This is a genomic window from Flavobacterium sp. DW-iso2 (assembly GCF_058725285.1).
The window spans coordinates 115,343-173,013 of sequence record NZ_JBZXDY010000006.1; the positions used below are offsets into that span (position 1 = coordinate 115,343).

At 34.9% G+C, this 57,671-nt stretch carries 50 protein-coding genes (2 of these 50 running past the window's edge); 33 read left to right on the top strand and 17 right to left on the bottom strand.

Features of this window, described 5'->3' with window-relative positions; translation table 11 throughout:
* Positions 1-1,707 carry the 5' portion of an Nramp family divalent metal transporter gene (locus AC4PRO_RS06140; RefSeq protein ID WP_492116703.1) on the bottom strand. The gene continues 165 nt to the left of window position 1, outside the view, so the window shows 1,707 of its 1,872 coding nt (coding positions 1-1,707); its start codon is at positions 1,705-1,707; its stop codon lies beyond the left edge, outside the window.
* 103 nt (positions 1,708-1,810) lie between these two features.
* Here AC4PRO_RS06140 and AC4PRO_RS06145 point away from each other — a divergent pair, with 103 nt between their 5' ends.
* The 10 genes from AC4PRO_RS06145 (at position 1,811) to AC4PRO_RS06190 (ending at position 12,070) form a co-directional block, all read left to right on the top strand.
* The gene (locus AC4PRO_RS06145) at positions 1,811-4,063 is read left to right on the top strand and encodes a TonB-dependent receptor (protein ID WP_492116704.1); all 2,253 of its coding nucleotides are present in this window, start codon (positions 1,811-1,813) and stop codon (positions 4,061-4,063) included.
* A gap of 207 nt (positions 4,064-4,270) precedes the next feature.
* Positions 4,271-4,768: a thioredoxin family protein gene (locus tag AC4PRO_RS06150; RefSeq protein WP_492116705.1), complete on the top strand. Its 498-nt coding sequence runs from the start codon at positions 4,271-4,273 to the stop codon at positions 4,766-4,768.
* Position 4,769: 1 nt separating this feature from the next.
* On the top strand, positions 4,770-5,933 hold the full coding sequence (locus tag AC4PRO_RS06155) for a lycopene cyclase family protein (protein ID WP_492116706.1): 1,164 nt from the start codon (positions 4,770-4,772) through the stop codon (positions 5,931-5,933).
* 105 nt (positions 5,934-6,038) lie between these two features.
* Positions 6,039-6,449: a BrxA/BrxB family bacilliredoxin gene (locus AC4PRO_RS06160; RefSeq protein ID WP_492116707.1), complete on the top strand. Its 411-nt coding sequence runs from the start codon at positions 6,039-6,041 to the stop codon at positions 6,447-6,449.
* A gap of 298 nt (positions 6,450-6,747) precedes the next feature.
* Positions 6,748-7,296 (top strand): LURP-one-related/scramblase family protein, encoded by a 549-nt coding sequence (locus AC4PRO_RS06165; RefSeq protein WP_492116708.1) that lies wholly within the window; start codon positions 6,748-6,750, stop codon positions 7,294-7,296.
* A 149-nt stretch (positions 7,297-7,445) separates the two neighbouring features.
* Entirely contained in the window at positions 7,446-8,006 is a 561-nt protein-coding gene (locus AC4PRO_RS06170) for a Crp/Fnr family transcriptional regulator (RefSeq protein WP_492116709.1), read from the top strand.
* Between the two features lie 99 nt (positions 8,007-8,105).
* A complete protein-coding gene (locus tag AC4PRO_RS06175; RefSeq protein WP_492116710.1) occupies positions 8,106-9,479 on the top strand; it encodes a TolC family protein in 1,374 nt (457 codons plus the stop codon).
* A 21-nt stretch (positions 9,480-9,500) separates the two neighbouring features.
* A complete protein-coding gene (locus AC4PRO_RS06180) occupies positions 9,501-10,460 on the top strand; it encodes an HlyD family secretion protein (RefSeq protein ID WP_492116711.1) in 960 nt (319 codons plus the stop codon).
* A gap of 4 nt (positions 10,461-10,464) precedes the next feature.
* Positions 10,465-11,655 (top strand): ABC transporter permease, encoded by a 1,191-nt coding sequence (locus tag AC4PRO_RS06185; RefSeq protein ID WP_492116712.1) that lies wholly within the window; start codon positions 10,465-10,467, stop codon positions 11,653-11,655.
* 82 nt (positions 11,656-11,737) lie between these two features.
* Complete coding sequence (locus AC4PRO_RS06190) at positions 11,738-12,070, top strand: 2Fe-2S iron-sulfur cluster-binding family protein (RefSeq protein ID WP_492116713.1); 333 nt, start codon at positions 11,738-11,740, stop codon at positions 12,068-12,070.
* A gap of 216 nt (positions 12,071-12,286) precedes the next feature.
* On the opposite strand, the gene AC4PRO_RS06195 is transcribed toward AC4PRO_RS06190, so the two are convergent.
* Complete coding sequence (locus AC4PRO_RS06195; protein WP_492116714.1) at positions 12,287-14,176, bottom strand: peptidase U32 family protein; 1,890 nt, start codon at positions 14,174-14,176, stop codon at positions 12,287-12,289.
* 411 nt (positions 14,177-14,587) lie between these two features.
* Here AC4PRO_RS06195 and AC4PRO_RS06200 point away from each other — a divergent pair, with 411 nt between their 5' ends.
* Entirely contained in the window at positions 14,588-15,649 is a 1,062-nt protein-coding gene (locus tag AC4PRO_RS06200) for a hypothetical protein (RefSeq protein WP_492116715.1), read from the top strand.
* 213 nt (positions 15,650-15,862) lie between these two features.
* Here AC4PRO_RS06200 and AC4PRO_RS06205 read toward each other — a convergent pair whose 3' ends face one another.
* Positions 15,863-16,219: a helix-turn-helix domain-containing protein gene (locus AC4PRO_RS06205; RefSeq protein WP_492116716.1), complete on the bottom strand. Its 357-nt coding sequence runs from the start codon at positions 16,217-16,219 to the stop codon at positions 15,863-15,865.
* Between the two features lie 2 nt (positions 16,220-16,221).
* Positions 16,222-16,551 (bottom strand): type II toxin-antitoxin system HigB family toxin, encoded by a 330-nt coding sequence (locus AC4PRO_RS06210; protein WP_492116717.1) that lies wholly within the window; start codon positions 16,549-16,551, stop codon positions 16,222-16,224.
* 412 nt (positions 16,552-16,963) lie between these two features.
* On the opposite strand from AC4PRO_RS06210, the gene AC4PRO_RS06215 reads away from it, so the two are divergent.
* The 14 genes from AC4PRO_RS06215 (at position 16,964) to AC4PRO_RS06280 (ending at position 36,995) form a co-directional block, all read left to right on the top strand.
* Positions 16,964-17,944 (top strand): phosphatidylserine decarboxylase, encoded by a 981-nt coding sequence (locus AC4PRO_RS06215; protein WP_492116718.1) that lies wholly within the window; start codon positions 16,964-16,966, stop codon positions 17,942-17,944.
* 174 nt (positions 17,945-18,118) lie between these two features.
* The gene (locus AC4PRO_RS06220; RefSeq protein WP_371539763.1) at positions 18,119-18,631 is read left to right on the top strand and encodes a hypothetical protein; all 513 of its coding nucleotides are present in this window, start codon (positions 18,119-18,121) and stop codon (positions 18,629-18,631) included.
* A gap of 141 nt (positions 18,632-18,772) precedes the next feature.
* Entirely contained in the window at positions 18,773-19,342 is a 570-nt protein-coding gene (locus AC4PRO_RS06225; protein ID WP_492116719.1) for a Crp/Fnr family transcriptional regulator, read from the top strand.
* Between the two features lie 65 nt (positions 19,343-19,407).
* Complete coding sequence (locus AC4PRO_RS06230) at positions 19,408-19,935, top strand: GlcG/HbpS family heme-binding protein (protein WP_492116720.1); 528 nt, start codon at positions 19,408-19,410, stop codon at positions 19,933-19,935.
* A 17-nt stretch (positions 19,936-19,952) separates the two neighbouring features.
* Entirely contained in the window at positions 19,953-20,360 is a 408-nt protein-coding gene (uraH, locus tag AC4PRO_RS06235) for a hydroxyisourate hydrolase (RefSeq protein ID WP_492116721.1), read from the top strand.
* A gap of 315 nt (positions 20,361-20,675) precedes the next feature.
* Complete coding sequence (locus tag AC4PRO_RS06240; RefSeq protein ID WP_492116722.1) at positions 20,676-21,467, top strand: DUF6503 family protein; 792 nt, start codon at positions 20,676-20,678, stop codon at positions 21,465-21,467.
* A gap of 272 nt (positions 21,468-21,739) precedes the next feature.
* Positions 21,740-23,116 carry an oxygen-dependent tRNA uridine(34) hydroxylase TrhO gene (trhO, locus tag AC4PRO_RS06245; protein WP_492116723.1) on the top strand — a complete coding sequence of 459 codons (1,377 nt, stop codon included), beginning with the start codon at positions 21,740-21,742 and terminating at the stop codon, positions 23,114-23,116.
* Positions 23,117-23,299: 183 nt separating this feature from the next.
* Positions 23,300-24,574: a PSP1 domain-containing protein gene (locus tag AC4PRO_RS06250; RefSeq protein ID WP_492116724.1), complete on the top strand. Its 1,275-nt coding sequence runs from the start codon at positions 23,300-23,302 to the stop codon at positions 24,572-24,574.
* On the top strand, positions 24,558-25,037 hold the full coding sequence (locus tag AC4PRO_RS06255; protein WP_492116725.1) for a gliding motility lipoprotein GldH: 480 nt from the start codon (positions 24,558-24,560) through the stop codon (positions 25,035-25,037). The genes AC4PRO_RS06250 and AC4PRO_RS06255 overlap by 17 nt, the downstream gene beginning before the upstream one ends.
* Positions 25,038-25,045: 8 nt before the next feature.
* Positions 25,046-27,355, top strand: a complete 2,310-nt coding sequence (locus AC4PRO_RS06260; protein WP_492116726.1) for a penicillin-binding protein 1A — start codon at positions 25,046-25,048, stop codon at positions 27,353-27,355.
* 107 nt (positions 27,356-27,462) lie between these two features.
* Entirely contained in the window at positions 27,463-28,161 is a 699-nt protein-coding gene (locus AC4PRO_RS06265) for a CoA transferase subunit A (RefSeq protein WP_492116727.1), read from the top strand.
* A 74-nt stretch (positions 28,162-28,235) separates the two neighbouring features.
* Positions 28,236-28,895, top strand: a complete 660-nt coding sequence (locus AC4PRO_RS06270) for a CoA transferase subunit B (RefSeq protein WP_492116728.1) — start codon at positions 28,236-28,238, stop codon at positions 28,893-28,895.
* A 570-nt stretch (positions 28,896-29,465) separates the two neighbouring features.
* Positions 29,466-32,234, top strand: coding sequence for a M4 family metallopeptidase (locus AC4PRO_RS06275; protein WP_492116729.1), 2,769 nt, complete (start codon positions 29,466-29,468; stop codon positions 32,232-32,234).
* Between the two features lie 1,275 nt (positions 32,235-33,509).
* Positions 33,510-36,995, top strand: a complete 3,486-nt coding sequence (locus tag AC4PRO_RS06280) for a M4 family metallopeptidase (RefSeq protein ID WP_492116730.1) — start codon at positions 33,510-33,512, stop codon at positions 36,993-36,995.
* 159 nt (positions 36,996-37,154) lie between these two features.
* Here AC4PRO_RS06280 and AC4PRO_RS06285 read toward each other — a convergent pair whose 3' ends face one another.
* The 13 genes from AC4PRO_RS06285 to hemA form a co-directional block, all read right to left on the bottom strand.
* A complete protein-coding gene (locus AC4PRO_RS06285; protein WP_492116731.1) occupies positions 37,155-37,538 on the bottom strand; it encodes a response regulator in 384 nt (127 codons plus the stop codon).
* Positions 37,535-38,554 carry a PAS domain S-box protein gene (locus AC4PRO_RS06290; protein WP_492116732.1) on the bottom strand — a complete coding sequence of 340 codons (1,020 nt, stop codon included), beginning with the start codon at positions 38,552-38,554 and terminating at the stop codon, positions 37,535-37,537. Before AC4PRO_RS06290 ends, AC4PRO_RS06285 begins: the two co-directional genes overlap by 4 nt.
* A gap of 201 nt (positions 38,555-38,755) precedes the next feature.
* Positions 38,756-40,450, bottom strand: a complete 1,695-nt coding sequence (locus AC4PRO_RS06295) for an ABC transporter ATP-binding protein (protein WP_492116733.1) — start codon at positions 40,448-40,450, stop codon at positions 38,756-38,758.
* A gap of 130 nt (positions 40,451-40,580) precedes the next feature.
* Positions 40,581-41,294, bottom strand: coding sequence for a 3'-5' exonuclease (locus AC4PRO_RS06300; RefSeq protein WP_492116759.1), 714 nt, complete (start codon positions 41,292-41,294; stop codon positions 40,581-40,583).
* A 117-nt stretch (positions 41,295-41,411) separates the two neighbouring features.
* Complete coding sequence (locus tag AC4PRO_RS06305) at positions 41,412-41,882, bottom strand: methylated-DNA--[protein]-cysteine S-methyltransferase (RefSeq protein ID WP_074720175.1); 471 nt, start codon at positions 41,880-41,882, stop codon at positions 41,412-41,414.
* 185 nt (positions 41,883-42,067) lie between these two features.
* Positions 42,068-42,481 carry a c-type cytochrome gene (locus AC4PRO_RS06310; protein WP_074720177.1) on the bottom strand — a complete coding sequence of 138 codons (414 nt, stop codon included), beginning with the start codon at positions 42,479-42,481 and terminating at the stop codon, positions 42,068-42,070.
* A 65-nt stretch (positions 42,482-42,546) separates the two neighbouring features.
* Positions 42,547-43,539, bottom strand: a complete 993-nt coding sequence (gene hemB, locus AC4PRO_RS06315; protein ID WP_492116734.1) for a porphobilinogen synthase — start codon at positions 43,537-43,539, stop codon at positions 42,547-42,549.
* A gap of 121 nt (positions 43,540-43,660) precedes the next feature.
* Complete coding sequence (hemF, locus tag AC4PRO_RS06320; protein WP_492116735.1) at positions 43,661-44,569, bottom strand: oxygen-dependent coproporphyrinogen oxidase; 909 nt, start codon at positions 44,567-44,569, stop codon at positions 43,661-43,663.
* A complete protein-coding gene (locus AC4PRO_RS06325; protein WP_492116736.1) occupies positions 44,569-44,949 on the bottom strand; it encodes a hypothetical protein in 381 nt (126 codons plus the stop codon). Before AC4PRO_RS06325 ends, hemF begins: the two co-directional genes overlap by 1 nt.
* Positions 44,950-44,955: 6 nt before the next feature.
* A complete protein-coding gene (hemE, locus tag AC4PRO_RS06330) occupies positions 44,956-45,981 on the bottom strand; it encodes a uroporphyrinogen decarboxylase (protein ID WP_492116737.1) in 1,026 nt (341 codons plus the stop codon).
* Positions 45,982-46,027: 46 nt separating this feature from the next.
* Positions 46,028-46,732 (bottom strand): uroporphyrinogen-III synthase, encoded by a 705-nt coding sequence (locus AC4PRO_RS06335; protein WP_074720187.1) that lies wholly within the window; start codon positions 46,730-46,732, stop codon positions 46,028-46,030.
* Positions 46,732-47,658 carry a hydroxymethylbilane synthase gene (gene hemC / locus AC4PRO_RS06340; protein WP_492116738.1) on the bottom strand — a complete coding sequence of 309 codons (927 nt, stop codon included), beginning with the start codon at positions 47,656-47,658 and terminating at the stop codon, positions 46,732-46,734. Before hemC ends, AC4PRO_RS06335 begins: the two co-directional genes overlap by 1 nt.
* 80 nt (positions 47,659-47,738) lie before the next feature.
* A complete protein-coding gene (gene hemA, locus AC4PRO_RS06345) occupies positions 47,739-48,995 on the bottom strand; it encodes a glutamyl-tRNA reductase (protein ID WP_074720191.1) in 1,257 nt (418 codons plus the stop codon).
* 228 nt (positions 48,996-49,223) lie between these two features.
* Here hemA and AC4PRO_RS06350 point away from each other — a divergent pair, with 228 nt between their 5' ends.
* From AC4PRO_RS06350 to AC4PRO_RS06385, 8 genes are all read left to right on the top strand, one after another.
* Positions 49,224-50,096 (top strand): helix-turn-helix domain-containing protein, encoded by an 873-nt coding sequence (locus AC4PRO_RS06350; RefSeq protein WP_074720193.1) that lies wholly within the window; start codon positions 49,224-49,226, stop codon positions 50,094-50,096.
* Positions 50,097-50,258: 162 nt separating this feature from the next.
* Entirely contained in the window at positions 50,259-51,290 is a 1,032-nt protein-coding gene (gene hemH / locus AC4PRO_RS06355) for a ferrochelatase (protein WP_492116739.1), read from the top strand.
* Positions 51,291-52,646, top strand: a complete 1,356-nt coding sequence (locus AC4PRO_RS06360) for an MATE family efflux transporter (RefSeq protein ID WP_492116740.1) — start codon at positions 51,291-51,293, stop codon at positions 52,644-52,646.
* Complete coding sequence (locus AC4PRO_RS06365; protein WP_492116741.1) at positions 52,633-53,190, top strand: CopD family protein; 558 nt, start codon at positions 52,633-52,635, stop codon at positions 53,188-53,190. Before AC4PRO_RS06360 ends, AC4PRO_RS06365 begins: the two co-directional genes overlap by 14 nt.
* Positions 53,191-53,315: 125 nt before the next feature.
* Positions 53,316-54,731, top strand: a complete 1,416-nt coding sequence (locus AC4PRO_RS06370) for an ATP-binding protein (protein WP_083380321.1) — start codon at positions 53,316-53,318, stop codon at positions 54,729-54,731.
* Between the two features lie 9 nt (positions 54,732-54,740).
* Positions 54,741-55,523, top strand: a complete 783-nt coding sequence (locus AC4PRO_RS06375; RefSeq protein WP_074720202.1) for an enoyl-CoA hydratase/isomerase family protein — start codon at positions 54,741-54,743, stop codon at positions 55,521-55,523.
* A 1,053-nt stretch (positions 55,524-56,576) separates the two neighbouring features.
* On the top strand, positions 56,577-56,894 hold the full coding sequence (locus AC4PRO_RS06380) for an Hpt domain-containing protein (RefSeq protein ID WP_492116742.1): 318 nt from the start codon (positions 56,577-56,579) through the stop codon (positions 56,892-56,894).
* Between the two features lie 692 nt (positions 56,895-57,586).
* Positions 57,587-57,671, top strand: partial view of a UDP-glucose dehydrogenase family protein gene (locus AC4PRO_RS06385; RefSeq protein ID WP_492116743.1) — the 5' portion only. It continues 1,256 nt past the right edge of the window; the window shows 85 of its 1,341 coding nt (coding positions 1-85); its start codon is at positions 57,587-57,589; the stop codon falls past the right edge of the window.

A 57,671-nucleotide genomic window follows, 5' to 3' on the forward strand; every position in this document is an offset into this window, starting at 1 on the left:
AAATCCGAGTTGAATCGCAACTTTAAACCCTTTTTCGGTGAGAATTTCTCTGTATTCTTCCAGTAATTTCTCATCAACTAAGGTTTCATGATCTTCAATATTTTCGCCGTAAACCAAGGCTCCAACAGTTTCTACCACGTGAATTAACGTATAATTAGCTTCTGTCCCTCCTAATTGAAAAGCGCTATTTAATGCAATTTCATCGGCAGACGAAAAATCCACAGAAACCACAATATCTTTTTTAGCATAACTTTCTAATTTAGAAAATTTCAATTTTAGATTGTGTGGCGAATGGTTTTGAATTGCGATTTTTGATTTGGTTACAAACGGTTTAAATACAATATATAGCAACAATATCAAGAAGCTAAATGCCAATGGAACAACGGTAAGCCATAAAATAATAGGGTTTTCTGAAGCTTCTAACCAGCCATTTATTTCATCCAAAACTAATTTCCCATTTAGTGCAACAATAACCGAAGCGACAATCCATGAGGCTATTTGTGTTGTTCTACCAATATGAAACCCTCTCATTTTAGATTTATCACTTACAAAGTGAATCAATGGAATAATAGCAAAACCCAATTGCAAACTCAAAATTACCTGACTCAAAATCAATAATTTTCCAGTCACCCCTTCTCCAAAAATACTAATTACTACAACTGCTGGAATAATCGCAATCAATCGAGTGATAATTCTACGTACCCAAGGCTGGATCCTTAAATTTAGGTATCCTTCCATGATAATTTGTCCGGCTAAAGTTCCAGTTATCGTCGAACTTTGTCCTGCAGCAATCAAGGCTACCGCAAATAAAATAGGTGCCCATTTAGTTCCTAAAAGTGGTGCTAAAAACTTGTGTGCATCTTGGATTTCGGCCACGTTATACATTCCGACTTTATAGAATGTGGCTGCCGCCAAAATTAAAATAGCAGCATTTACGAAAAAAGCCAAATTCAAAGCAATCGTCGAATCGATAAAATTATATTTTAAAGCCTGCTTAATTCCGGCAGTAGTTCTGTCAAATTTTCTGGTTTGCACCAAAGAGGAATGCAGGTATAAATTGTGTGGCATAACGGTTGCACCAATGATACCAATTGCAATGTATAGTGCAGTTTCATTAGGCATCGAGGGAATTAAACCATAGATTACCTCTCCCATTTTTGGTTGTGCAAAAATCATTTCAAAAATAAAAGAAACCCCGATTATCATAACCAATGCTATGATAAAAGCTTCCATTTTTCGGATACCTTTATTGATAAGAAATAATAATAAAAACGTATCCAATACTGTAATCATCACCCCTTCGATAAGCGGAATACCAAACAATAGATTTATACCAATCGCCATTCCTAACACTTCGGCTAGATCACAGGCGGCAATGGCTATTTCGGCCAAAAAATAAAGAATATAATTGATAAATTTCGAATAAGTTTCCCGCGAAGCCTGCGCTAAATCACGCTGGGTAACAATTCCTAATCGGGCACTTAAACTTTGTAGCAACAAGGCCATGATATTACTCATCAATAAAACCCAAAGTAAGGAATACCCAAACTGGCTTCCTCCTGCAATATCAGTCGCCCAGTTTCCTGGGTCCATATAGCCTACACTAATCAAGTATGCAGGACCAAAAAAAGCTAATATTTTCCTAAAACCCGACTTCTTATTTAGGGTAGAAACCGATTCGTTTACTTCCTCTAATGACTTACCCATAACACAACTGTTTGAGACAAATATAATTATGTTTTTTTGTTATATCAAATATAATTTTTAGATTTGTCTAAATATTTAATTAAACCACGTCTAAAATATAATTGTGAAAAATCTAATTTTATTACTTTGTGTTCTAATCAGTGCTAATTCCTTTGCTCAAACCACGATAAAAGGAACCGTAACATCTGAAGGTATGCCTTTGCAGCTGGCGAATATTGCGTTGAAAAACACTACGAATTCAACCAGCAGTAAAAATGACGGTTCGTATCAATTTAGTACTATCCCATCAGGGAACTATGAAGTCGTCGCTTCTTATACTGGTTTTAAATCCCAAAGTCAATTCATCACAATTGCAGATTCTACCGAAGTTATTTTAAATTTTAATCTAAAAGAAAACAACACACTTGACGAGGTTGTCATCACTGGAACATTAAAACCGGTCAGCCGTTTAGAAAGTCCTGTTCCCGTTGAAGTGTATAAACCCGTATTTTTTCGGAAAAACCCAACGGCAAATATCTTTGAAGCATTACAAAATGTAAATGGGGTGCGGCCGCAATTGAATTGTAATGTTTGCAACACAGGAGACATCCATATCAATGGCCTTGAAGGGCCTTATACTTTAGTTTTAATTGACGGAATGCCCATTGTTAGCGGACTTTCGACAGTTTATGGTTTGTCTGGAATCCCCAACTCTTTGTTAGAGCGTATCGAAATTGTCAAAGGCCCCGCTTCCTCTTTATACGGAAGCGAAGCTGTAGGAGGATTAATTAATATCATTACTAAAAACCCAAAAAACGCCCCTGTTTTTTCAGCAGATGCCTTTGCTACTGATTGGGGCGAAGTGAATGTAGATATCGGTTTTAAAGCGAATGTTGGTAAAGCGGCATCAGTTTTAACCGGAATTAATTATTTCAATTACAGCAACCCAATTGACAATAACAAAGACAACTTCACCGACTTAACCTTACAAGATCGGATTTCGGTTTTCCAAAAATGGAACTTCAACAGAAAAAGCAACAAATTATTTTCTCTCGCGGGACGTTATTTTTATGAAGACCGTTGGGGAGGCGAATTGCAATGGGAGAAAAAATACCGTGGCGGTAGCGAAGTATACGGAGAAAGCATTTATACCAAGCGCTGGGAATTACTCGGTGCTTACGAACTTCCTATTGCGGAAAAAATGTTGTTTTCGTTTTCTTATACGGATCACGACCAAAACTCCGTTTATGGTACTATTCCGTACCTAGCTAAACAACGCATTGGTTTTGGACAATTAACTTGGGATAAAAAATTAAGCGGTCACGATTTGCTTTTTGGAACTGCCTTACGTTACCAATACTATGATGACAACACCACTGCCACAGTCGAAGAAGACATTAATTGGATTCCAAGTCTATTTGTACAAGACGAAATCAGTTTAGCCGAAAAACACAAAGTTCTTTTGGGAGCACGTTATGACTACAACAGCAATCACGGCGCTATCTTTACTCCGAGACTAGCCTACAAATGGAAGATTAACGACAATAACGTTTTTCGATTTAATACGGGAACTGGTTTTAGAATTGTGAATCTTTTCACCGAGGAACATGCGGCGCTAACCGGTTCTCGCGATGTAATTGTCTTGGAAGAATTAAAACCGGAACGTTCCTACAATGCTAATTTAAACTATTTGAAGAAGATCTACACGAGTAACGGCAACTTCATCGGACTGGAAACTACGGCTTGGTACACCCATTTTTCAAATTCCATTATTCCAGATTATGATAGCAATCCAAACCAAATTATTTATAAAAATCTAGACGGTTATGCTGTGACAAAAGGAATCAGTACTAATGTCGATTTGGTTTTTAACAGCGGACTAAAAATGATTCTGGGAGTTACCTATATGGATGTGACTACAACAAAAAACAACATCAAAACAAGACAGTTGCTAACCGAAAGATTTACCGGAACTTGGGCCATATCCTACCGCTTGAATAAAATGTTTTTAGATATTGACTACACCGGAAATCTGTATGGCCCGATGCGACTACCGCTGCTTAGTGCATTGGATCCTAGAAAGGAATATTCCCCTACTTGGAGCGTTCAAAACATCCAATTTACCTTCAATAAATTCAAAAATATAGAAATCTATGCCGGAGTGAAAAATTTACTGAATTGGACACCTAATAAAGGAAATCCGTTTATCATTGCGAGAGCAAATGACCCTTTTGATAAGAATGTACAATATGACAATAATGGAAATGCTCAGGTAACAGCAGACAATCCTTATGGTTTAACCTTTGATCCAGGTTATGTTTATGGTCCCAATCAAGGAATCCGCAGCTTTTTTGGGTTGCGTTATACGTTGAAGTAATTTTTAAACATATAAGTCATGTAAGTTTAATTGTATTGGACTTAGTTTTTAAACACATAGAAACATAGATTCGTTTATTGTGGAGAAAGGCATTTCATTATAAATAGAAAAACATAGCTTTTAGCTATATGGAAAGTAAAACTTATATTTTACTCTTTTTATATGCAACAACTTATATGACTTATATATTAAAATAAAAAACTGGTAATGAAAAAATCACTCCTAATATTCTTCTTATTTATGCTGGCGATTCCATCAGGTTTCGCCCAGTTGAAAGCGTATTCTTTTGAAGAAGTGGAGCAACTATCCTTAGAAAACCCAAAACCCATTGTTGTTTTTGTTCATACCAATTGGTGTAAATACTGCAAGATGATGGAGAACACCACTTTTAAAAATATAGAGTTAATCAACGAGTTAAACACGAATTTCTACTTCGTTTTATTCGATGCCGAAAGTAAAAATGACATCATATTCAACAAGCACACTTTCAAATTTAAACCAACGGGGCAAAACACCGGAATCCACGAATTAGCTACCGCTTTAGCAACAATAAACGGTCAGGTAGCTTATCCTACCATTAGTATTCTAGACGTTGACTATTCGATTCTTTTCCAAAAGCAATCTTATTTAAAACCGAAAGACCTCCTTTCTATCCTTGAAAAAATAAAAGAATTCCCTATTTTTGAGAAGAATTCTTCACACTAATATGAAACATTTCAATTACATCTTTACGGGCAGCGGTTTAGCCGCTTTAATGACAGTCTATAAATTGGCACAGTCTGGAGCATTTAAGGATAAAACCATTTTGTTATTAGATGAGAACTCAAAAAAGACAAATGACCGTACTTGGTGTTTCTGGAACATCCAAAAAGGGAAATGGGAACCATCGATTTCTAAAAAATGGGATTCGGCACTATTTGCGAATGCTAATTTTAAACGCGATTTAGATTTGGATCCTTATAAATACAACATGGTTCAGGGATTGGATTTCTACAATCAAGTTTTTGAGTTTATTTTGAACGAAAAAAACATCAGCTATGTCAATCAAAAAGTGACTGATATAAATGAATTAGAAAACCATGTTTTTATAGCCACAGAAACAGACAGCTATACCTGTGATACCGTTTTTAACAGTATTTACAACAAAGCCGAAGTTGAAAATCAAACCAAATACCCCGTATTGCAGCAGCATTTTATAGGTTGGTTTATAAAAAGTAAAGAAGCTGTCTTCAATCCAGACCAAGCTACTTTCATGGATTTTTCGGTGGAGCAAAAAGGCAATACCCGCTTTATGTATGTCCTGCCTACCTCAACCACCGAAGCTTTATTAGAATACACTTTGTTTTCGCACGATCTTTTGGCAAAAGAAGAGTACGAACAGGAAATCGAAAAATACATTCGCAAACTCGGCATTCACAATTTCGAAATAATAGAAAAGGAACAAGGCAGTATTCCCATGACCTGTTATCCTTTTTGGAAAAAAACGACCAATCGCGTGCTGAATATCGGGACTGCCGGAGGATGGACAAAAGCAAGTACGGGCTATACCTTCAAAAATTCCGACAAGAAATCAACGCAGTTAGTTGCCTTTCTGCAAGAAGGAAAGGATTTGCGACAATTTCATACGAAGACCAAGTTTTGGTTTTACGACTTGCTGTTGTTAGATATTTTAAACCGACACAATGAACTAGGAGCAAGTATTTTTTCGTCTATGTTCAAAAAAGGGAATCCAACTTTAATTTTTAAATTCTTAGACGAAGAAACCTCCTATCTCGAAGATCTTCAAGTAATATTAAAATGTCCCAAAACACTTTTTATCAAAGCCTTAGTGCGAAGCATTCGTTATATTTATACTAGTAAAACGACCTAAAAAACGACTATTAAACTATAACAAAACTTTATAATGCAAACAAAGGAGTTCTTTTTAAACTTCGTAACTTTGCTCATTCAAAATTAATATTTAAAATATAACGATATGTATCCACAAGAAATGGTAAACCCAATGCAAGCTGAATTAACAGCGGCAGGTTTTCAAGATTTACATAGTGCAGAAGCAGTTGAAAACGCAATGAAATTAGAAGGTACTACGCTAGTTGTAGTAAACTCTGTTTGCGGTTGTGCTGCTAGAAATGCGCGTCCGGGAGCTAAAATGAGTTTAGAAGGAGCAAAAAAACCAGATCATTTAATTACTGTTTTTGCAGGAGTTGATAAAGATGCGGTTGATGCTGCAAGACAACACATGTTCCCTTTTCCTCCATCATCGCCAGCTATGGCTTTGTTCAAAAACGGAGAATTAGTACATATGTTAGAGCGTCACCACATTGAAGGTCGTCCAGCTGAATTGATTGCTGAGAACTTGAAAGATGCTTTCAACGAGTACTGTTAATCCACTCAAAAAGTTACAACTTAAAACCACGTCTCGGCGTGGTTTTTTTATTTGTAGCAATCTCCAGCTATTCGTTTCAATCTTTTTTCCCGCTAAAAAGCGGATAAAAAAGGATTTCCACTGCTATCCGGGCTAGAAACGACCTCGGTCATAACAGCTATTCTACAAAATTACTGCGATAGTTAGCTATAGCTCGCTTTTGTCGATGACTAATCTAATTCCTAAATAACATTTAGTACGAAAAAGATGTATATATTTGAAAATATATAGTAGTTAGGATTCATTTAACCTCGAAATCGTGAAAATTAACATTCGCCAGCACAAAATTTCAATTGGTAGTCAATATGAGATTTTCGTAGAACAAAACGAAAAGTACTACGCTGAAACCGATTTGTTTTCGAGAAAAATTATCCATTTATATCTCAAAAAAGATTTAATTGAGCGTAGTACTATTTTTAAATCATTTTATTTTTTTACTCCAGATTATAAAATTGAATTGCCGAATGGAAACCGTATTAAGTTTCAAACTTTGACGCACTGGCGGACTTATTTTAAATGCGTCTTGGAGAATGATATTTATGAAGTTTATTGTCACCGAAAAAGAAAAATATCGATTTATAAAAATGGTTTACAGATAGGAGCTTGCCAAAAAAACGCCGTTACCATTTTTGCAGGTGATAATTATGAACTAATTCTCGACCATGATACAGAAGTCGAACTTCTTATTTCGTTCATACTAATTTTAGACAATATGACATCTAAAAATAGAGGCAATATTATTACCTTAGATTTTGGATTAATTTTTAAGGAATTTAAAAAGTTTGATACAAATTGGAAACCTAAATAAAAGGCTCATAACCGCAGTCTCTATAAACAAAGCTTCAGTGGAATCTCCATTTCATATCAAGTTTCCGTTCAACCGAAAAACAAGCGGTTATGATGTACTCACCCTATCAAAACAGCAAACCGTTTTAATGCATTCAAAAAATAACATTTATGATTACTGATGCCATATTAAAGTTCGTGCCTTTTTCTCCTGATGAACTAAATGATATACTCTCTCATTTTGAAAAAGAATACGTTCAAAAAAATCAGCTGTTACTAAAAGAAGGTCAGGTTTGCAATAAATTATATTTTGTAGAACAAGGCATTGGAAGAAGTTATTACCTTAAAAAAGAGGGAAAGGAAGTAACGCAATGGTTTTTTGGAGATGGTAATTTCATGTCTAGCGTAGATAGCTTTTTTCAAGAAAGCCCTAGCTTTTACTACGTGGAAATTTTAGAAGATTCAATATTGTATAGTATTACTAAAGTAAAAATGGACTTACTGTTAGCTAAATACCACAAAATGGAAAAATTCATCAGGTTGTTGTCCATAGAAATGTTTAGCAAGATCATCCATAAACTAAATGCGGTCCAATTTCAAACGGCAAAAGAGCGATATGATTATATGCTCACTGAATTTCCAGACATTTCACATCGGGTGCCCTTAGGCTATATCGCTTCATATCTTGGGATGACACAAGAAACACTTAGTCGCACAAGAAAAAATGATTAACTTAAATAAACTTGATTTTTACTTTTTGATATAGGTCAAAAGGAAACTTTACTATTCTCTGTACATTTGTATTGTATTAATAAATCAATACCATTTACAATGCAAATAAACACATCAAGACTAAGTATTCTATTGATAGCTTTTGCATGGTTCGTTCCATCACTATCTATAGCACAGCAATTAGATCCAGTTCTTAAAAACCTTATAAACAAAGGACTCGACAAAAGTCACAGTATAAACATCAAAAATTTTGATAAAGAGCAGGCTACTATTGATCAAAAAATGGCAAAGTCAGTGTTTCTTCCTAAAGTAACCTTTAACGGAAGTTACACTCGGTTAAATGACGACATCACTTTTGACAATGACACCCAAAATCTTTTGTTGGCCACACAAAAACTTCTTATTAAAGAGGCAGCAGGGATTCCTTTTAACAGTGCTTTTCCGCAAGGCATTCCGTTAAAGTCTGCTCCTAACTTGCAAAACAAGGACATCTTGAAATCGTCTATGGATGTAGATTGGATTCTATTTAGTGGATTTGAAGCAAGTAACGCACTCAAAGCAAGCAAGCACAAAGAGGCCTCTATAAATTATTTGGCTATGGCCGAAAAGGATAAAATAGCAATAAACATAATAGAAACGTATGATAAACTGTCGTTAGTTTACGCCTCTAAACGCGTCCTACAAACATCTGAAAACTACTTAAAGCAACAAGAGCACTATGTCCGAAAAGCAATAGAAAATGGTTTAGCCACACCCATTGGACGTAAAAAAATTGAACTAGCACAGCAACAATTGGCCGGAAAAATGTTAGAATACAATCAGAATAAAAAGTTATTAATCGAAGTACTGCACCAACTGACTAATGAAAGTAAGGAGAATTTAACTTTACTTAATCCTCAATTACAACCTTTTACTAACGATTCCATGACAAAATCTGAAAAGAGAAACGAAATTAAAGCGCTTGAGGAAGGCGAAAAAGCAACTCTTTATAAATCTAAAATGGAAAAAAGCAACTTCATACCCAAACTTGCTATAAAAGGTCATTATGAATTTTTAGAAGATGATTTATCCTTATTAGATCCAAAATGGTATGTTGCTGCTGGAATAAAATGGAATGTATTTGATGGTAATCAATCAAAATTGAAAAGTAAAAAATCGATTATTGAAAGCCAGAAATATGGCGAGCAAATAGAAGATGCTAATGAAATGATTGCCTTAAGCGTCATCAAGGCGGAGTTGACCTATGAATCGTCATTACAAAACACGGAAATGATCCAGAAAGAAATTGAATTGGCAAACGACACGTATCAAATGATTGATAAACAATACCGAAATAATCTAACATCGATAAAAGAGGTGCTAGATGCTTTAAATGATTTGGAAAAAGCAAATTTTAAATTACAAGAATCCTATTACAATCAACGCAGAGCTGTTACAAATCTTCTTTATGCTAAAGGAGCACTTAATTATTAATAACCTGATAAAAGTTTAAAAATGAAATCAACAATAAAAATAGTTAGTTTAAGCATTGTAATGACGGTTGTTAGTTCTTGCAGTAATGAAAAAATTACAGAATACAGAGGGAAAGTAAAATTTGAAACGCTATCTGTGAGTAGTAAACTCGCAGGACGCATTAGTAAAATTTATGTTGAAGAAGGCCAAACAGTCAAAAAAGGAGACACGCTGGCCTATATAGATATCCCTGAGGTAAATGCAAAAATGATGCAAGCTGAAGGTGCAATAACCTCAGCAAAAGGGCAGTTAAATATGGCCAATAAAGGAGCTACTGCAGATCAAATAAATCAAATTGACGGTCAAATTGATGCTGGAAAAGCTCAACTAAACTTTGCCAAAGAATCGTATAATAGACTCCAAGCCATGTACAAAGATTCGCTTGTCAGTTTACAGCAATTAGATGAAGTTAGAATGAAACTCGAAATGGCAAAAGCACAAGTAGCTTCATTAAATGCCAAACGAAAAGAGGTGAGCCAAAGTGCAAGAATTGAGCAAATTGATCAAGCTAAAGGGCAATTAGATCGGGCTGTTGGTGCTAAAGAAGAAGTGCTTTCTGCTGAAAGTGAAAAATATTTAATAGCTCCGACTAACATGACCATTGAGACGATAAGCCTTCAAGTGGGCGAATTATTAACTCCTGGTTTTACATTGTTCAATGGGTATGAAAAGAGCAGCTTGTACTTTAGATTTACCGTGCCAGAATCAAAAATATATGATTTTAAAGTGGGCAAAAAGATAACATTAGTTAATCCGTATACGAAAAAAGAAACGTTAGGTGAAATTACCGCTATAAAACAACTAGCTAATTATGCCGACATTACAAGCACAGCGCCATTGTATGATTTAAACGAATCCATTTATGAATTAAAGATAGTTCCTACTTCAAATCAAGCGGACCAATCCTATTTTCTAAATGCAACTATTCTCCTTAAGCAATAAAGCTATGAAAGATTTTTTTAGATTAGTCAAAGTAGAGTTTTCACGTATTTTTTCGAATAACGTTTTGCTCGCCATTTTTATTGGCGCACCTATATTCTATGGGATTTTATTTGGCTACGTCTATCAACAAGGGAAAGTCGTAAACTTACCTATTGTGATTGTAGATCAAGACAACAGCCCTGCTTCAGATAAGATAATTGATGCTTTTTCAGATAATGAAGTCTTATTAGTAAGCGATGTACGCTTTACTCCAGGAAATATTCTTGCAGAAATGCCAATAAAGCAATATGCTGCTGTTATTACACTTCCAACGCATTTCGAAGCCGATATTTTTCAAAAAAGACATCCTGAAATACGCGTTGATTTAAACATGGCAAACATCGTAAATGCCAACACAGCGAGTAAAGCCATTCAGTCCGTTTTAATGACGCTGAATGCCGGAATTGAAATTGAAGGACTAAAGAAAACAGGCCTACACCCTACTCAAGCTACTGCAGCTTATGAAAGTTTCAAAATTAATTTTAACAAGCTTTACAATTCTTCAGGAAACTACGTAACCTTCATGCTACCCGGTATCCTCGCAGCCATCATGCAGCAAATCATATTTTTAGCCATGGCCTTGGTTTTTTCAAGGGATTATGAAGATGATTATTTTGGCACTCTAATAAAAGAAAGCAAGCTTTCCTTGTATCATATTGCCTTAAAATCGACACCATTTTTTTTAATGATACCAATAATGTGGACAATTGTAAGTCTATTTATTCCTTATTTTCAAATTGAAGCCGATGTCTTTAACTTTCCCATGCTAATTTTAGTCACGCTCTTAACATTAGCGTCCATGTTTATAGGCATGTTGTTTTCAATTGCCATTCCGAGTCAATTAAAAGCTACCGAACTCTTAATGGTGATTTCTACTCCGGCTTTTATACTTAGTGGTTTTTCGTGGCCAACCTTAGCATTTCCAAATGCTATATCTAATGTCGCTCAATTCATTCCATTAACGCAATTTTTAAGTGCTTTCAGGAAAATAGCTTTTTATGGAGGAGACGTTTCGTCTATTGTTCCAGAAATTAAGATCTTATTGATTATAATTTTTGTCTCCTTTATTGCAATGGTATTATTACTGCAATTAAAAATTAATAGGTACAGCAAAAAATTACAAGAAAACCTGAATCCGGAACCAGAATTAATGTAAATGCAATTGATCCGATTTATGAAAAATAATAATGATCACGTTCCGATCACTCGGAACGTTTTTTGTTTAAAGTCCTTTTATTTTGAATGATAAGCAAACTCCCATACGATTCACGGTCATAGAAAACGACAGCGAACATCACATTAGCACACATCATAGCAACTATCCCAATTTGATGTTTTTGTTAAAGGATGAACTCCAATTGGATTCTTTTGGCGAATGTGGTGGCGTGGGCCGATGTGCAACCTGTCTTGTCACTGTAAAGGGAGTCACAGGCAATTCCTTAATTAAAGAACGAAACGAACCTGTCACCTTACAGAAACTAGGCTATACAAACGAATCTACACGTCTTTCTTGTCAATTGTACATCACAAAAGATTTAAACGACGCGGAGATCACCATTCTAGAAATATAATTACGATAACAAAGGAATATTCGCAAAATTATTTCTAAAAGATAGAAGGGCGAGTCGTATAGCTAAAATTCAAATACTTCATAATAATTAATCGCAATAAATTTGTCGAATTTGCAGTATAAAAAGAGTTTTTAATTAGTGAATTAGTGGCCACTAAAAACCAAAAAAACTACACCATTTCTGCTGTAGCTTTCTTTATATTTAGTGCTTTTAAACTTATCTTTTCTTTACATAATCCAGTTGCTCGTCTTCGTCTATAAACTCTAACTCGGCATCTTTTTCCCAAATTTCCATTTCACACGGTTTACAGTTGAATTTCAATTTGTATTCGTTTTCTCCATGTTTTAAAGTCAACGGCTCCACTACTTTTTCTCCCATTGTCGCTCTTTGAAAACGCGCACATTTCCCTAGTTCGTATTTCACACAATATTTAGTGGTCATCACACGTGCTTTTCCGGGATCCCACTGCAATTCAAATGCTTTTTCAATCTCAGTTACACCATGTCTTTTATAAAAGGCTCTCGCCAACTTATTCGAAACATTAAAGGTAAAATCTAATTTTTCCGTTGGATAAGGATGATCCGTTTTTGTGATTTGGAACTCCTCTCTATGGTATTCATTGATTCTAATGTCAATCAACTGCTCTAACACCGCTCTTCTTACTTCATTTACTTTCGAAATTGGTAAAAACCAATTGCTAGCAAACTCCACTTCAATGTCATCCACTATAAACGGAGTATTTCCTGTTTTAGAAAGGTTTCTTTTGATATTCGGAATTACCGATTCTTCGCTTTTGGCAGCCTCTTTTTCGGTTTCCAAAGTAGCAACACTCTCGTGTCCATCTTCGTCAACTGCACGCAATTGAAAACCAGTTGCAGTTTCAGTAAAATGAAGCGTAACGCCTATTTTTCTAACCGCACTATTTTCTTTCTCTACAATTCGGTTGAATTCCGCATCTGAATTTCGATAAATAACCGTTCCTACAGCAATGTTTTTAAACGTATTTGGCACCACAATATCATTTACAATAATATTAATTTGTACCCCATCAGCCACACCATCTTCATTGATAAAATACAAACCATCACCATTGTTCAATAGCTCATGATTTTCAATCACATATCCATTGGCTTTTATTTCGGTGATTGCACCTATCAACTGTCCTTGTGATTTTGGGCTGTCCCAATTTCCTATTTTCTCTTTACGTTTGTTCACGAAATAATCCGTGTACCCTCTATTAAAACTTCTGTCCATTTCTGGCACAAAATTATAGAACGTTCTTCCCGAAGATGCTTTTTGGAACGAATCATTATTTTCCAAGAAGGAATCTAATTTCTTTCTTAAAAACGAGGTGTTATTTTTTACATAAACGATATCTTTCAAACGACCTTCAATTTTAAACGAACAAATTCCAGCTTCAATCAAATTAGGTATTTGATCACTCAAATCTAAATCTTTAATCGAAAGTAAATGACTCTCCGTAAGCAAGGTCGTTCCGTTACCATCTGTCAAATTGTAAGGAAGACGACAGTTTTGTGCACAAGAACCGCGGTTTGCACTTCGCTCCCCACCAGCAATACTCATATAGCAATTCCCGCTAAAAGAAACACACAATGCTCCCGAAACGAAAAATTCCAGCTCAACATCTGTCTCTGCAGCAATATCTCTAATTTGGTCTAAATTCAATTCTCTCGCCAAAACCACACGTTGCATTCCGGCATCTTTCAAGAATTTCACATGCTTAGGATCGCGGTTATTCGCTTGCGTACTGGCGTGAATCACTATCGGCGGCAAATCCATTTCCATAATTGCCATGTCTTGCACGATAAGCGCATCCACTTTTATATCATATAATTCGTGAATCAATTTTCTACATGCTTCTAGTTCTTTATCATACAAAATGGTATTGATAACGACAAAAACCTGAGCCTTAAACAAATGGGCATATTTCACCAATTCGGCAATATCTTCCACAGAATTCGTTGCATTCGTTCGTGCTCCAAACAATGGCGCGCCAATATACACAGCATCTGCACCAGCATTTATAGCAGCAATTCCTTGAACCAAGTTTTTTGCAGGTGCAAGAATTTCAACTTTCTTTTTCATAATCTTCCTTCTTAATCATTGTTGTTAGGCATCATTTGTAATGAGCATTATCGCTTTTGGTAAAACCAAAAATTTAAATTTGCTTATTGCGCACGAAGTAAAAGAGATAACGGCGTTTCTCTCCCGAAATCAGGCTGCAAAATTATAAAATACTTATTAAAGAATGGCGTTCTGATTGAAATTTAAAACCAGGCCTCGGATTGGTATTTTATTTGGAGCTATTTCCAGCTATTCGCTACAATCTTTTTTCCCGCTAAAAAGCGGATAAAAAAGGATTTCCACTGCTATCTGGGCTAGAAAGTCTTCGATCATAATAACTATTGTGAGAACTAAATAAAATTTAATACGAAAAAGATGTATATATTTGATGGTGTATATAAGTTGTATGCAATTACACAAAAAATTCAGTCTATGAATATTGCTATAAAAAAGAAAGAAAATTATACTTATTACGAAGCTTTTTACAACGACATTTATGTTGGTCAAGCTGAAAAAAATTGCAATGATGACAGCTTCTATCATATATATTTTGATTTAGAAAGTTTAACATTATTTTCAGATAATACGATAAGTGACTTTTTTAAGTTGGATTATGATTCATTTAGTTTAGATTTTGATAAAAAAAAATTTAACAATTTTGATTGGATCGAAGCTGATAACTGTTCGGCTTGGTTTAGTAATGATTTAAATTGTGATTTAAGCTTTCGTCCAAACTTTTTAGAATGGGATAAACAAATTAGCTTGTTAACACTAAGAAATCGTTTAGAGCAAAGTCTAAATAACAAGAATATTCAAACCGATTTTACACGAGATTTGATAGAGGAAGGCTTTAACATAACTTTCAAAATAAATTCTACAAGTTCAATTTTTGAAGAATACTATCGAATTTTAAATATTCTTGACGAGGAGATTAATGAAATTTTTCAAAGAATTGGCACCAATGAAAATAACGAATTATTAAGTATTTTTTCTTTCCCGCCTCAAGCAAAACAAGCGTGTGAGCAATATTTAATTTACTTTTCAAAGTTTTTAGAAGATTTAGGCATTGAAGTAATGTCGAAATTAGATTCCCAAGCAATAACTACATTTTTCACTGTAAGTCCAAAAGATTCAAGCGAAGCTTTATTAAATATCAAAGCTTTATTGGATGTTTATTTATCTATACCCCAAGTACTTGATTATGAAACTATAAATCAAAATAATTTTGACATTAGTGTACAGCAACTAATGTCAAATGTTTACCATTTGAAATCTCAATTACTATTAGCAAATTCAATAATACAGATTAAAGATGCTACAATAGAAAGCCTTAAATTCACCAACTTTCAGCAAACTCTTCTTATTAATAAAACTAACAGTAACGAAGAGAAAACATTAGACGGACTAATTACGATTGATCAATTTGAAGTGAAAGGCTTCAAAATAAATTCAGCTGAAATATTTAGAAGATTAAAACGGCAATTTCAAAAGTAACCCCGCTGTACGAAGTCTCTGCTGTGGCGAAGTCTCCTGACTTCGTACCCATTCCAATTGGCAACTCTTAAAATACCGGTCCAATTTTTTACTTGATAAAAAGACTAACAGTATTTGAGATTCTTACGGTATGACAAACGTGGCGGAGTTTGTTTGCAAGTTTCAAGAGCAATTTTCAACTAATTGTAATCAATATTTAAAGGAAAAACAATTTTAAGCCGAGTGCAAAAACACTTCTGCAGGAATACTGAAATAGTTTTTTAACTTCTGAGCCATTTTTAAAGTGATTTCACGCTTTCCAGAAAGAATTGCGGATACATGTCCTTTGCTGCCAATTATTGCTTCGAGATCTTTGGCCTTAATTCCCATTTCCTCCATTTTATATTTGATCACTTCTAAAGCGTCAAGTTCTGGTAAGTCATAATGTTTATCATCATAATCTTTAACTAAAACCAAAAGCAAATCGAGCTCATCACCTTCTGTAGTGTTTTCTTTTGCGTGAAATAGCTCCATCAATCGCATTGAAGCTTTATTGTAATCTTCTTCTGTTTTTAATACTTTCCAATTCATAGCTATTTTTTTTTGAAGTTCAAAATTGCTGTGTCAAAAGCAACAGTTTCCACATTAATTTTATCATACTCTTTGTGAGTTCCAAACCAAATCACGTAACAAGCTGCTTGCGAAAAATTTATTGAAACCACTAACCGAAAATCATTTCCCTTTATATTAAAAACAACTCTATCATTACTTATAATACTTGCATTTCCGTACACTCTTTTAAGTTCATTGAAATTCTTGAAATCTAATTTTGTAAATTCATTATACCAAATCAACAATTGCATTTTAGCAACTGGATATCTTTCGACGTAATACAAAATTGTTTTCTTTACAAGAATTTTCATTTGACAAAGATATACTAAAGTTTTCATTTTGCAAACTGTTGTTTTTCATTTAAAGTTAGAAAAAAGAGCTACTTGAATCAATATAAAGGCCTTATCAAACTTTTAAAGCGACCAAACCAATTGACAACCTCATAAATTACATTTCAAAATTTCACTATGGAGAACGATTTACAGCATTTGAGATTCCTGCGGAATGACAAACATGGTGGAGTTTGGGTGTGAATTTTTGCGAATCGAATTCGATTTTTCCTCAACAGTAATTCACAAAAAATATACTTTTAAAAAGTATATATCTATATTTAGACCCTCGTAAAGAACTTGCCCGTCATTACGCACGCGGAACAACGAGAACGAAACAATGACAGTGAAATTTTTGCTGCATAACGACAAGAAATAAAAAGGAAAGGCAAACATGAAAATTACAAAAACAAAAAAAAGCTGGTGCATCATTTTATTATTGCTAGCCATCATTGTTATACTAGCTTTTTATCCGTTGCCACCACAAGCTCCAATACACTATTACGATAGGGAAAGTGGGAAGTTAAAAACAGAAAAAGTGGCTGCCGAAAAGTGGTTAGTTTGGCTCTATAATAATCCTGTGGGCGAAGCAACATTATGGACTTTGGTCAAAAGAAAATTCGTTTCGTCTATTTATGGCAATATGATGGATCGTCCTTCATCGACTAAGAAAATACAACCCTTTATTGAAGAATTTGATATCGACATGAACGTCTTTGAAAAACAGGAGTACCACTCATTCAACAATTTCTTTACCCGAAAAATAAAAAATAATGCCAGACCAATCGATACGACCGCAACTAGTACGGTGTCGCCTGCCGATGGAAAAATATTGGCTTATGCCGATATTAGCAACAGCGATTTTATCGTAAAAGGCTATCGATTTGATGTTTTATCATTTTTAAATAATGCTAAACTTGCCAAAAAATACAGTGATGGCAGCTTGGTGATTATCCGGCTTGCCCCTGCCGATTACCACCGTTACCATTTTCCCCTTAGCGGAAGTGTATCATCCAACACCAAAATTGAAGGTGATTATTATTCAGTTAACCCACTTGCTTTGCGCAAAATGACCGAAATATTCTGCCTGAACAAAAGGGAATATACGACCGTTACAAACCCTGTGTTTGGAGAAGTTATCATGGCCGAAGTAGGCGCTACTATGGTGGGGAGTATGGTACAAACCTATTCTGGAGATTTTGTAAAAAAAGGTGACGAGAAAGGATATTTCAAATTTGGGGGATCCACGGTGGTGCTGTTATTCGAAAAAAATAAAATTAGCATTGATGACGATTTATTAAGTAATACTTTAAAAGGTTATGAAACTTCTGTCAAAGAAGGGGAAAGAATTGGCATTTCGATGATTACACCATAATGTCTCGTCCTAAAATAGATTTATATACCAGTTAAATACTTAGCAATCTGTGCGAGCACAGAATAAAAATCTGCGCTATCTTTGTAGTTATAAATTAGCAAGGGACTTTTATCGTGACGATTCAAATATGGATTGATAGTAACTACACTGCTTTCGAAAATTAAAAAAAACAGCATGGACAAATACTTACGACAATTAATTACAATAGAATTTGACGACAAAAAAGAAATTTTTAGTGGTTTTCTTATTGATTGGACTGAAGATTGGATCTTAATTAAAAATAATCCTGTCGATTTTATAATTGATGGTTATACGATATTGAGAAACAAAAATGTAAAGGCAATTATCCAAGACAAGGATCATGAATTTACCGAAAGAGTAATTAAACTTAAAGGATTAAAAACAAGTGCTGCCGAAATAATTCCACTTACAGATATAGCTGCAATTATCTATTTCTTGGCAAGTAAATATGAAATTTTCCAAATTGCAACAAAGTCGGATAAAGCCGTTTATCTAGGCAAACTGATAGAAATGGACGAGGAAGAAGTCGTAATAGACTTTTTGGGATCTGAAGGCGAATTTGAAGGTGAAATGAGTTTTAAGCCAAACAAAATAAGAGTGATCGAATTTGATACCGATTATATCAATTCGCTGAAACTAATTGTTGACGAAGAAAAGAAAAAGTAAAGCTCTTGACTTTACTAGGGCATTGACAACTTCAGAAGGGAATAATGGTTAAGCTAAAAGTATTATAAAACGGTGACTAGATTCGTTTTTCATTGTAAAATGCGATATTTTTACTAAATAAAAAGCAGTCTAAAAGGAATTATGTATCAGACTCTTGAAAAATTTTTAAAAGGTAAAACTAATATTGACCAAGAAACAATCACTAAAATTTGCTCGTTTTTTAAGTTGATAAAAACAAAGCGAAACGAACTACTTTTGAATTACGATCAAGTATCGAATCATTATTATTTTATAAATAAAGGCTGTATCCGTTTGTTTACCACTTCTAAAGAAGGCGTAGAAAATTCTCGATATTTTGCTTTCGAAGGGAATTTTGCCACTGCTTTACCCAGCTTTATTGATCAGCAAACTGCCGAAGAATACTTGCAAACTATTGAGAAATCAGAATTACTATGTATATCTAGAAAAGACTTTTATTATTTAGTAGACACCGAACCTCTTTTTGCTAAAATTTATACAGAAATATTAGAACTTGGTTTTATAATGGCTCAAAAGAGAATTTATGGATTTCAAGGTTTTGACGCCTTGGATAAAGTTAAATGGATTATTAAATACCAACCGCAATTACTTCTAAAAGTATCTAATAAGATGGTAGCTTCTTATTTAGGAATGTCGCCTTCTACCTTAAGCAGAATAAAATCCAAACTCTAAAAACGTTGACTTAGGGCAACTTTTTTGCGTTTTATAGCCAGTAACTTTGCAGAAATAAATTGCAAATGAAAACTATATTCTTATTTCTAACACTGATTCCAATGCTATCCATTGGACAAAATAAAATTGAGCCTTCAAAAACGATATTTTCCACTAGTAGCTATGTCAAATCGGTTGATAATTTGACTTTAGTGGCGGCGTTTGAACTATCTAAACGTGTAACGCAATCAGCAGCGAAACTAAATACAAAAGTTTCGATGGCGATACTTGATGCTTCTGGAAGTACTATTTTAATTCTATGTGCTGATAATGTGGGTCCTCACAACACAGAAGCTGCGCGAAGAAAAGCCTATACGGCATTATCAACAAAAACAGCCACATTGCAACTATTAAGAAACACCGAAATAAATCCCGACTCAAAAAATCTAAACACGCTTCCCGAATTATTACTGTTAAGCGGCGGCACACCAATTTGGTATAAAGGAAATATTATTGGAAGCATTGGCGTAGCTGGTGGAGGAAGCGCTGAAAATGATGATCTGATAGCTAAGTCTGCAGAAATTAAGGAAATAGGCATTACAACTACAAAATAATTTAAAACTCAAAAAAAATGAAAAAGTTACTCTTAACACTCACCTTAGCATTGTTTGCAACACTGTTATTTGCACAAAAAAACACTTATCAGCTTTCTAGTCATATTCTAGATGTGTCACAAGGGATGCCTGTTAGTGGCGTTTCTATAAAATTAGAAAAGTACAATGAAGAAGCGAAAACATGGTCTTTTGTTGATGAAAAAATTACTGACGCAAACGGAAGAATTAATGATTTTTTAAATTCTGAAAAATCTAATTTAGGAATTTATAGGCTTACTTACTTTACAAGTGATTACTTTAAAAAGAATAACACAGAGAGTTTCTATCCATTCATCGAAGTCGTTTTCCAAATAAAAGATCAGAACCATTATCACGTTCCCATTACACTTTCTGCTTTTGGATATTCAACCTATAGAGGTAATTAATTTAATGCGATAGTTAAAAAGAACTACACCTTCTTCTGGCTTGTTTAATTTTAATTTATTGACTAATAGGATTTTAAGTCCCGAAACTATCGGGACTTAAAATCCTCTTTTTTGTTAATCTCAAATACGAGAAAACATCTCTAGCGTTAGATAGCCATTCGATTCTGAGATATTATAAATAACTCAAAAACAAATTCAATATAACCACAGCTAAACAAGCATCTCAAAAGCAGAAAGGAAAAATGGTTAAGTTAAAATTTATATAAAACCGCAACTATTTTCTATGTTCGCTATAAAATGTAATAATTTTAAAAAATGAAAAAAAATCTACTACTACTTTGTGTTACTGCAGCGCTTTTATTGTCTTGTAATAATAAAAAAAACAACACTGAAGTAACAGATAAAAACGACACCATTGCAATTGAAAAGCCACTCACAAAAGCAGATTCTATAGTCAATCGCGCCATCGAAGCCCACGGCGGAAAATTGTATAATGATGCCGATTATTCTTTTGAATTTAGAGGCAAAAAATATCGTTTTAAGAACGATGGAGCTGCTTATACCTATTACTCTGAAGTTCAAAAAGGAGATTCGTTGATTAAAGATGTCATGACTGCTGATAAATTTGAAAGAACTATCAACAGTGAATTACAATCTTCAAGCGCAGCAGATGCTGGAAAATATTCAGAAGCTTTGAATTCAGTTATTTATTTCGCTACGCTGCCGTACAAATTGCAAGACGCTTCTGTAAATAAAAAGTATGTAGAAGAAACAACTATTAAAGACAAAAAGTACGAGGTAATCGAGGTAACTTTTGGTCAAGATGGTGGCGGAAAAGATTTTGATGATGAATTTCATTATTGGATAAATAAAGACACACATAAAATTGATTATTTGGCCTACAGCTATCTAGTTAATGACGGCGGTGTTCGATTTAGATCGGCTTTTAATACAAGAGTAGTTGATGGCGTTACTTTTCAGGATTATATCAATTATGAAGCACCTGTTAAAACCGCTTTAAAAGATTTGCCTCAATTATTCGAACAAGGAAAACTAAAAGAAGTTTCCCAAATACTTACTGAAAATGTGGTGAATAACCGCAACTAAGTAACTTGATTGGAAAACAAAAAATAGCTCAGAAGTATATTCTGGGCTTTTTGTGTTTTAGGAACATCTTATAATGAAATCAAAATTTTGGTTGCCCCAAACCTGCCCTAGCCCAGATGGAAACGGCATCCTTTTATGCCAGGGTTTGGCATGAAAGATACAGTGGACAGCTGGAATAGCTCCTAAAAACTTAGACCCTCAGAAACTTTGTCACTCTGTCACTTTTCCTTACTTTTGCAAAAATAATTTTTCACCCTTAAACCGTTTATAGCATGCAACTGTATAACACTTTAAGCGCAGAAGAAAGAGCCATCATGATTGATGATGCCGGAAAACAAAGACTTACTTTGTCTTTCTATGCTTATGCGCAAATTCAAGATCCAACACAATTTCGTAACGATTTATTCCGCGCTTGGGATCCACTAGTGGTTCTTGGTCGTATTTATGTGGCCAAAGAAGGAATAAATGCCCAGTTATCGCTTCCTGCAGATAATTTCTACGCTTTTAAAGATACTATTGAAGCCTATGATTTTATGCAAGGTATGCGACTGAATATTGCGGTGGAACATGACGATCACTCTTTCTTGAAATTAACGGTAAAAGTACGTGACAAGATTGTTGCTGATGGTTTGAATGACGAAACTTTTGATGTGACAAACATAGGAGTGCATTTGAAAGCCAAAGAATTCAATACTATTTTAGACGATCCAAATACTATTGTGGTTGATTTTAGGAATCATTACGAAAGTGAAATTGGTTATTTTAAAGGTGCTATTACACCTGATGTAGATACTTTCCGTGAATCATTGCCTATTATCAACGAGCAATTACAAGATTTTAAAGAAGACAAAAACCTGGTTATGTATTGCACCGGAGGAATTCGTTGCGAGAAAGCTTCGGCTTATTTTAAACACCAAGGTTTTAAAAATGTATATCAGTTAGAAGGTGGAATTATAAATTACGCCAAGCAAATAAAAGAAGAGAATCTCGAAAGTAAATTCATTGGGAAAAACTTTGTATTTGACCACCGCTTAGGCGAAAGAATTACAGACGATATCGTTTCACAATGTCACCAATGCGGAAAGCCATGTGATGTACACACCAATTGCATCAACGAAGGTTGTCATTTACTTTTTATCCAATGTGAAGAATGTGCACAAGCCATGCAAGGTTGTTGTTCACAAGACTGCGTAGATGTGATTCATTTGCCAGAAGAAGAGCAAAAAGCGATTCGTCGTGGAGTAAAAAACGGAAATAAGATTTTCAAAAAAGGAAAATCAGATGTGTTGACTTTTAAAAATAGAGAAGCAAATCTTGATCCTTTGGCGGCAGTTCCCAATCTTGCTGATTTAACAAAATCGAAAGCGTTGGCCAAAAAGCAACCAAAAATAAAGAAACTATACATTGGTAACGGAACACATTTTTATCCAAAACCAAGTATTGGACAGTTTTCTATCGAAGAAAATGAAATCAAAGTGGGTGATACTATTTTGATTAAAGGAATGACGACTGGAGAACAACAATTAGTTATTACTGAAATGCAAGTGAATGATATAAAAGCTGACAAAGCAGTTGCGGGAGACATTTGCACGTTTCAATTGCCGTTTAGAATTCGATTATCTGATAAATTATATAAGGTTTTAAACTAATATTTATAACCTTAAGTCCCTAAAAAGCCTATTTCATTCACTTGAAATAGGCTTTTTTTTATAAAAACTTTATTATTTTGAGAAAAGTTAACTTTTGCAACTTAAGTTTAAAAAATGCTATCTTTACACATTAATCTTTTTAAGAACTTAAGTTGTGCTCGTCACAACACTATATATAAAATTATGGCATGTACAAGTTGTTCAACTTCTGATGGTGGATCACCAAAGGGTTGTAAAAATAATGGGACTTGCGGCACCGATAGCTGCAATAAATTGACTGTTTTCGATTGGCTTTCAAATATGACTTTGCCTAATGGACAAGCACCTTTTGACTGTGTTGAAGTCCGTTTTAAAAATGGGAGAAAAGAATTTTATCGCAATACTGAAAAATTGACTTTAAGTATGGGAGACATCGTTGCAACGGTAGCTTCTCCTGGGCATGATATTGGAATTGTTACTTTGACCGGAGAGTTAGTAAGAATTCAAATGAAGAAAAAAGGAGCTAATCCTAACAGCAACGAGATTCCAAAAATCTATAGAAAAGCGTCACAGAAAGACATTGATATCTGGTCTGTTGCACGTGAAAGAGAAGAACCAATGAAAGTTCGGGCACGTGAATTAGCTATTTCTCAAAAACTAGAAATGAAAATTTCTGATATTGAATTTCAAGGAGATGGATCTAAAGCTACGTTTTACTATACGGCAAATGACAGAGTCGATTTTAGACTTTTAATTAAAGATTTCGCCAAAGAATTCAGCACCAGAGTGGAGATGAAACAAGTCGGTTTCCGTCAGGAAGCAGCTCGTTTAGGAGGAATAGGTTCTTGTGGAAGAGAATTGTGTTGTTCGACTTGGTTAACTGACTTTAGAAGTGTAAATACTTCGGCAGCTCGTTACCAACAGTTATCATTGAACCCACAAAAATTAGCAGGACAATGCGGTAAACTAAAATGTTGTCTAAACTATGAATTAGACACTTACATGGATGCCTTGAAAGGTTTTCCTGATTTTGAAACAAAATTAGTTACTGAAAAAGGAGACGCCATTTGTCAAAAACAAGATATTTTCAAAGGATTAATGTGGTTTGCCTACACGAATAATTTTGCCAACTGGCATGTACTTAAAATTGAAAAAGTACAGGAAATCATCGCCGAAAATAAATTAAAAAATAAAGTGTCCTCACTTGAAGATTATGCAATTGAAATCATTCAGGAAACAGAGAAAGATTTTAATAACGCAATGGGGCAAGAAAGTTTAACTCGATTTGACCAACCTAAAAAGAGAAAAAAACCAAACAAAAAACCGAAGCCAGCGGGAGATAACAAACCAGCAGGAGATAATAAGATTGTGCCAAACAATAAAAAGCCAGCAAACAATGGTCCTTCACCTTCAAACGAGAAGAAACCAGCTATAACAAGAAAACCAATAATTATTACTAAAAATGAGGCTAAGAAATAGCATTTTTTTCGTTTTGATTGCGATACTCTTTTTTTCATGCGATAAAAAAAGAGTTTTTGACGAATATCAATCTGTGGGAAGTGCCTGGCATAAAGACAGCATTATAACATTCGATTTGCCAGAATTAGATTCTACAAAACGATTTGATTTATTCATCAATTTAAGAGACAATAACAATTATCAATACAACAATCTCTTTTTGATTGTATCTGTTGAAAAAACAAACGGTTATACAAAAGTGGACACCTTAGAATACCAAATGGCAAATCCAGACGGAACATTGCTAGGTAACGGATTTACAGACATTAAAGAAAGTAAGTTATACTTTAAAGAGAATGTACAATTTAAAGGAAAATACAAAGTCCATATAAAACAGGCTGTCAGGGAGACCGGTAAAGTTCCCGGAGTGACGCTTTTAGAAGGAATTACAGAAGTGGGATTACGAATAGAAAAAAAAGACTAGGATAATTTATGGCTGCTATAAAAAACAACAATAAGGGCAATACTGCTGATAAAGATTTTAAGCATTATACTAAAATATTTTGGAAATTTTTCCTTTACGGAATGGGCGGTATCGCACTATTTTTCTTATTTGCCTCTTGGGGACTTTTTGGTTCCATGCCTTCCTTTGTAGACTTGGAAAACCCAGACTCTAATTTAGCTACGGAAGTCATTTCGGCTGATGGTGTAGTGATTGGAAAATATTACCAACAAAACCGTTCTCAGTTAAAATATTCAGATTTGCCTAAAAACCTAGTTCAAGCTTTGGTAGCAACCGAAGACGAGCGTTTTTATGAACATTCAGGTATTGACGGTAGAGGTACGCTAAGAGCGATTGCAAGTCTTGGTACTAGCGGAGGAGCGAGTACGCTGACACAACAACTAGCCAAACAATTGTTTCATGGCGAAGGATCAAAGTTTTTGCCATTTAGAATTGTACAAAAAGCTAAAGAATGGATTATTGCAATTCGATTAGAAAGACAATATACCAAAAACGAGATATTGGCAATGTATTGCAATGTCTATGATTTTGGTAATTATGCTGTAGGAGTAAGTTCAGCGGCTCAAACTTATTTTTCTAAATCTCCAAAAGATTTAACTATTGAGGAGTCTGCTATATTAGTGGGAATGTTCAAAAACTCAGGACTGTACAATCCGGTACGAAATCCCGTTGGAGTAAAAAACCGCAGAAATGTAGTGCTTGCGCAAATGGCAAAAGGAGCCATCATTACAGAAAAAGAAAAAGAAAGATTACAAAGTTTACCCATTACTCTTCATTTTAAACTCGAGAGCCACAGAGAAGGAACGGCGACTTATTTCAGAGAATATCTTCGTGATTACATGAAAAAATGGGTTGATGAAAACAAGAAACCGGACGGATCTGATTATGATATCTATAAAGATGGATTGAAAATCTATACGACTATTGATTCCAGAATGCAGTTGCATGCCGAAGAAGCAGTTACTTCCCACATGGCAAATCTTCAGCAAGAGTTTTTTATTCAGGCAAAAAACAATAAAAACGCCCCCTTTGTTGGTATCTCAGACAAGGAAACCCAGCGTATTTTAACCCAAGCAATGAAATCATCAAACCGATGGGCTGTTTTAAAATCAGCAGATATGAGTGATGAGGATATCATAAAATCATTTAGTGTAAAAGCAAAGATGACCGTATTTACCTGGAAAGGAGAAAAAGATACAATTATGACTCCTATTGATTCCATTCGTTATTACAAACATTTTCTACAATCAGGACTTATGGCTATGGAGCCTCAAACGGGTAACATAAAGGCTTGGGTAGGCGGAATTAACTATAAGTATTTTCAATATGATCACGTAGGCCAAGGAGCGAGACAAGTAGGTTCGACATTCAAACCTTTCGTTTATGCTACAGCTATTGAACAATTAAATATGTCTCCGTGTGATTCAATTATTGATGCTCCTTTTACGATGCCAGTAGGACGTCACCACGCAACAGAAGCTTGGAGTCCAAGAAATTCAGACAACAAATACAGAGGAATGGTTACCTTGAAAAAAGCGTTAGCCAATTCAATCAACACGATATCTGCAAAATTAATGGACAAAGTAGGTCCTGAAGCAGTAATTAAGTTAACTCACAAATTAGGAATAAAATCCGAAATTCCAGTTCAAGCCTCAATTGCCCTAGGAGCAGTAGATATTACGGTAGAAGATATGGTAGCTGCATACAGTACTTTTGCTAATCAAGGAGTGTATACCAAACCCCAATTCTTAAGCCGAATTGAAGATAAAAGTGGCGTAATTATCTATGAACCCATTCCTGAATCGCACGATGTTTTAAATAAAGATATCGCATTTGCAGTCATCAAATTACTCGAGGGAGTTACAGAAGGAGGTTCTGGATCAAGACTGAGAACCACAGGCGGAGGATCTGGTGACAATAGATGGACAGGATACCCATATCAGTTTACAAACCCAATTGCAGGGAAAACAGGTACTACACAAAATCAATCAGATGGTTGGTTCATGGGAATGGTTCCCAATTTAGTTACAGGTGTTTGGGTAGGTTGTGAAGATCGTTCGGCAAGATTTAAAACAATAACATACGGACAAGGAGCAACCGCTGCATTGCCGGTATGGGGTTATTTTATGAAACTTTGTTATGCTGACCCAGAATTAAAAATATCTAAAAGTGAATTTGAAAGACCAGCCAATCTTTCTATAAAAGTAGACTGTTATACTGCACCAGTAGCAAAAGACACTACCAATACGCTACAAAATACAGATGAATTTGAATTCTAAATAAAACAAGAATTAAGTAGATTTCCAAATTTTAGATTCCAGCAGCGGGTACTTTTCACGATTAAGAGTGTTTCAAAATACAGCTGTTTGGACTTAAAAAATAGACTATGATAAATAAAAAAGTAGATAACGTTCAAGTTGCTCTTGAAGGAGTTGAAAACGGAATGACGATCATGTTAGGCGGTTTCGGTCTCTGTGGAATCCCCGAAAATTCTATCGCAGAATTGGTAAAAAAAGAAACTACCGGTCTAACTTGTATTTCTAATAATGCTGGCGTTGACGATTTTGGTCTTGGCTTATTATTACAAAAAAGACAAATCAAGAAAATGATTTCTTCGTATGTTGGAGAAAACGCTGAATTTGAACGCCAAATGCTTTCTGGAGAACTGGATGTGGAATTGATTCCACAAGGTACTCTTGCAGAACGTTGTCGCGCAGCCCAAGCTGGTATTCCCGCATTTTTTACTCCCGCAGGATACGGAACAGAAGTTGCAGAAGGCAAAGAAGTAAGAGAATTCAACGGAAAAATGCATGTCATGGAGTTGGCTTTCAAGGCTGATTTTGCTATTGTGAAAGCTTGGAAAGGAGATACAGCAGGGAATCTAATTTTTAAAGGAACTGCGAGAAACTTCAATCCTTGCATGTCTGGAGCAGCAAAAATAACTGTTGCGGAAGTAGAAGAATTAGTGGAAGCTGGAACGCTTGATCCTAATCAAATTCATATCCCTGGAATATTCATACAACGTATTTTTCAAGGCGAGAAATACGAAAAGAGAATCGAGCAACGTACAGTAAGAATTAGATAATGAGAAAATCAGTTAATTAGATAGTGCAAACCAATTATCTAATTTCCTAATTCTCTAATTGACACATAAATATTATGGCACTAGACAAAATAGGTATTGCAAAACGTATCGCACAAGAGCTTAAAGACCGCTATTTCGTGAATTTAGGGATTGGTATACCAACATTGGTAGCCAATTATATCCCAACAGGAATTGACGTTGAATTTCAAAGTGAAAACGGCGTTTTAGGCATGGGTCCCTTCCCTTTTGAAGGAGAAGAAGATGCAGATATTATCAATGCAGGAAAACAAACAATAACGACGTTACCGGGAGCCTCCTTTTTTGATTCAGCGCTAAGTTTCGGAATGATTCGTGGGCAACATGTTGATTTAACTATTCTGGGTGCTATGGAAGTTTCTGAAAACGGAGATATTGCTAACTGGAAAATTCCAGGGAAAATGGTAAAAGGAATGGGAGGAGCAATGGATTTAGTAGCTTCTGCCGAAAATATTATCGTTGCCATGATGCACGTCAACAAAGCGGGACAATCTAAGATTCTAAAAAAATGTAGTTTACCATTGACTGGCGTTGGTTGTGTAAAAAAAGTAGTGACTGAATTGGCTGTATTAGAAGTAACATCTAAAGGCTTTAAATTATTAGAACGTGCACCAGGAGTTACCGTTGAACATATTATTGCTTCCACTGAAGCAGCATTAGTTATTGAAGGTGAAATTCCAGAAATGGTTATTGACTAAAACCCATATCCTTACTATCAATAATCTACTCTTTACGAAAAAAAGGAACACTTGATTACAACTTATTAAATCGGAACCGAATTAATTTTCTGTTCCGATTTATTTTTTTTATTACTACTAGCATTCCTTACTTCTACAAACATGCTTTCTTTGAAATCAGCAACTCCTTTGACGAATACATTATGCTTTCGCAAATAATCCAAAAGTAAGATTCCTTCAAATTAAAATATTATACATACTGTAAATCTAATTTTGAGGAATCTGCAACTAATTTTGAAGGCTTTCGTTGCCAAAAAATCTAAAATTAGATTCCATAGAGAAAATAGCATTTGCCATTTTATCAAATATTTGACAAAAAGTCACCTAAAATACCGCTGAAATTTCATCTTGTCTTTCAAAAATGAAATTTGAAATTTTTAACCATCCCCCGTAAATGCTGATAATATTTACTTTTAAATGTGAAAAAACAATAAATACTAATAAAATTTATGAATTTTGTAACACATATATCATTTTGTATTACATTTGACCATCAAAATTTTAATTTAATTAACCTTTAACCTACAAAAAATGCAAACAAAATTACTCGGTAAAGTTGCGCTTATTATGAGCGTATCCATGTTTACTATCGCAGGAAATGCCCAAGATTCTGCCAAAAATGTAAAACAGAAAATTGTTGACCAAAATGGGAAACCATCCCTAATCACTTTTAATGAGAAATCAACTTATAAAACTTCAGATTCTCAAAAAGTATTCACAGAGCAGTTGGGATTAAACACTAATTCAAATTTTTCTAAAACTAAATCCGAAACAGATAAATTAGGGTTTTCACATGAAAAATTCCAACTGTACCATCAAGGAATAAAAGTAGAATTTTCTACTTATACTCTTCACTCCAAAGCAGGAAAATTAGAATCGATGACCGGTGATTTTTATTCGTTAGATAAAGCGAATACCGTACCCACTTTAACAAAAGAACAAGCTTTTGTTCATGCATTAAAAAAAATAGGCGCCAAAGAATATCTTTGGGATTCAGCAGAAGATGCTAAAGCAATGAACTACGAGAAACCTACTGGAGAGTTAGTTCTACTTCCTATATTAGATGCTTCAACGTCAAAACTAAAAGACAACAACTTACGTTTAGCGTATAAATTTGATATTTATGCATCATTACCCGTAAGCCGTGGAGATTTATATATTGATGCAGTTACTGGCGAGGTATTACTTTACAATGCCACGATCAAACATCTAGGCGAATATAGCTACGGTAATCATGCAAAGTCTACTGATATAGTAAAAGACCAAGCAAACACTGCTTTTGTAGTCGCTGCTAATGCTGCAACACGCTATAGCGGAACTCAATCGATCCAAACTACATTAAGTGGTTCGACCTATATTTTATCTGATGCCACCCGTGGTTTAGGTGTTCAAACCTATAATTCGGCTAGAACAGCTACTTATCCTACAACTAATTTTACTGATGCGGATAATAACTGGACCGCTGCTGAGTATAATAATACAAATAAAGACAACGGTGCTTTAGATGCACATTGGGGAGCCGAAAAAACCTATGATTATTGGTCTACGAAACATGGTCGAAATAGTTATGATAATGCCGGAGCAAAAATAAAAAGTTACATACATTATAATCTAATTGCAGCTGGATATCCAGATAATAATAATGCGTTTTGGAATGGTTCTGTAATGACTTATGGAGATGGAAGTGGCACCGGCGGATTTGATATATTGACAGCATTAGATGTTGCTGGTCATGAAATTGGTCACGCCGTTTGTAGCAACACAGCCAACTTAACTTACTTAAATGAGTCAGGCGCAATGAATGAAGGATTTTCAGATATCTGGGGCGCTTGTATTGAGTTTTCAGCAGCACCAACGAAATCAACTTGGTTAATTGGAGAAGATATAGAAAAAAGAACAGGACATTTGTCATTACGTTCTATGAGCAATCCTAATGTTGAGGGACAGCCAGACACATACAAAGGTACCTATTGGTACACAGGAACAGCAGATTCTGGAGGAGTACATACCAATAGTGGGGTGCTAAATCACTGGTTCTATATTTTATCTATTGGTAAATCAGGGACAAATGATATCGGAAGTGCATTTAATGTAACAGGGATTACAATAGCCAAAGCGGAAAAAATAGCCTATCGTTTAGAAAGTGTTTACCTATCCGCCAGTTCTAATTATTCTAATGCTCGAACATATGGTATTCAATCAGCAGTAGACTTATATGGAGCTGGTTCTGCTGAAGTAATTGCTACTACAAATGCATTTTATGCCGTCGGAATTGGTGCCGCTTATGTTGGCTCAACTGACACCACTGCGCCATCTACACCAGCAGGTTTAGTAGCTTCAGGAACTACTTCAACAACTACAAACTTATCTTGGACAGCTTCTTCTGACAATGTAGCAGTTACAGGATATAATGTGTATCAAGGAACAATATTAAAAGCTACTGTTACAGGAACAACCTATGCTGTTTCAGGATTAACAGCGGCCACAGCTTATACTTTCTCTGTAAAAGCAAAAGATGCTGCCGGAAATTTATCTGCCTCAAGTAATGTAGTAAATGTGACTACATCAGGAACTGCAGTAACCTATTGCGTTTCAAAAGGAACAAATGCAACTTCAGAATACATCGACTACGTTAGTATAGGGGGAATTGCAAATACATCTGGCGCAAATGCAGGATATGGCAACTTTACAGCCTTGACAGGAAACGCTCCTTATGGTTCAAACACTATATTGTTTAGCGCAGGCTTTAGCGGCTCAGCATACACTGAATATTGGAAAATCTGGATTGATTATAACAAAAACGGTGTTTTTGAAACTTCTGAAGAAGTCGTTTCTGGATCTTCTTCAAGTAGCGCTAACCTAACAAGCACATTCACAGTACCAACATCAGCTTTAGCAGGTCTAACGCGTATGAGAGTATCCATGAAATACAATGCAGCGCAAACTGCATGTGAGACTTTCTCCTACGGAGAAGTGGAAGACTATACAATTAATATTGGTGCACCAGCAATTACTGCAATTACAAGCATTACAACTGCGAAAACTGCTATTAATTTAGGAAACGAAAGTTCAATTTCGGATGTAGTATTGTATCCAAACCCTGCAAACAATATCCTAATTGTAAAAATGATGGATAGTAGAGAAGGAACATACAGACTTATTAATTTCCTTGGTCAACAAGTAGCCACAGGTAAATTATCTGAAACCGGAATAAACGTTAGTCAATTAAGAGCTGGAGTTTACATCGTAGAAGTAAATGACGGTCAAAAAACAGTTGCTAAGAAATTCGTTAAAAATTAATTCTATTACCAATACTATAAAGAGGCTGTCCGAAAAGAAATTTTCGGACAGTTTTTTTTTTTAAACATACCAACTTGTAATTTCACGAGACAAGTACTACTTGAGTATCCCATTGCATAACGTCTACTATTCATCTCTAAGAACATTTTGAAATAAATTAATTTAATTCAAAAGATTCATACTTCAAGGTTAGTAGATTCTGTGTTATAAAAATCAAACATTTTACAAAAAAAATTAAAAGGTATGGTCGAAAAAAAATTTAGCAAACTAGTCAAGATAATCCTTGACTTAGAACTTATTGGTATTCAAAACAGTCCAACCAATTTATAGCCGCTGCTTTTTATCAAAGTGAGTTCGATTAGCAATCATTTAGATAATCGGTCAATTGCGTTTTCCATTTCCTATGCTATGTGTCAATTTAAAAAGACTCGAAAGAACTTATTTCATACTCAAAACCTCTTGTACGAGCCCGAACAGGAATTTTTAGATTGTTCTCTCACACTAAATATTAAAAATTTATTCTGAAAAATCTAAAACAACAACAGCTTTTTTTTCAATGGCTTTCCGCCTATCGAGCTATTGAATATCCGTCATGCGAACGAAACTTTAAAGCAATCCTCACATTTAAACTTTGAATCTTAAATAAAAATAGTCCACAAACAATATTATATTCTACACAAGGCTTACTCTTTTCTAAACATCCTTTTTTCCTTTTTTTTCACTATTGAGCTCGATATTTCTATAAAAAACGCTTGGTTTAAATTTAACAGCTACTCTGATAAATTCAATATGCTCTTATAAATAATTTCCAGATAAACTCACTTGTAACTATAAGATTTTAGAACCATAATCAGGTCATTTAATTAGCCGAAACTCACTATTATACCAACCATTTATTAAATAAGTATTCCTTTTCTAATTCACTTTTATCAGGACAATACTTCCTATGTCACAACAGCATAATATTTTGAACGTTTGCTTTGCTTAAAATTTAAAAATTGAATTTCTTAGACAAAATAACACTTATATATTTTAGATTTACTCAAATATTCGAAAATTAATTATCTTAAATACTGCAAAATCACTTTTTTACTTTAAAAATTTAAAAAATAAAACACGTCTTCATCTCGCACTACGACCGCCCTTAATTAAAATTTGATGTGAAAAAAACAAACAAAAAAGAAAAAAATTACAATATTCACAACATTTATCACATTTTATGTTAAATTTGGGAACAACAATTTTAATAATTTATTAACATTTAACCTACAAGAAATGAAAAGAAAATTACTAGGTAAAATTGCACTTGCAATTAGCGTATCACTGTTTGCTATTGACGGAAACGCCCAAGATTCTGCCAAAAATGTAAAACAGAAAGTTCTTAATCAAAATGGAGAACCCTCCATAATTACTTTTAACGAGAAATCTACTTATAAATCGACAGACTCTCAAAAAGTATTAACGGAGCAATTAGAATTAAAAGCCAATTCTAAATTTACTATTTTAAAATCTGAATCTGACAGATCAGGTTTCAATCATGAAAAATTCCAACTGTATCATCAAGGCGTTAAAGTAGAATATGCTACCTACTCTCTACATTCTAAAAATGGAAAGTTAACATCTATGAGTGGTGAATACTATGATATTAAAAATGAATCCATAACTCCAAGTATCTCCAAAGAAACTGCTTTTAAGAAAGCCGTCAATCAAATAGGTGCTTCAAAATACTTATGGGAAAATCCAGAAAATGCCTCAAAAATAGGCTATCATAAACCTGAGGGGGAATTAGTTTTTCTTCCCTCTATGATTGACCAAGGTGAAAAAACAACGAATCAAAAAGTTCGTTTAGCCTATAAATTTGACATCTATGCAACAAGTCCCGTTAGTCGCGGTGACTTATACATTGATGCAACAACTGGAGAAGCATTGTACTACAATGCGACAATTAAGCACCTTGGTGAATATAGTCATGCGAAAAGCCATACAATAAATGAGGTTGGAGCAAAAAACTCAAACGCTGCAAAAACTTTATTTGTATCAGCAAACGCTGCAACAAGATATAGCGGAAATCAGCCAATCCAAACTACTTTAAGCGGTTCTTCTTATATATTATCTGACGCTACACGTGGAAACGGTGTTCAGACGTATAATATGAAAAAAGGAACAAATTATGGTACAGCTGTGAATTTTACAGATACTGATAATAATTGGACTGCTGCTGAATTTGACAATACAGCTAAAGATAATGGTGCTTTTGATGCCCATTGGGGAGCAGAAAAAACATATGATTACTGGTCTACCGTTCACGGAAGAAACAGCTACGATAATGCAGGTGCTGCTATTAAAAGTTATGTGCATTTCGACGTCGCCTATGATAATGCTTACTGGAATGGTAGCGTTATGACTTACGGAGATGGAAGCGGGACTTATTTTGATGTTTTAACGTCAATTGATGTAGCAGGTCACGAAATTGGTCATGCCGTTTGTGAGAAAACAGCAAATTTAGCATATCAAAAAGAATCAGGAGCAATGAATGAGGCCTTTTCTGATATTTGGGGAGCTTGTATCGAATATTACGCAGCACCGGGTAAATCTACATGGTTAATTGGAGAAGACATAGAAAGAAGAGCTGGACATTTAGCTTTACGTTCTATGAGCAATCCTAAATCTGAAGGACAACCTGATACTTACGGCGGTACAAACTGGAAAACAATTAACTGTGGTACACCTACACAAACAAATGACTATTGTGGTGTACATACAAATAGTGGTGTATTAAACCATTGGTTTTATATATTAAGTATTGGAAAATCAGGAACAAATGATATTGGAAGTTCATACAGCGTTACAGGAATAACAATTGATAAGGCAGCAAAGATTGCTTATCGTTTAGAAAGCGTGTATTTATCAGCAAATTCAACTTACGCAAACGCTAGAACTTACGGAATCCAGGCAGCTACTGATTTATACGGAGCTGGATCTCCTGAAGTAATCGCCACTACTAATGCATTTTATGCAGTAGGTGTTGGCGCTGCATACGTAACTGCAGACAGCATTGCTCCTTCTACTCCTACAGGTTTAACAGCTACGGGAACAACTGGCTCATCAACAAATTTATCTTGGACAGCTTCTACAGATAATGTTGCCGTAACAGGATACAATATTTATAATGGTGCGACTTTAGCAGGAACTAGTACAGGAACAACTTACACTGTTTCTGGATTGACAGCATTGACAGCCTACACTTTTACAGTTAAAGCAAAAGACGCAGCAGGAAATCTATCTACGGCGAGTAATTCTGTCAATACAACTACAACAGCAGCTTCAATCTCATATTGTACGTCTAAAGGAAACAGCGTTGCTGATGAATATATAAGCAAAGTTCAATTAGGGACAATAAACAACACAACCACAGGTGGTACAGGTTATAGCGACTATACCAGTATTACTACTAGCCTAACCAAAGCGAGTTCAAACACTATTACCATTACACCAAAATGGACGGGCACTAGTTATAACGAAGGGTATGCTGTGTGGATTGATTACAATCAAAATGGTGATTTTTCAGATGCAGGTGAATTAGTTTGGAGTAAAGCTGCTTCTAAAACTACCCCAGTTTCTGGTACTTTTACAGTTCCAAGTTCTGCAACTTCTGGAACGACACGCATGAGAGTTTCCATGAAATACAATGCCGTAGCAACACAATGTGAGGCATTTTCTTATGGTGAAGTTGAGGACTATACAGTTAACATCACAGCTGGTACAGCAGATACAACTGCACCATCTACACCATCAAGCTTAACAACTTCTGGAACGACTACAACCACTACAAGTTTATCATGGAACGCTTCTACGGATAACGTTGCAGTAACTGGATATGATGTGTATCAAGGTAGTACTTTGAAAGCAACAGTAACAAGTACTTCATACGCTGTATCTGGATTAACTGCCAGTACTGCTTATACCTTCTCAGTAAAAGCAAAAGATGCTGCTGGAAATATTTCTCCAAGTAGTAACGTTGCAAACGTAACCACCTTAAGTAATACAGTATCCTATTGTGCTTCTAAAGGGAATACGGTAACTGATGAGTATATTGACTACGTTTCTATTGGAGGAATTACAAATACAACTGGAGCGAATGCAGGATATGGTGATTTCACGAGTCTTGTTGCAAACCTTCCTTACGGTTCAAACACGATCTTGTTTAGTGCTGGTTTTAGCGGTTCAGCTTATACTGAATATTGGAAAATTTGGATTGATTACAACCAAAACGGAACTTTCGAAACTTCGGAAGAGATGGTTACTGGATCTTCGTCAAGTAGCACAAACCTAACAAGTACATTTACGGTACCTACCTCAGCTTTAGCAGGTCCAACTCGTATGAGAGTGTCAATGAAATACAACGCGGTACAAACCGCATGTGAAACTTTCTCTTATGGAGAAGTGGAAGACTATACAGTTAATATTGGTGGTCCAGCGATTACAACTATTACAACTGCCAAAACTGCAATTGACTTAGGAAATGAAAATTCAATTTCAGATTTATTAATGTATCCAAACCCTACAGATAATATCCTAAATGTAAGAATGACAGATAGTAGAAAAGGAACTTACAGACTTATTAATTTCCTTGGTCAACAAGTTGACGCGGGTAAATTATCTGAAAGCGGAATAAATGTCAGTAAATTAGGAACTGGAGTTTACATTTTAGAAGTGAATGACGGTCAAAAAACTGTCGCTAAGAAATTCGTGAAAAATTAATTTCATTACCAATACTAGAAAAGCCTCACAGTGATGTGAGGCTTTTTTTTTTGCTAATATACCGTTTTTTTTTAAAGGTAATTATATTGTACATCCTCGAGAGATCGAATTATAAAGCACTTTTTTCAATTACTCTTTCCGCAGAATGTCTGTCACACTTTATAAATGACTCAATTTTAATTGTTGCAGCTTCTCTTTATTTAACGGTTTTTCGATAAAATCAATGATTTTAGAATAGGAGGCTGCTTTTTCTTTGTCTGCACTATCGACTGAAGAGGTCACCATCACTACCTGAATTTCATAATCAAAATTATCTTGATGAATAATGTCCAATAAACCCCAACCGTCCATTACCGGCATGTTGATATCTAAAAATAATAAAATAGATTTCCTATCTTTAGACCGACCATCAAAAAATTCCAAAAAATTAGTAGCAGAATTGAAGGTTTTTGGCGAATCAGTAAGCCCAACAGCTTGAATTATTTTACTGTGTAAAAACAGAATTATTTCATCGTCATCTACAATAACTACATCGTAATTCATTTGTCTTCTGCTTTATTTATTGTTTCTGTTTTTTTAACAATACCCCTAATAATAGCATCGAGTTCCGTTCCTGAATTAAAAAAATGAGTCAAAAGCTCTTCATAATCTAATGGAATACTACCCGACTCCTTCATAAATCCAATAATAGACATCATTTTTGTCAATGGCGCTCGAACAACATGAGAATGTGTCCAGGCAATATCTTTGAGGCTTTTATTCTGCTCTTCAATAGTGGTGATGTGTTGCATTTGCTTTGTTATATCATTTGCTATCACCAGTTTTGCTTTTTGATTATTAAAGAAAATAATATTACTCTGAATTTCTACGTCGAGTATGCTTCCGTTTTTTTTCTGATGTCTGAAGTATCTTTTTTCTACGCTATCTCTATATTGGTTAAAAGAATTAACTCCCTCGTCAAAAAGCGGATACTCTGACTCTGGTCGCATCTCTCTAATGGTCATCTTTAAAAACTCTTTTTTGGTATAGCCATACTTCTTTATAGCGGCTTCATTAACATCTAAAAACCGAAATGTTCCTAGATCATACACCCACATAGCCAGCGGACTCAGATGAAATAGATCGCTGTAACGTGTTTTTGCATCATCATATAAATAAAATTTTTTTTTGCGCTCTATGGAACATGCCATACTCTTATACAACATCGCAGATGTTAAGCCTTCTTTTACTAAATAATCTGAAATACCTTGAGAAATTGATCTGATACTGAAATCAACATCTTCATTTGAGGTCAAAACGATAATAGGACAGAATAACACTTTATCTACCATTGCAGCAACCAACTTATCAGGACTAATATCTGGCAACGTATGGTCTAATAGAACAACATCAAAGAATTTATCGTCTGAAGACAAAACCTCAGCGGCTTCTTCGAAATTTTTTGCAAATCTAATTTCAAAATCAAAATTCAGCTCCACTAACAACTCTTCAATCCGCGCAACGTCAGTTAAACTGTCTTCAACAACTAAAATTGAATATATCTTCTCGTCTTTATTCATTTTGTTTGAAAAATTGCATTGGTTTTTACAAAAGCCATAAATTAAGAACTACTTTCTGAACTATGATTCCCTTCAACAAATAGAGTATTTATAAAACAACCGTGTTTTTCTCTTTATTGTTATTAAAGCAGTTTCAATACTGCAAATATAGAACTCCTTTTTATATTATGATCAAAATACACTTATTTTGGGACAATCGGACTAACTATCATTCCCTTTAGGTATAGCCTCAATCAGCATCTTTGTATATTCTTTTTGAGGATTGGCATACAAGGCATCAGCATCTGCTATTTCCTCTATTCTACCTTTATTCATAACCAAAACCTGATCGCTCATGTACTTCACCACAGCCAAATCATGCGAAATAAAAATATAGGTAAACCCAAAATTCTCTTTTAACTCATTTAAAAGATTTAAAACCTGCGCCTGAACCGATATGTCCAATGCCGAAACCGATTCGTCACAAACGATTAACTTGGGCTGTAACGCGATGGTTCTCGCTATTCCAATGCGTTGTCTTTGCCCTCCGGAAAACTCATGTGGATACCGATTAAAATACTCCGCTCCTAAACCTACTCTCTCCAGAATTTCAATCGCTTTGGCTTTTCTCTCTTTGTCATCTTTATACAATCCATGAACTTTCATGGGTTCCATAATGGCTTTACCCACAGGAATCCTAGGGTTCAACGAAGAGTAAGGATCTTGGAAAATAATTTGAATCTCCTTTCGTAACTTTTTGATTTCTGTGTTTCCTAGTTTAGTAATATCCTGACCTCTATATAATATCTGTCCTGAAGTCGCTTTATCTAATTGTAAGATGGCATTCCCCAGTGTCGATTTTCCACAACCACTCTCCCCTACTAAACCTAATGTTTCACCCTCATACAATTTAAAACTTACGTTATTCACCGCTTTAAAACCTGTTTTTTTTCCAAAGAAACCCGCTGTAGAAAAATATTCTTTCTCCAAGTTCACAACTTCCAAAATAGGTGTCTGACTGTACAATTTATTGTGAAAACGACTTCTGTCTTCCGGGGTTACCACTTCAGCGTTGATTGTATCATCTAAGAAATCCTGAATGGTAGGTAATCTCTTCAATCGAAAATCTAAAGAAGGACGCGAAGCAATTAAGGCTTTCGTATAATTATGTTGCGGATTTTTGAATATCTGCTTTACTTCTCCTTGCTCTACAATTTCTCCTTGATACATCACCAATACCCGATGAGCAATGTCAGAAACGAGAGACAAATCATGGGAAATAAAAATAATACTCATTCCAGTTTCGTGTTGAATGTCTTTTAACAACTGAATAATCTCCTTTTGAACGGTGACGTCTAAGGCGGTTGTAGGTTCATCTGCAATCAACAACTTTGGTTTACAGGCAATCGCCATAGCAATCATCACACGTTGTTTTTGTCCTCCTGAAATCTCATGTGGGTATTTATCGAATAATATTTCCGGATTAGGTAATTTTACTTTCTCGAATAACGAAAGTGTCTCGGTTTTAGTCTCTGCTGTGGATAATCCGGTGTGCTGTAATAGAATTTCTTGTACCTGAAAACCACATTTCAGTGATGGATTGAGCGAACTCATCGGCTCTTGGAAAATCATGGCAATTTCGTTTCCTCTGAGTTGCTGCAATTCTCTTTCGCTTAGATGCCCTACATTTTTAGTGTCAAAAATGATCTCTCCTGCTGAAATTCTTGAAATAGTAGCAGGCAATAAACCCATAATCGCTAAAGAAGAGACTGACTTACCAGAACCGGATTCCCCTACAATTCCGAGAATTTCATTCTGTTGCAAATCATAACTTATGTTTTTGATAACAGCGGTATAAATCCCTTCTTTTTTAAAGGAGATTTCGAGATTCTGAACGAAAAGTAAAGGCTTATTCATAAGTGTAAAAGTAAAAATTTAACCGCTTGAAACACATTTTTTTTTTAAAACTCTCCTGTGATTCAATGATAATCACAGCAATTAGTATAACCGCTTACTTTCCATTTATTTAAATAATCAACACCGGGTGTTAAACATGAATAATCTCATCATCAATCAATAAATCCTCCCTTCTAAGCCTGAGAAAAATCTGAGCAACGGCAATGGTGTCCTTTTCACAATAGGTTACAATACGGTCAATGTCTTTATCTACATAAAAAACATGACCTACTTGGCTGCCGTCGATATCACCTTTGGGAGATGGTATCCCCAGCACTTTGCACATTAATTTTAGTGAAGTGTAATGCTTATAATCGCCAAACTTCCATAACTCCAGCGTATCAAGATGCGGAATTTCCCATGGTTTCTTACCAAATAAATTCAGTTTATCAGGAAGTACAATCTGGTTGATAATCATTCTTCTTGCCAGGAACGGAATATCAAATTCTTTAGCATTGTGACCGCATAAAATATGCTGCGGCTGATTAAAATGATTATTCAATAGATTATTAAAGTCATTTAAAATCTTTCTTTCATCTCCAAAGAAGGAAGTCACCCGAAAGTTGCGAATATCCCCTTTGATGGTAAAATAACCCACAGAAATACATACTATTTTTCCAAATTCAGCCCAGATTCCCGCTCGATCATAAAAATCTTCTGGAGTATATTCATCTTTTCGCTGGTATTGGGTTTTATGTTCCCAAAGGTCTTTCATCTCGGAATCCAAAGCATTATAATTCTCGGCTTCTGGCACTGTTTCTATATCTAGAAAGAGAATGTTATTAAGGTTAATTTTTTCTATCATATTGATGGGCACACCGATTTACATAGATTAGTATAGATTTCGTTTTCTATCGAAAACATCAATTGATATTAACGATGTTCGAATATAAAGAAAATCAAGCAATTTACATTTAATTCTCTAAAACAAACTTTGCTGCATTGTTGGGTTTTCGTGTTCCAAAAGCCATTTCTTACGCCACAAACCTCCTGCATAACCGGTCAGCGAACCATCTGAACCAATCACTCTGTGGCAAGGCACAACAATCCACAGCGGGTTTTTCCCATTGGCGGAAGCCACAGCCCGAATTGCTTTGACGTCTCCTAAAATTTTGGACTGTTCTAAATATGTCCTAGTTTTTCCATAGGGGATCTCTAATAATGATTTCCATACCTTCTGTTGGAATTCAGTCCCTTTTGGATTCATCTTGAAACTAAAATCATTTCTTTTCCCTTCGAAATATTCGTTGAGTTGTTCAACCGCTTCTTGCAAAACGGACGGAATGATAGCCGAAATAGTATCCTGGTCAGAAACGGATATAGAAGAAATTCCGCTTTCATCACCAGTAATTATCGCGATACCTAGTGGTGTTTTGATTTGCGCTGCTTCCATTTTATAAATATAAATAATATTCTTTACTATTAGCTTAAAACAAAACGACCTACGAGAAAAAATCCTGTAGGTCGATTAAAATAAATTTTATTGTATGTGCAGTTTTCTAGCCCTGATGGAAACGGCATCCTTTATATTTTTTCTTTAAAAACATAAAGATATAGTGTACAGCAGGAAATAGCTCCTTACTTTAAATTAGAATTAATATAAGCTTCTAATCCTTGTAATTCTTCGGTAGACAATGCTTTTGTAATTGCGAAATTTGCTTTCATTATTTCATATTGAGTTGGGTCAACTAACGGTTTCGCATCGTCTCTTAAGAAGGCCACAATGTTACCCCCTTTGGCTTTATAAACCGCTGCAATCTCTTGTACACTAGGCCCAATCAATTTCGTATCTACCTTATGACAGGTTGCACAAGTTCCTTTTCCGTTAAAAATGGTTTCTCCTAATTTTTCTGGCGTTTGAGCCACAGCAGGCATTCCTTCAGAAGAGGCTTCTGTAGACGCCGCTGGTTCTTCTTTACCAAAAGATTCTTCTTCCTTTCCTTTACAAGAGAATGCTACTAATGCGATCGCAATAATTACTATTTTTTTCATGATTTGAAGTATTTGAACTCAAAGTTAATTAACTTAAAATTTTTATCAAATGATAATTGTCAGTTTTATTTGTTTAAAAGTATTGCTGCTTCTTTAGCAAAATAAGTAGAAATTAAACTTGCCCCAGCACGTTTGATACACATAAGTTGCTCCATCATGGTTTTGTCATGATCTAACCAACCTCTTTCGGCAGCAGCCTTAATCATTGCATATTCACCAGAAACATGAAATACCGTTACCGGAACATTTACCGCATTTTTTACTTCACGTACAATATCTAGGTATGCAATTCCTGGTTTTACCATTACCATATCTGCACCTTCTTCAACATCCCAAAGGGCTTCTTTGACGGCTTCAATACGATTAGCATAATCCATTTGATAGGTTTTTTTATCTTTTGGGATTTCGTTATTATCAACTGGCGCACTATCTAATGCATCACGAAATGGTCCGTAAAACGCCGAAGCGTATTTAGCAGAATAACTCATAATTCCCACATTATGGAATCCTGCAGCGTCAAGTCCTTGGCGCAATCTCAAAACACGTCCGTCCATCATATCAGATGGGGCAACAAAATCGGCTCCAGCGGCAGCGTGTGAAACGGCCATTTTTACTAAGGCTTCATTTGTAGGGTCGTTTGCTACATCTCCATTTTCTATAATACCGTCGTGACCATAAATAGAATACGGGTCTAAGGCGACATCTGGCATAACAATCATTTCGGGACAAACCGTTTTAATCGCACGAATCGCTTCTTGCATCAATCCGTCCTTGTTCCAAGCTTCTTTTCCTGTATTATCTTTAAGATTTTCACTTACTTTTACATAGATATTTACCGCACGAATGCCTAAAGCGTAAAGTTCTTTGATTTCTTCTACCGTTAAATCAATCGAACGTCGGAAGATTCCCGGCATCGAAGGGATTTCCACTTTTACATTTTCTCCCTCTGCAATAAACATGGGAAACATAAAATCGGACGGACTTAAAGTGGTTTCTCGTACTAACGAACGAATTGATTCGTTGGTTCTTAATCTTCTACCTCTGTGTAATGGGAACATATAATTTATGATTTAAGATTGCTTCGCCAATTCGAACAAAGCTCTCGGATTACGATTGTTGATTTATGATTTAAAACAAATTGTTGAAGTCAGAAAATCTGAAATCAAAAATCGTTAATCATCAATCGACAATCCAATTTATTGGATTTTCTAATACTTTGACTAATTTTTCTTCTTCGCTTCCTGCTTCTGGATGATGATCATACACCCATTGCACATGTGGTGGCAAAGACATTAGGATGCTTTCGATTCTTCCGTTAGTTTTAAGTCCAAATAAAGTCCCTTTATCATGAACCAAATTAAACTCAACATAACGACCGCGGCGGATTTCCTGCCACGTTTTTTGTTCTAGAGTATAGAGTAAACTTTTTCTTTTTTCAACGATTGGAACATAAGCTTCGAGGAAACTATTCCCCACTTCAGAAACAAAGTTAAACCAGTTTTCCATGCTCATCTCATCTGTAGCTTTGCAATAATCGAAAAATAATCCGCCTATTCCGCGTGCTTCATGACGGTGGGCATTCCAGAAATAAGCGTCACATTGTTTTTTATATTTTGGATAAAACTCTGGATTGTGTTTATCACAAGCTGTTTTACAGGTTTGATGAAAATGAGTGGCATCTTCTTCAAACAAATAATAAGGCGTCAAATCTTGTCCGCCACCAAACCATTGTTGAATCACCTTTCCGTTATCGTCGTACATTTCGAAATAGCGCCAGTTGGCATGAACCGTAGGCACCATAGGACTCTTTGGGTGCAAAACCAAACTCAATCCGCATGCAAAAAAATCCGCTTCGCCTACGCCAAACATTTTTTGCATCGCTTCTGGTAATTTACCGTGAACAGCTGAGATATTTACACCTCCTTTTTCAAAAACTTTTCCGTTTTCAATCACTCGAGTTCTTCCTCCTCCACCTTCTGGACGTTCCCAAACATCTTCACGGAATTTGGCTTGACCATCAACAGCTTCTAATCCTGCGACGATTTGATCTTGAAGGTTTTGTATGTAATTGTAAAATTGTTCTTTCATTATAAATTTGCTTTTGCAGAAGCTATTTTATTAAAAATTTCAAACGAAAATGTTTTGCTTCCGGATTGAATATGCTCATAAATGGCAATTGCTTTTTCGGTCAAATCAAATAGGTTCTCTTTGGAAAAAGCTACCAAAAAATTAGCGAATTGCTCCTTTTGGGCCCAATCCATTTCGTATTTATCTAACAATGAAATCAAATCTTTTTCTTCAATTTGATTAAGAATAGTAGTTGTTAAGTCGAAATCAGTCAACTGATTATCAATAAGACTTGTGTCTTCTATATTCCAAAATTTTGGAACAAAAACCAAAGAAAGTAAAGTACTTAACATAGTGTCAATCTTTACTTTCTTTTCGTCTCTTAATCCTTTATTCAGCATCTGCTATTATTGGTTGTATTCTTTCACTGCATCGATAAATGCTTTCGCATGATCAACAGGAATATTTGGTAAAATACCATGACCTAAGTTCACGATATATTTGTCCTTACCGAATTCGTCAATCATTTCGTGTACCATTTTCTTGATCACCGGAATTGGAGATAACAATCTAGATGGATCAAAATTACCTTGTAAAGTAATGTTTCCGCCAGACAAATACCTTGCATTTCTAGGAGAACAAGTCCAGTCTATTCCTAATGCAGAAGCACGACTTTTTCCCATTTCGCCAAGGGCAAACCAACATCCTTTTCCAAAAACAATTACTGGAGCGTCATCGGCCAAAGCTTCAACGATCTGATTAATGTATTTCCAAGAGAATTCTTGATAATCTACAGGAGATAACATTCCACCCCAAGAATCAAAAATTTGAACAGCATCTACTCCAGATCTTACTTTTTCTTTTAGGTATAAAATAGTCGTATCCGTAATTTTTTGCAATAGAACGTGCGCCGCTTCTGGGTGTGAGAAACAAAATCCTTTGGCTTTATCAAAACTTTTAGATCCTTGTCCTTCTACTGCATAACACATAATTGTCCATGGCGAACCTGCGAAACCAATTAATGGCACCTCATCATTCAACATTTCTTTAGTCAATTTAATAGCGTCAAAAACGTATCCTAAAGTTTCATGCACATCAGGAACAATAACGTTCTCAACATCTTGAATCGTGCGAATAGGGTTTGGTAAATATGGGCCAAAATTAGGTTTCATTTCAACTTCAATTCCCATTGCTTGTGGAATCACCAAGATATCCGAGAATAAAATTGCTGCATCTGGAGCGATTCTACGAATAGGTTGCACCGTAATTTCGGCTGCTAATTCAGGTGTTTGACAACGAGTAAAAAAATCATATTTATCACGCAAAGCGATAAATTCCGGCAAATATCTTCCCGCTTGACGCATCATCCAAACGGGTGGACGTTGAACTGTTTCTCCTTTTAATGCTCTTAAAAATAAGTCATTCTTTAACATAATTCTATCTTTTTTATTCCCCGCCGCAGCGAGGGTATTGGATTTTTTAATTTTCAGCTGTAGGCTCGATACTTTCTTCCGGATTATAATATTGAATCACTTCAATAATTACGTCTTCGATTGTTGGGATTTCGGCAATTACAATGTTTTTAACTTTGTTTAATTCTAATGATTTTGCAGTAGTATTCCCTACGCAAAAGCAGATTTCCTTTTTGATTTTGTTGTTTGTCAAATAACTCTCCACTGCAGATGGACTAAAGAACATGATTCCGTCAAAATTCTCTTGTTCAGATATTTTGAAAGGCGCTAATGTAGTTTGATATACTTCTATTTCATTAAAAGTAATCCCTTCACTTTTTAAGGCTGCTGGCAAGGTTTCCTTACGTAAATTTCCGCTTAAAAAAGTATAACTCTCTTTGCTATAAATTAATGTAATGATCTCCGCTAATTCAGAGGCATAATCCATATAAACACTCACCGTAAAACCATTAGCTTCTAATAATTCTTTGGTTTTAATACCTACACAAAAGACCATTTTAGTCTTAAGAACTTCCCAACCGCTTTGTTCCATTAAACTCACAACAGCATTTTGACTACTGAAAATCAAATTATCGTTGAATTTATCTAATTGAAAAAGGTTGTTTTTAATTTCGATAAAATCTTGTTCTAAAAGATCAAAATCAGCATCGATAAATACTTGCCTTTGTTCTGCAGACAATGTTTTGGTTGATAAAATGCTTGTTTGACTCATTATTTCTTTAGATTATTTTTAATTTCCGTCATCAATTTTGTTCCGCCATTATTTAAAACTTCTTGGGCAGAAAAGAAGCCTAATTTTTTCCAGTCTTCGATAGGAACAATTTTTTCTACTTCAATTTTTTCTTTTCCGTCAAGCGAAAATAAAACTCCCTGAAAATGAATAGTATCTTCTTGTTCGTTATAACGTGCCAAAGCTCCAATAGGTGCCGTACAACCCCCTTCTAATGTTTTTAGAAACTGACGTTCTATATAGGTTACGATTTCGGTTTCAATATCATTTAGCTGCGATAAAGCATCTAATGTAAATGCATCTTCCTGCATGGCAACAACAAGCATAGCTCCTTGAGCGGGAGCAGGAATCATCCAGTCTAAATTAATGAAGTTCTCCGGCTTTAAGTTGATTCTTTCTAAACCAGCAGCTGCAAAAATAGCTCCGCTCCAGCCTCCTTCGTTCAACTTTTTCATACGCAAATTTACATTTCCGCGAAGGTCAACTACTTTATGTGTTGGATATTTATTCAGCCATTGCGCTTGACGACGCAAACTTCCTGTAGCAATTGTACCTGATTCGTTAAGAAAATCAAGATTGCCTTTATGTACTAAAATATCTAAGGCATTCGCTCTTTCTAAAACTGCTGCTTGAACAATCCCTTTTGGCAAAGCCGTAGGAACATCTTTCATGGAATGCACTGCTATATCCACATCGCCATTTATCATAGCCACATCAAGTGTTTTAGTAAAAATCCCTGTGATTCCTAATTCGTAAAGTGGTTTGTCCAGAATGATATCTCCAGTAGATTTAACCGTTATAATTTCTGTTTTATATCCTAAATCGTTTAACTTTTTTTCTACTGTGTGTGCTTGCCAAAGTGCGAGTTCACTATCTCTGGTACCAATTCGTATTGTTTTTTCAGCCATTTTTATATTTTGATTTCAAAAAGGTTTCTTTAAAATTAAAAACCATTAAGAAATTAAGATTCATTACGTTTTATATAAATTTATTTCGCTGCAAGACCTATTTTAAAAACTTTTTCAATCCATTCAATACTTTCATCTACCATGGTATCATCATCTTTTAAATGATTTGCAAATTGGGTAGTGATTTTTTGAATAATTCTTGCGCTGATAATCTCTGCTTGTTCTTCGTTGAAATCAGCTATTTTTTTACTCTGGAAATTTAATTCGGAAGTTTTGATAGCATTCAATTTTTCTTTCAAAGCATGAATGGTAGGCGCAAATTTTCGGCCTTTTGTCCAAACATTGAACTCTTCTTTTATTTCTTCGATAATAGCTTCAGCGGCAGGAATGTGTTTTTTTCTGTTTTCTAAAGTTTCATCAGTTAGTTGAGACAAATAATCCATATGAATTAATGTAACGCCATCTAATTCCTGAACATCTTCATTTACATTTTTAGGTATGGATAAATCTAAAATCAGCAAAGGCTTTTTTAGATTCAAAATTGCTTTATCTACAGTAGGGTTTTGGGCACCAGTAGCAACCACAACAACATCTGCTTTTTGTAATTCCAGATGTAACTCTGAATAATCTTTTACGATTAAGTTTAGTTTACCCGCTAATTTTTCCGCTTTATCTTTCGTTCTGTTGATTAGAGTGATGTGTTCGTTTTTGGTGTGTTTTACCAAATTTTCACAAGTATTACGACCAATTTTCCCTGTGCCAAACAATAGAATGTTTTTGTTTCCAATGTCTTCTACGTTCTTCATTATATATTGAACGGAAGCAAAAGATACCGAAGTGGCTCCGGAACTAATTTCTGTATCTGTTTTTATTTTTTTACTCGCTTGAATAACCGCATTCACTAATCTTTCCATGAAATTACTGGCAAGACCTAAGGATTTCGACTGGCTAAAACTAGTTTTTATTTGGGAAATAATTTCAAAATCTCCAAGAATCTGGCTGTCTAAACCTGTTCCTACACGAAACATATGGTTTATGGCTTCTTGATTTTTATATACAAAACCAACTTTTTGAAATGCTTCAACACTACCTTGACTATTCTCACAAATCAATTTTATTAATTGAAAAGGGTGCTCTGCAAATCCGTATATCTCTGTTCGATTACAAGTAGAAGTTACGATTAAGCTCTCAATTCCTTCCTCTTTTGCTTGCTCCAGTAAACGTGTTTTAGCTAAAGCATCTAAGCTAAATTTTCCTCTAATCTCAGCATCTGCTTTTTTATAGCTTAATCCAACGGAGTAAAAATACTGATGCTTTGATAGGTTGTTATTTTCCATATAATTACTTTTCCAAAAAGTGAGACAAAATTATCACTAAAGACTTTATAAAAGTAACGCTAGAAGTACTTTTTGTATCGCTATATGTTTTTTTGTTTCTAATCGCCTGTTTTAATGCAAAAATAGCTATTTTTGTACTGAAATCAAGTAATTAGACGTTTCTTATTTAGAGTCGTTCTAAACTAAAGAGGTTTGTAATCGTCGTGTTTTAAATTAAAAAATATCGCTATGAGTTCTCAAGAAATTATAAAAATAGAAGATGATTTTACCTTAATTCGTTTTCAGAATGACAGCACAGAATCCTTTAATGCCCAACGCGAAGTCAGCAGCGGCTTGATTCAATTTCATTTTGGATTAAAAGGAAGCGCTAAATTTATATTCAATCAAGGGAATTATGCCTTGGAACTGAAAGAAGAAAAATCATTGCTTTTATACAATCCACAAAAGGAGTTACCGCTGAATCTTGAACTAGCGCCAAATTCATGGGTGATTTCGGTAATTATTTCGATCAAGAAATTTCATGCCTTATTTTCGACAGAAGCTGATTACATTACTTTTTTGAGCGGAGATAATAAAGACAAGAAATATTATAACGAAGGAAATATAAGTCCGTCAATGGCCATTGTACTGTCTCAGTTATTTCATTATAGCCTGCATCCTTCGATAAAAAACTTGTATTACAAAGGAAAAGGCTACGAATTGTTGAGTTTGTATTTCAATAGAACCGAAGATCCCAATGCAGAACAATGTCCGTTTTTAATAGATGAAGACAATGTAATGAAGATTAGAAAAGCCAAAGAAATTATTATTGCTAATATGGCTGAACCACCAGGTTTACAAGAACTAGCCGATGAAATAGGTTTGAATTTAAAGAAACTGAAAATGGGTTTCAAACAAATTTATGGCGATACTGTTTATGGGTTTCTGTTTGATTACAAAATGGATTTTGCTCGAAAGTTACTCGACAGTGGCTCTTATAATGTAAATGAGGTAGGACTAAAAATAGGATACAGCACCGGAAGTCATTTCATCGCTGCCTTCAAAAAGAAATTTGCCACAACGCCAAAGAAATACTTAATGTCCATTAATCCGAATACGTAATTCGTCATCGGTTTTATATATTAAACAATAAATAAAAAATAGTTAATCGTAATTTACAGCAAACCAACTTTAATTACTTTTGCCACAAGATTACACATTCTTCGTACTAAAGGGTTTTACCTATACAGCTGAAGCAATGATAATAATAAAAAGAAATAATTTATGAAAGGTGTATTATTAGTCAACTTAGGTTCTCCTGAAAGTCCAACTGCAAAAGATGTAAAACCATATTTGGATGAGTTTTTAATGGACAAATACGTAATTGATGTTCCGTTTTTATTAAGAGCGTTATTAGTTCGCGGAATCATTTTGCAAACACGACCTAAAAAATCGGCGGCAGCCTATGCTAAAATATGGTGGGACGAAGGCTCTCCGCTTGTCGTTATATCAAAAAGAATGCACGCTAAAGTAAAGCAATTAGTGAATGTTCCCGTTTCCCTTGCCATGCGTTATGGAAACCCTTCTCTTTTGTCAGGCTTGCAAGAATTACATGATCAAGGGGTGAATGAGGTGCTGCTTTTTCCTTTGTATCCGCAACATGCGATGGCGTCTACGACTACAATATTAGAACTAGCCGAAGAACACCGTAAAAAGTATTTCCCGGAAATGAAATTTACGATAGTACCTGCTTTTTACAACAAACCAGATTATTTACAAAACCTTGCCGATTCTATAAAAGGACACTTGAAAGGGTATGACTACGATCATCTATTGTTTTCTTACCATGGAATTCCGGAGCGTCACATTCGCAAAACGGATATTACTAAATCACATTGTAAAATTGACGGCTCTTGTTGCAATACGCCTTCACCGGCACATGAATTTTGTTACCGTCACCAATGTTATGAAACCACAAAACAGGTCGTGAAATTATTAGGTATTCCAGAAGGAAAATACAGCCAAACGTTTCAATCGCGTTTAGCGGGTGACAAATGGCTTACGCCTTACACGGATGTCGAAGTGAATAAAATGCCTGAAAAAGGAATCAAAAAATTAGCGGTGGTAACCCCAGCTTTTGTCTCTGATTGTTTAGAAACATTAGAAGAAATCGCGATGGAAGCCAATCACGAATTCAAAGCACATGGAGGCGAAGAATTCTTGGCAATTCCTTGCTTGAACGATAGCGATGCCTGGTGCAATACCGTAAGCAATTGGATCACGGAATGGGTAGCTGTTGAAAAAACAATTGCATAAATGGCAATTTCAGCCGAAGAACTAGGAACCGAAGACATAAAAAAACTCTTGATGAAGCAGGCTTTGCCTGCTTCTATTGGGATTTTGTTCATGTCCGTCAATATCCTTATTGATACCATATTTGTCGGACAGTGGATTGGTTCGCTTGCTATTGCGGCCGTAACAGTGGTCTTGCCTATAACTTTCCTGATTTCATCATTAGGTATGGCTATTGGCGTAGGTGGTGGTTCTGTTCTTTCTAGAGCTTTGGGTGCGAAAGACCGTGAAAAAGCGAAAACTACTTTTGCCAATCAAATTATGATGACCTTTATTTTGGCGTCACTTTTTGTAATACTTGGTATCTTTTTCAGTTCTGAAATGCTACTGCTTTTTGGTGCCAAAGGAGCAATCATAGCTCCGGCAGCTGAATTTTTTTCCCCAATTATTGTTTCTGTGCCTTTCCTTGCCCTTTGCATGATGGGAAACAACATAATCAGAGCCGAAGGCAAAGCTAAATTTGCTATGGTCGCCATGATTATTCCTGCTTTTGTCAATATCATTTTAGATATTATTTTTATAAAAGTGATGGGATTAGGCATGTTTGGAGCAGCGTTAGCAACATCCATTTCCTATTTTATGTGCTTCCTTTTTGTTCTTTGGTTCTTTGTTTATAAAAGTGAATTAAAACTAAAAGCACGACATTTTAAGTTACACTTACCCATCATAAAAGAAATTACAGAACTAAGTTTTGTTACTTTTTCAAGACAAGGAGTAATAGGTGTTTTGGCCATTATTCTCAACCATACTTTATACTCGTATGGCGGCGAACATTCGATTGCCGTTTACGGAATAATAAGTAGAATGTTGATGTTTGCCCTGTTCCCTATTCTTGGAATTACACAAGGATTTATCCCGATTGCCGGTTATAATTATGGAGCCCAAAATTATGAAAGAGTTAAAGAAAGCATTCAAATATCCATCAAATATGCTGCACTATTAGCATCGTTGATATTTGTTGTTATTCTCTATTATGCCACGCCAATAGTAACCATTTTTACCACCGACCCAAAGGTTATTGCCGAAACACCGAATGCCTTACGATGGGTATTTGCCGCTTCTCCTATTATAGCCATCCAGTTAATTGGCGCAGCCTATTTTCAAGCCGCGGGAAAAGCTAAAAAAGCATTAATGCTGACGCTGAGTAAACAAGGATTTTTCTTAATTCCGTTAGTACTGATACTACCGAATTTTTTCGGTATTTTTGGAGTGTGGGTTGCCTTCCCTATTGCCGATGTGTTGTCAACAATACTAACCGGCTATTTTCTAAAGAAAGAAATGAATACAAAATTGATTAAAACTACTGATGGAATATTATAACTACCTCAAATCCTTACACCTCATATTTGTAATTACCTGGTTTGCAGGTTTGTTTTATATTGTTCGGTTGTTTGTTTACCAAATTGAAGCAAATGACAAACCATCTCCTGAAAAAGAAATTTTGCAAGCACAATACAAAATAATGACCTACCGATTGTGGTATATTATCACCTGGCCTTCGGCGGTTCTGGCTAGTATTTTTGCGTTTTGGATGCTGTTTTTCACTGACTTAGGAAAGTCTTGGTTGCAAATGCCATGGATGCATGTAAAACTTGGCTTTGTATTTGTGTTGTATTTATACCATGGCAAATGCCACCAAATATTCAAGCAATTGCAAAACAACCAAGTTAAATACACAACTAACTTTATGCGTTTATGGAATGAAGGCGCCACCATCATTCTTTTTGCAGTTGTTTTTTTAGTGATTCTAAAAAATGCCGTCAATTGGATTTACGGAGTCGGTGGCATTTTTCTATTTTCAATTACAATTATGTTGGGCTTTAAATTTTACAAGAGAATACGAGAAAAGAACAGTGAACAGTGATGAGTCTTTTAGTGTTCAGTTTCTCCTAATACTGACATGTAAAAAGATGAAATACTAAAAAGAGAACAATGCTAAAAGGTTTCAAATTATCGATGTTGTCGCTACGAATTCGGATTTTTCTTTCGATGATCGTACTGATAATCGTAGCCTCTATTTTGTTAGCTTCTATCTCGATTATCCAATTTAAAAACGAAGCCAAAGAATACCATCAGGAACGACTGGAAAGAAAAGAAAATGCGGTTAGAGAACATATTAATTACGTTCTTTCGACAACAACCTATCCTTTAACTACTGAAAACCTCGATCTGATTTTCAAGGATAAGATTCACGAACTGGCGCACATTCATAATATTGAAATAAATATTTATAGTCTTGAAGGCAAGCTTTTAAAATCATCCAAAGAATCTTTTTCCGTTGATAAGGTTTCTCCGCCCATCCCAAAATACATATTAAAACTGGTTCGTTCTTCGATTGAAAAACGATACGTAGATATTAAAACCGTTAATGGTGTTAAAAACAGGTCTTCTTTTACCCAAATAAAAGACGATAAATTCAAGCCCTTGGGTGTTTTGAACTTACCTTATCTAGAGGATGATGGCTTTTATGAAAAGGAGCTGAACAGTTTTTTAATCCGTTTAGGACAAGTCTATACCTTTATGTTAATTGTGGCCTTTGGACTGGCTTATTTTCTTTCGACGTACATCACAAAATCCTTGAAAACAATTTCAGACCGTATAAACGAAACTAGTTTGAGCCAAAAGAATAAAAAAATAGTATTAGAAGCAAGCAGTAAAGAAATCAACCTATTGATTAAATCTTATAATCGAATGGTGGAAGAACTCGAGATAAGCGCCGTCAAATTAGCGCAAAGCGAAAGAGAAGAAGCTTGGCGCGAAATGGCGAAACAGGTAGCGCATGAGATCAAAAATCCACTGACGCCAATGCGTTTAACGGTACAAAGCTTCGAAAGAAAATTCAATCCAGAAGATCCTGACATCATACAAAAAATGAAAGATTACTCGGAGACCTTAATTCAGCAAATTGACACCATGAACGCCGTTGCATCTGCTTTTTCTAATTTTGCTTCTATGCCTGCTCAACAAAACGAAACGCTGAATGTAGTAGAAGTAGTCGAACTAGCATTAGACATTTTTAATGAAGAACACATTGTATTTGAAAGTGAATTCCCTGAAATTATTTCTAAAATAGACCGAACGCAATTGATTCGAATTCTCACTAATTTGGTCAAAAATGCCATCCAATCGATACCCGAACTACAGGAAAACAAAAGGGTTTTTGTAGCCGTAAAAAAAGAGCTCAACAGTGTATTAATCATTGTTGAAGACAATGGAATTGGGATTAAGCCTGAAGATATTAGTCGTATTTTCGAACCTAAATTCACCACTAAAAACAGCGGAATGGGATTAGGCCTAGGTATTATAAAAAACATCATTGAAAATTATAAAGGAACAATTACCTTTGATACAGAATATGGAAAAGGAACACGGTTTACGGTGTCACTTCCTATAATTAACTCTTAAATTACTAAAATGAGCTACAACAACATTCTAGTTGCAAAAGAAAACAGCATTGCAACAATAACTATAAACCGTCCTACAAAACTAAATGCCCTAAATACAGTAACAATTCAAGAACTGCATCACGCATTTGAGGAGTTAGAAAAAAATTACGAAACTCGAGTGGTTATTTTAACTGGAAGCGGAGAAAAAGCATTCGTCGCAGGAGCTGACATTGCTGAATTTGCCGATTTTTCAGTTGAAGAAGGTGTTCAATTAGCTGCTCAAGGCCAAGACATCTTATTCAATTTTGTGGAAAATCTAAAAATCCCAGTTATTGCAGCCGTTAACGGATTTGCACTTGGCGGCGGATTAGAATTAGCTATGGCCTGTCACTTTAGAATCGCCTCAGACAATGCCAGAATGGGCTTACCAGAAGTATCGCTGGGAGTTATTCCCGGTTATGGTGGAACGCAACGTTTACCACAATTAATAGGTAAAGGACGCGCCATGGAAATGATTATGACTGCCGGAATGGTAACGGCTGATGATGCCTACAGAACTGGTTTAGTAAACCATGTGGTACCGCAAGCAGAACTTTTAGAATTCTGTAATGGAATAGCACAAAGAATCATGAAGAACTCTCCCTTAGCAATCAGCAAAGCCATCAAGTCTATTAATGCTAATTATAAAGACGGTGAAAATGGTTTTGAAACCGAAATAAAATCTTTCGGGAAATGTTTTGGAACAGAGGATTTTAAAGAAGGAACAACTGCTTTCTTAGAAAAAAGAAAAGCCGTGTTTACAGGGGAATAAATAAACATTGCATTACAACAAAATAGTTTTTAACAGCAGATTCACAGATCATATGATTCGTGAATCTGCTGTTTTGTATACAGAAAACAAACTTTTCTACTATTTAGTGGTACAAAACCTAATTTTACAAAATCTATTCGAGATTCATTCCATATCTATAAATAACCTCCTGTTCTTTCAATCAGTATTCATTCAATTTTTGGAAAAAACTAAAGAAGGTATTTAAAACGGCACTTATACCAAACTAACTTTGGCGAAGACCATCAGCAAAACGGAACTGAAAAACATCTATTTACGTCCTGTTTTACTGGAAAATGATGTTTTTTAGACTTTCACTTAGAGCTAAGTACAAACCTTAGGAAATAGAAAGTTTTCATACACTTGACGAAACCTTTACAGGTATTTGCGACTTAAATAAAAAATCCGTTTTTGACTGATCTTTTATTCACGACGTAAAAAAACATTACCTTCAAACTGAAGAAAAAGACCGTGATAATCGCGTAGAGAATTATTTAATTATATAAAAGTAAATTTAAAACAATCACAACGTGCTGTTTTTCCATAAATTTTTGATCTCTTGGATTCACCAAAATTTGTCTCCACTTTTAGGCAACATGAAACAGTCATACCACAATATCTATCTTAAACTTTTGAAAAAGTTAGTTGAAAAAATGCTGCCAGTACAGGCATAGACTTAGTTAAATTTTCAATAGACCATTAAGCCAAAGCAATAAGACACTCATCTATACTTAAATAGAAACTCGTCGAAATTCCGTTGCTTAAAGGCAATCCTTGAAATAAGTTTGTAGAAGTTCTACTAAATTAGGACTTAAAGATTTAGTCAAAGAATAGGAGTGTTATAAAAGACAATGTAATAGGCACAGCTTTAGTACTTTTGAATAAATAATTAAAACTTTTGCAAAGCTTCAAAGTAATATTTCTTTTAGTAATTTTTGACTTTCTATTCTAAAAAAATGTCTAGTTTTATAGTAATGAAATTTGGCTGAAATCTAAATTAAATATAGAAACAATGTTTTACTTAATAAATTAATTATGGAAGAACCGAATTTTTCTTACCTCAACAGCTTTTCAGCGGGAGATAAAGTTTTTGAAGATAAGATACTTAAAGTTATAAAAACGGAGTTCCCTGCCGAAAGAGATACTTATTTAAATAACATTGCAATAACTAATTTCGACTTAGCTGCCAATAATGTGCATAAACTCAAACATAAAATTAGTATTTTAGGACTTGAAAAAAGTTATGAGTTAGCATGTAAGCATGAATTAAACTTAATTGAAGGAAATAATACGCTTCATGAAAATTTCAACGAGATATTAAATACGATGACTCGTTTTTTAAATGAGCTCTAAAAAATTAATTTTAAAATGGATTGCATAATTAATGATGATAAAACCACGACAAAGCGATAATAATATAACTATGTGAGTGAATAGAGTGCCTATGCCGATTGTTTATTCACTATAGTCTAATTACATTGCGCTTTTTCCTATTAGATCATTATCTAGAATGCTTTGAACTAGAAAATAAATTCATTTGATATTGAATAATTTCGCTGAATTTTCAAATGCTTTTCAAGCCGTAAAACAGTTAAACCACAATGAAGTCAATCTTATTTTTGTAGCTAGTAACGTGGCAAATTTTACTGTTTTTGCTTTCATTTAAATATTTAATAGTACTCTCAAAATTATTTTAATACCCCGCGATATAAATTTTGTTTGTGAAGCTTTTAGTATAATTGTAGTGTTGATTATTCATATTAACCTGTTAATTTCATAGCAGGTATTATTTATGTTTTTTACTATCTTTTTTAATGATAAACGCTAAAAAAAGTATTAATCATAAGTAAAAATACGCCTTATCGATTTTTTTTGCACTTCATCGATGTTTGCATTGTTTTTGTATTATATTTGATTACGAAATAAAATATTTTTTTATGTTCTGTTGATCTTATAAAACCAAATATTTGATTTTTTAGATCGAAATTTAATCCTGATTAAGTTCCGATTTTAGAAGTTAAATAACCTATAAAAATCTAAATAGTATGAAAATTGTAATTGTTGGAAGTGGATACGTTGGGCTTGTAACTGGCGCATGTTTTTCGGAAGTTGGTATTGATGTTACGTGTG

What these genes read in the sequence shown, in the direction of transcription:
- AC4PRO_RS06150 (WP_492116705.1), top strand. Translation starts at nt 4,271, where the DNA reads ATGAAAAAATCACTCCTAATATTCTTCTTATTTATGCTGGCGATTCCA.
- AC4PRO_RS06155 (WP_492116706.1), top strand. Translation starts at nt 4,770, where the DNA reads ATGAAACATTTCAATTACATCTTTACGGGCAGCGGTTTAGCCGCTTTA.
- AC4PRO_RS06160 (WP_492116707.1), top strand. Translation starts at nt 6,039, where the DNA reads ATGTATCCACAAGAAATGGTAAACCCAATGCAAGCTGAATTAACAGCG.
- AC4PRO_RS06170 (WP_492116709.1), top strand. Translation starts at nt 7,446, where the DNA reads ATGATTACTGATGCCATATTAAAGTTCGTGCCTTTTTCTCCTGATGAA.
- AC4PRO_RS06175 (WP_492116710.1), top strand. Translation starts at nt 8,106, where the DNA reads ATGCAAATAAACACATCAAGACTAAGTATTCTATTGATAGCTTTTGCA.
- AC4PRO_RS06180 (WP_492116711.1), top strand. Translation starts at nt 9,501, where the DNA reads ATGAAATCAACAATAAAAATAGTTAGTTTAAGCATTGTAATGACGGTT.
- AC4PRO_RS06185 (WP_492116712.1), top strand. Translation starts at nt 10,465, where the DNA reads ATGAAAGATTTTTTTAGATTAGTCAAAGTAGAGTTTTCACGTATTTTT.
- AC4PRO_RS06195 (WP_492116714.1), bottom strand. Translation starts at nt 14,176, where the DNA reads ATGAAAAAGAAAGTTGAAATTCTTGCACCTGCAAAAAACTTGGTTCAA.
- AC4PRO_RS06200 (WP_492116715.1), top strand. Translation starts at nt 14,588, where the DNA reads ATGAATATTGCTATAAAAAAGAAAGAAAATTATACTTATTACGAAGCT.
- AC4PRO_RS06205 (WP_492116716.1), bottom strand. Translation starts at nt 16,219, where the DNA reads ATGAATTGGAAAGTATTAAAAACAGAAGAAGATTACAATAAAGCTTCA.
- AC4PRO_RS06210 (WP_492116717.1), bottom strand. Translation starts at nt 16,551, where the DNA reads ATGAAAATTCTTGTAAAGAAAACAATTTTGTATTACGTCGAAAGATAT.
- AC4PRO_RS06215 (WP_492116718.1), top strand. Translation starts at nt 16,964, where the DNA reads ATGAAAATTACAAAAACAAAAAAAAGCTGGTGCATCATTTTATTATTG.
- AC4PRO_RS06220 (WP_371539763.1), top strand. Translation starts at nt 18,119, where the DNA reads ATGGACAAATACTTACGACAATTAATTACAATAGAATTTGACGACAAA.
- AC4PRO_RS06225 (WP_492116719.1), top strand. Translation starts at nt 18,773, where the DNA reads ATGTATCAGACTCTTGAAAAATTTTTAAAAGGTAAAACTAATATTGAC.
- AC4PRO_RS06230 (WP_492116720.1), top strand. Translation starts at nt 19,408, where the DNA reads ATGAAAACTATATTCTTATTTCTAACACTGATTCCAATGCTATCCATT.
- uraH (WP_492116721.1), top strand. Translation starts at nt 19,953, where the DNA reads ATGAAAAAGTTACTCTTAACACTCACCTTAGCATTGTTTGCAACACTG.
- AC4PRO_RS06240 (WP_492116722.1), top strand. Translation starts at nt 20,676, where the DNA reads ATGAAAAAAAATCTACTACTACTTTGTGTTACTGCAGCGCTTTTATTG.
- trhO (WP_492116723.1), top strand. Translation starts at nt 21,740, where the DNA reads ATGCAACTGTATAACACTTTAAGCGCAGAAGAAAGAGCCATCATGATT.
- AC4PRO_RS06250 (WP_492116724.1), top strand. Translation starts at nt 23,300, where the DNA reads ATGGCATGTACAAGTTGTTCAACTTCTGATGGTGGATCACCAAAGGGT.
- AC4PRO_RS06255 (WP_492116725.1), top strand. Translation starts at nt 24,558, where the DNA reads ATGAGGCTAAGAAATAGCATTTTTTTCGTTTTGATTGCGATACTCTTT.
- AC4PRO_RS06260 (WP_492116726.1), top strand. Translation starts at nt 25,046, where the DNA reads ATGGCTGCTATAAAAAACAACAATAAGGGCAATACTGCTGATAAAGAT.
- AC4PRO_RS06265 (WP_492116727.1), top strand. Translation starts at nt 27,463, where the DNA reads ATGATAAATAAAAAAGTAGATAACGTTCAAGTTGCTCTTGAAGGAGTT.
- AC4PRO_RS06270 (WP_492116728.1), top strand. Translation starts at nt 28,236, where the DNA reads ATGGCACTAGACAAAATAGGTATTGCAAAACGTATCGCACAAGAGCTT.
- AC4PRO_RS06275 (WP_492116729.1), top strand. Translation starts at nt 29,466, where the DNA reads ATGCAAACAAAATTACTCGGTAAAGTTGCGCTTATTATGAGCGTATCC.
- AC4PRO_RS06280 (WP_492116730.1), top strand. Translation starts at nt 33,510, where the DNA reads ATGAAAAGAAAATTACTAGGTAAAATTGCACTTGCAATTAGCGTATCA.
- AC4PRO_RS06285 (WP_492116731.1), bottom strand. Translation starts at nt 37,538, where the DNA reads ATGAATTACGATGTAGTTATTGTAGATGACGATGAAATAATTCTGTTT.
- AC4PRO_RS06290 (WP_492116732.1), bottom strand. Translation starts at nt 38,554, where the DNA reads ATGAATAAAGACGAGAAGATATATTCAATTTTAGTTGTTGAAGACAGT.
- AC4PRO_RS06295 (WP_492116733.1), bottom strand. Translation starts at nt 40,450, where the DNA reads ATGAATAAGCCTTTACTTTTCGTTCAGAATCTCGAAATCTCCTTTAAA.
- AC4PRO_RS06300 (WP_492116759.1), bottom strand. Translation starts at nt 41,294, where the DNA reads ATGATAGAAAAAATTAACCTTAATAACATTCTCTTTCTAGATATAGAA.
- AC4PRO_RS06305 (WP_074720175.1), bottom strand. Translation starts at nt 41,882, where the DNA reads ATGGAAGCAGCGCAAATCAAAACACCACTAGGTATCGCGATAATTACT.
- AC4PRO_RS06310 (WP_074720177.1), bottom strand. Translation starts at nt 42,481, where the DNA reads ATGAAAAAAATAGTAATTATTGCGATCGCATTAGTAGCATTCTCTTGT.
- hemB (WP_492116734.1), bottom strand. Translation starts at nt 43,539, where the DNA reads ATGTTCCCATTACACAGAGGTAGAAGATTAAGAACCAACGAATCAATT.
- hemF (WP_492116735.1), bottom strand. Translation starts at nt 44,569, where the DNA reads ATGAAAGAACAATTTTACAATTACATACAAAACCTTCAAGATCAAATC.
- AC4PRO_RS06325 (WP_492116736.1), bottom strand. Translation starts at nt 44,949, where the DNA reads ATGCTGAATAAAGGATTAAGAGACGAAAAGAAAGTAAAGATTGACACT.
- hemE (WP_492116737.1), bottom strand. Translation starts at nt 45,981, where the DNA reads ATGTTAAAGAATGACTTATTTTTAAGAGCATTAAAAGGAGAAACAGTT.
- AC4PRO_RS06335 (WP_074720187.1), bottom strand. Translation starts at nt 46,732, where the DNA reads ATGAGTCAAACAAGCATTTTATCAACCAAAACATTGTCTGCAGAACAA.
- hemC (WP_492116738.1), bottom strand. Translation starts at nt 47,658, where the DNA reads ATGGCTGAAAAAACAATACGAATTGGTACCAGAGATAGTGAACTCGCA.
- hemA (WP_074720191.1), bottom strand. Translation starts at nt 48,995, where the DNA reads ATGGAAAATAACAACCTATCAAAGCATCAGTATTTTTACTCCGTTGGA.
- AC4PRO_RS06350 (WP_074720193.1), top strand. Translation starts at nt 49,224, where the DNA reads ATGAGTTCTCAAGAAATTATAAAAATAGAAGATGATTTTACCTTAATT.
- hemH (WP_492116739.1), top strand. Translation starts at nt 50,259, where the DNA reads ATGAAAGGTGTATTATTAGTCAACTTAGGTTCTCCTGAAAGTCCAACT.
- AC4PRO_RS06360 (WP_492116740.1), top strand. Translation starts at nt 51,291, where the DNA reads ATGGCAATTTCAGCCGAAGAACTAGGAACCGAAGACATAAAAAAACTC.
- AC4PRO_RS06365 (WP_492116741.1), top strand. Translation starts at nt 52,633, where the DNA reads ATGGAATATTATAACTACCTCAAATCCTTACACCTCATATTTGTAATT.
- AC4PRO_RS06370 (WP_083380321.1), top strand. Translation starts at nt 53,316, where the DNA reads ATGATCGTACTGATAATCGTAGCCTCTATTTTGTTAGCTTCTATCTCG.
- AC4PRO_RS06375 (WP_074720202.1), top strand. Translation starts at nt 54,741, where the DNA reads ATGAGCTACAACAACATTCTAGTTGCAAAAGAAAACAGCATTGCAACA.
- AC4PRO_RS06380 (WP_492116742.1), top strand. Translation starts at nt 56,577, where the DNA reads ATGGAAGAACCGAATTTTTCTTACCTCAACAGCTTTTCAGCGGGAGAT.